The organism is Mesorhizobium sp. LSJC285A00 (assembly GCF_000503155.1).
GTDB lineage: Bacteria > Pseudomonadota > Alphaproteobacteria > Rhizobiales > Rhizobiaceae > Mesorhizobium.
The window spans coordinates 1-57,671 of sequence record NZ_AYVK01000023.1; the positions used below are offsets into that span (position 1 = coordinate 1).

The window sequence follows — 57,671 nt, forward strand, 5'->3', positions numbered from 1 at the left end:
ACCGGTCGCGGCCATGACGATGAAGAGCTGGTAGCCCCAGAACACGAACCAGGCGAGATCGCCACCGAACAGCCGAGCGCGGCAGGTGCGTTGGACGACATAGAGAGACGTGCAAAGCAACGCGTTGCCGCCAAAGGCGAAGACGACGCCCGAGGTGTGCAGAGGCCGCAAGCGGCCGAAGTTGAACCAGGGCTGGATGTTGAGATCGGGATAGGCAAGCTGCAGCGCGATGACCACCCCGACCAGCATGCCAACCACACCCCAGAACATGGTGGCGATGGCGCCGTAGCGGATTGGACCATCCATGTAGGCGGACGGGTCGATCGGAGCGGCAGCTTCGAAACTCGTGTTGCGGAGGAGGATGGCGACAAAACTGAGCAGCACAAGAAACAGCACCCACATATGCTGCCGGAAGGGCTCGTCCACTCCGAAACCGGCGGCCACCAGGGCGGCAAAGGTAAAAAGGGCCAAAGCGAAGACTTGCGTGCCGAACTTCATGACCTGTCCCCGACTTCGGATTCCTGTGCGCGGACGTCAATCCGCCTGACACCAATCCAGCAGTCACGCGGCTGGCGCCTTGATCCATGTCAAAGCCATTTGATTTTGGATTGGGCAGCGTTGGATTTGCAAAGGATCGGGAGGCTGTCATTGAACAGGGAGAGGGAGCTGCGATCGTCGCTGTTCGAAACGAGCCGCGACAGATCGATGCCGATAGTTCGATCTGGCAGAGAAGCAGTCCCGGTTGCGCTCATGAAACGTGCGCATCTGGAAAAGCTGCAGCTCTGCGATGCCTTGGAAAAAATAGCCGACACCCTGCCCAGGGTCGATAGCCTGGCATGCCTGGCTGCGGCAAACGCGATCGTTCCGCTGTTGCGCAACATTCATCAATATGAGGAGACGGTGATCTTTCCGGCCTACGAGGCTGCTTTGACCGGCAGGGATGCCAACCTTGCTTCAACTCGTCGACTGCGCGCCGAACACGTCGAGGACGAATGCTTTGCCGGCGAGGTGACTGAAATCCTGCTGGCGATCGGCCATGGAGAGACGGTTGAGAACGCCGAGGCTGTCGGCTTCATGCTGCGCGGCTTCTTCGAAAGCTTGCGCCGGCATATCGCCTTCGAACGCGAGCACGTCTTGCCGATGATCGGGGTCGTCGATGGCGGTTAGGCGCCGGAGCGGCGTTCCAGCCGGCCCATATTGTCCACCGTCACGTGCCGATTATTGTCGATCCGGATCACGCTGTCTGTTCGCAGCCTGGTCAGTTGGCGGCTGACCGTCTCGATCGTCAAGCCGAGAAAATCGGCGATATCGGCGCGTGTCAAAGGCAGGTCGAAGGTCGTCGACTGCGCCGCCGGGTCCAGCGTGGGATCGATGTTCCTGGCGATCATCAGGAGAAAGCTCGCCACCTTTTCCGAAGCACTCTTGCGCCCGAGCGTCACCATCCAGTCGCGGGCTTCGTCGAGTTCGTTGAGCGCCTGTTTGAGCAGACGATGCTCGAGTTCCGGAGATTCCTTCATCATCCGCTCGATGGCGGCCTTTGGAAACGAACACACGGAAACCGCGGTTGCGGCTTCAGCGTTGATCGCGCTTTCCACCTTGAAGGGCCTGCCCAGAAAATCGGGGGCGAACTGGAGGCCGACAATCTGCTGGCGCCCGTCCGAAAGGCTCTTGGTCAGCTTCACAACGCCGGAAAGCACGTTCGAATAACTGTCGACGGTCTCGGCGTCGCCAATCAGTTCTGTGCCCGGTTCAACGGTATGCCTCGAGGAGGTCTTGGCCAGGCTTACCAATTGGTCGGGATCAAGCGCACCGCAAACGCCTCGGTGCCGTGCCTCGCAAGACTGGCAAAGCACTGGAATGCTGGAACTGTGAACGTCTTGGCGCACCGTCATCTTAATCGTCCGAGAGATTCCATCTGTCCGGAAGGTAGCATTGGCGGACAAAAGAACCTTGCGTCAGTTTGTCCGCGGGCGGCCTTGACCGAAATCAAGGCCGCTCGCGCCCAATGTGATCAGTGTCGCGCCATGCAAAGGGGATCGGATAGCGACATGCGGCCAGAATTAGTAGCCAGGCTCGGTGAGAACGTTCCACGCTACACGAGCTACCCGACCGCGCCGCATTTCCATCCAGGCGTTGATGCTGCCGTTTGTCGTGGCTGGCTGCAAGCGCTCAACGAGGGCGACGAAATCTCGCTGTATCTGCACATCCCATACTGCGACAAGCTTTGCTGGTTCTGTGCCTGCCATACCAAGCAGACACGCCATTACGAACCGGTGAGGATCTATCTCCGCTCACTGCATGCCGAGATCGCTACCGTCGCCGGTCTTGTTGCAGGCAAAGGCCGTGTGCGTGCCGTCCATTTCGGCGGTGGTTCGCCGACGATGCTCAAGCCCGAAGATATGGTGGCGCTGGGAACCGCCCTGCGCAACAGCTTCGGCTTTCTTCCCGGCGCCACGATCAGCGTTGAAATCGAACCCAACGATATGGACGATGCCCGCCTCGATGCGCTTGCCGAAATCGGCATGACCCGTGCGAGCCTCGGCGTTCAGGATTTCGATCCGAAGGTGCAAAAGGCAATCAACCGCGAGCAGAGCTTTTTGCAGACCAAGTCTGTAGTCAACGGTGTTCGTTCGCGCGGGGTCGAGTCCGTGAATCTGGACCTGCTCTACGGCCTGCCGCACCAGACGAGGGAGAGCGTCTCCTCCACCGTCGCGCAGGCGCTGACCTTGGAACCCGACAGGATAGCGCTTTTTGGCTACGCCCATGTGCCGTGGTTCAAGAAACACCAGACGATGATCGACGAGGCCTGGTTGCCGGGTCCGGCGGAGCGCTTTGCCCAATCGCAGCTGGCAGCGCGGGCGATCGTGGACCAGGGATACGAAGCAATTGGGCTCGACCATTTCGCCAAGTCTAACGATGCGTTGGCCGTAGCGGCCCGAACCGGCACTCTGCACCGGAACTTTCAGGGCTATACCGAGGATCGCTGCGAGACATTGATCGGCCTCGGCCCGTCATCCATCGGCCAATTTCGGCAAGGCTATGCACAGAACATGCCATCGACCGCCGAGTATGGGCGCATGGTCGAAGACGGCGGGCTGGCCGCGGTCCGCGGTATCGCGCTTTCCCAGGACGACCGGGTTCGCGGCTGGATCATCGAGCGGCTGATGTGTGATTTCGCCTTCTCGGCGATCGAGCTGGTGGAGCGCTTTGGCGAAGCCGGCCAAAGTCTTCTCGGCAAGGCAAGTGCGACAGCCCTTCATGATCCTGCGCGGTTGCTCGAGCTTGATGGCGACAGTTTCGTCGTGCCGGCGGAAAGTCGGCCCTTTGTCAGAAGCATCGCGGCAAAGTTCGACAAATATTTCGAAACCGGCAAAGCCAGGCATTCGGCGGCGGTCTGAGCATTGGCTCCTGTCAGAAATGTTCGCCGGCCTTGAACGGGCCGATGCGGGTACCTGCCGCGATCAGGTAGGCGGTCGACCAGCCGATCAGCAAGAACCCGTTTACGCCCTCCAGCGCCGCCAGGACACGCCACGCATGGGCGGGCACGATGTCGCCGTAGTGGACGGTCGAAAAGGTAATGGTCGAAAAATAGAGCCCAGTTCGAAATCAGCGAAGATATCAAGCAACCGGTAGAGGCCAGCCCAGAGCCAGACATCCGCGGTCATAACGGCAAAGAGCCCCATCACCACGCTGATTATGGCGGCGATACGGCTGCGGCGTCCGTGCATGCGAAACCGCGCGACCAGGTGTCCCGTCGCGTGCGTGACGCGATCAGACCAAACGTGCGGATCAAAACCGTCAGACTTATGACGAGTGCGATGAGGAGATTGAGGATCATCGTTGGAAGGTAGAGATTGCAGCGGCGCCTTCCTTGCTCGGACTGATGGAACAGCACCGGACCGTGCTCGGCAACGATCTGCGCGATCAGTTCAAGGGCTGCCGGTGCCGCCGCGACCTTAGCCTGCATTGTGTTTTCCGATTTCCAGCCTGTGGCGCGGCCCCTCGCGGAGCCGCGCCTGTAAGTCAAAGCCGCGATCAGAAGAAGCCCAGCTTCTTCGGGCTGTAGCTGACCAGCATGTTCTTGGTCTGCTGGTAGTGGTCGAGCATCATCTTGTGCGTCTCACGGCCGATGCCGGACTGCTTGTAGCCGCCGAAGGCCGCATGCGCGGGGTAGGCGTGGTAGCAGTTGGTCCAGACGCGGCCAGCCTGGATCGCGCGGCCGAACCGGTAGGCGCGGTTGCTGTCGCGTGTCCAGACACCGGCGCCGAGGCCGTACAGCGTGTCGTTGGCGATTGCCAGCGCTTCGGCGTCATCCTTGAAGGTCGTGACCGAAACCACCGGCCCGAAGATCTCTTCCTGGAAGATGCGCATCTTGTTGTGGCCCTTGAAGACCGTCGGCTTGACGTAGTAGCCGCCGGCCAGATCGCCGGGCAGAACATTGCGCTCGCCGCCGGTCAGCAGCTCGGCGCCTTCCTGGCGGCCGATGTCGATGTAGGACAGGATCTTTTCCAGCTGCTCGGACGAGGCTTGGGCGCCGATCATCGTTGCCGGGTCGAGCGGATCGCCCTGCACGATCGCCTCGACACGCTTCAGCGCACGTTCCATGAATCTGTCGTAGATCGATTCATGGACGAGCGCGCGGCTCGGGCAGGTGCAGACTTCGCCCTGGTTCAGCGCGAACATGACGAAGCCTTCGATCGCCTTGTCGAAGAAATCGTCGTCTTCAGCGACAACATCCTTGAAGAAGATGTTGGGCGACTTGCCGCCAAGTTCCAGCGTGACAGGGATCAGGTTCTGGCTGGCATACTGCATGATCAGCCGGCCGGTCGTGGTTTCGCCGGTGAAGGCGATCTTGGCAATGCGTGGCGAAGACGCGAGTGGCTTGCCGGCCTCGAGGCCGAAGCCGTTGACGACGTTGAGGACGCCTGGCGGCAACAGATCGCCGATAAGATCGGCCCAGAGCATGATGGCGGCCGGGGTCTGCTCGGCAGGCTTCAGGACGACGCAGTTTCCGGCCGCAAGGGCAGGCGCAAGCTTCCAGCAGGCCATCAGCAGCGGGAAGTTCCACGGGATGATCTGGCCGACCACGCCGAGCGGCTCGTGGAAATGGTAGGCGACGGTATCGTCGTCGATCTGCGAAAGGCTGCCCTCCTGGCCACGCACGGCGCCGGCGAAATAGCGGAAATGGTCGATGGCCAAAGGCAGGTCGGCGGCGGTCGTTTCGCGGATCGGTTTGCCGTTGTCCCAGGTTTCGGCGCATGCGAGCAGATCGAGATTTTCCTCCATGCGGTCGGCTATGCGGTTGAGGATAAGGGAGCGCTCGGCAACGCTGGTGCGCCCCCAGGCATCCTTGGCGGCATGGGCCGCGTCTAAAGCCGCCTCGATGTCCTGGGCATCCGAACGCGCCACCTCGCATAGCAACTGGCCGTTCACGGGCGAGAAGTTCTCGAAGTAACGGCCGGAACGTGGCTCGGCCCATTTGCCGCCGATGAAATCGCCGTAACGCTTGTCGAAGGGCGCCTTGACGGGGCGTGAGAACTCAACCTTGTTCATTATGTCTTCCTCCCAAAGCTGACGTCGCGGGATGCGACGCTTCGGAAGGAGACATGCGATCTCCCATCGCGATTGCCAATGCGCCGGGGACAGTGTGCGGGCGGGATGTGTCGCAGAATTGCGACAGTCATGCGACGTTCGAAGGTTAGTGTGACCTGTGGACGTCCAGGCGGTTGAGCTTACGGTGAAGCGTGGCGCGACTGATGCCGAGCGCATGGGCCGCGGCCGAGACATTTCCGTCTGCCCGCGCCAGCGCCCGCTGCAGAACGCCGTGCTCCGCCTCGGCCAGGACTTCGGGGCCGCTCTCGGCCCAACCGAGCAGATCGGCCGCAGGCATCGGCTTATCGAGACACTGTTGCGTAATTCCTAGCGCCAGGCGAGCCGAACGAGTGGCGCCAACCACGAGGTCGTCCGCATCGAGCGCGATCAACGCCCCGGACCCCTTGTCGGGCACCGGCGCCAGCAGAATGCGCGCCTTGGGGAATGCCATCTTGAAGTTCTCCGCCTCGATCCGACGCGCCGCGTCGACCACGGCCATGGAAATGAGATTGGAGAAGATTTCGGTCAGATCAGCACGGCAGGAAGACACGTCAAGCGCAGCCACAAGATCTCCACGGTGATCATAGATCGGAGCTGTGGTGCAACTCAGCCCGGTGTTGCGCGTGTGAAAGTGCTGATCACGGTGGATCGTCAGGACGCGCTGTTCCACCAGACAGGTGCCGATGCCATTGGTGCCCTCGCTCTGTTCGTTCCAGACGGAGCCAGTCCACAAGCCCCAGGAATGAAACGTCTCGTCGTCTACAGGCGCGCCGCGCCGTTCGACCGGCACGCCCTCGCGATCGGCGAGCAGGACGCAGCATCCGACGCCGCCCACCGCAAGATAGAGCCGGTCCAGGCTTGATCGAGCAACCCGGACGAGCGGCTCGATGCGTTGCCGGGCCTCTCCCAATTCCGCCTCTGTCAAATAACGGGGAGGGCTGCAATCGGCCGGATCGAGCCGGTGCAGACTGGAAGACCGTCGCCAGGAAGCGACCAGCGCGGACTTCGCCGCCGCGTTCGAAGCGATTGCGGCCTGAACGCGGTCGGCGTGATGGCCGGATAGATCCTCACCCATACATATCCTCCCAGAACCCGATCTCTCCCTTTCGGCTATAGTCGTCCTCGCCTGTGCATTCTCTCTTCCAGGCAACTGTTCGGCTGATCCCCCAAGGCTACCGTATAAACTGGGGGCATTCATTGATCCAAAGCAAAGACGACTGCCCATAATCAGCTGCGGGACGGTGCGGAACAATACGGGAAGGTTTTTGATTCTGGCCCGCTAAAAAGTCAATAAAATCAACGATCTTTGTACGTCCTCCGGGCCCACCAGTTTATTATATATCAATACCTTACGCCTAATTATTTGAGTTTGAGTTGAGCGTTATCGGGTAAATCTATGGCTTCTGGGCAAAATGGTTTTGGGGCCCGTTCGTCAATTTTCTCCGTCTCGTTGATGGCACTGTCACACCTAGCTCAAGCCCCCTGGGTTCGAAATACCCTGCAAGGATGCCTGCGGCAATCGGCGGCAACGACGTGCAATTAGGCGGGTTCTGAACTCGGCCGCAGTCTCAAAATGCGCTTGCCAGTTCGGTTGATCTGTGCGGATCTGGCAGCCAATTCCGACAGAATTCTCTTACCCAGCCCGGACAGGTAAAGGCTGAGGAAATCATGAGAATGGTAATCGGTAATGTCCCCAACCGCATCGTTTTCCATCGGTCGTGCTTTGAAATAGATCTCAATCGCGACCGCGACGGCGCCGTGTACTTGACGCCGGTGCAGCTCAAGGCGTGGTGAGAGCCGCCACCAATCGAAGTCCTCGAGGTCTCCTTTCGGGTGCATGACGCGTTTTTACACACGTGGGCTCGACCCCTACTTGGGTGAAGTGTCGGAAACGCAGCGTACTCCTTTTAACGGGCAAGAATTGCAGCGGAATCGACGCGGGCAACCGAGCGTTCAGATTATGTCAGCCCTGCGCGCCAATTGTTCGCTTGTCATCACGGATTGCAGGTGGTGCCGAATATCCGGCAGCAGCCCGGTGACGCTCCGATTGTGCCGTTGGATGCAAGTGAAAAAAACTACCGGGCAATCAAAGCAGACATTTCTGGACTGTTTGCCGACCGGGGCGGAGTTTGGTGTAACGCTTGAACTTCAGCCAGGACCGAAATGGCCTTACCGTCCGATCCAGATCACGACGCCCGCGAAACACTTCGACTGATCGGTCCCGATCCGCAAAATTGGGTGCCGGATCGGGAGGGCATCGACCACAATGTCTTTGTCGTTGGCGGCGGGCAGACGGGCGCGACCTTCGCCTTCGCGTTGAGGCGGGCCGGCATCGGCAAGGTCACGGTCATCGATGCGGCGCCGGATGAGGGCAAGGCCGGCATCTGGCTCACGCATGCGCGGATGAACCGGCTGCGAACACCAAAGGGCCTGCCGGGACCGGAACTCGGCCTGCCGGGCCTGAGCTTTCAATCCTGGTACGAAGCGCGCCATGGTGCCGAAGCCTATGCAGGCTTCGACCGCATCGCGCGGACGGATTGGGCGAATTACCTGAAATGGTATCGCGACTTTCTCGGCATTGGCATTCGCTACGGCACGCGTCTCCTTCGCATCGAGCCGGCTGACGGGTATCTTCGCCTCCACCTCGATGCCGGCGGCACGCCATTGATCGAAACGGCGCGGAAGATCATTCTGGCCAATGGCTTTGGCGGCAGCGGCGGTCCAATGATACCGGCGGTGCTCGCTGCTCTGCCCCAGGGCTTTGTCGCACACAGTTCTGCAGCAATCGATTTTGCCTCGCTCAAGGGCAAAGCGGTCGCTGTCGTCGGGTCGGCGGCTTCGGCATTCGATGCGGCGGGGACAGCCCTTGAGGCCGGCGCGCAATCGGTGCGCCTGTTCGCGCGGCGCACCAGTATCGCCAGCGTGCCGATCAACCGCGTGCGGGGTTATCCCGGCGCCTATGACAACTATCCGCGCTTGCCCGATCCGGTGCGCTGGCGCCAGGCACTGCGCTTCCGCGAGGCCGGTTCGACGCCACCGCCCGATGCCGTGGAGCGGGTAGTGCGGCACAAGAATTTCCACCTGCATCTCGGTGCCCCCTGGACGAATGCGGATATCGACGGCGGCAAGGTCGTCACCGACATCGGCGCCGAGACGTTCGCTTTCGACTTCGTCATCGCCGGCACCGGCTATTTCGCCGACCCGACGCGCAAGCCGGAATTTAGCAATTTCGCCGCCTCGATCCGGCTGTGGCGTGACCAATACGCGCCGGCGGAAGGCGAACTGGATGTATTTTTCGGCGCCCATCCCTATCTCGGCCTCGGCCATGAATTCCTCGAGAAAGCGCTGGGGGAGGCGCCGTTCCTGAGGAACATCCACGTCTTCAATCCAGGCGGCTTCGTCAGTTTCGGCCTGCCGATCGGCGATGTTCCCTCTATCAGGCGCGACGTGCCGGCTGTCGTCGCCCGCATCAGCCGCGATCTCTTCCTTGCCGATCTCGACAGCCATGAGAGCCGGATAACCGGCAGCCATCCGGCCGAGTTCGGGGAGGAGGCCTACGCCTCTGCCGTCTGGCGACCGGCACAGACCATTGCGGCGGAATAGACGCATTTCCATGGACAAACGCCGATGACCTTCAGCCCTGACCTTTCCGACCCGTTCGTCGCCACGGCGGTCGAGCTGCGCACCATCTTCGATCGCGATGCGGTGGCGCGCGACAAGGCTGGTGGACGACCGGTCGAGCAGATCCGCCTGCTCAAGGAAAGTGGACTGCCGTCGGCGCAGATTCCCAAAAACTATGGCGGCAAGGGCGCGCCCTGGCTGTCGGTGCTGCGCGTCGTGCGCGAATTTGCCCGCACCGATGGTTCGCTAGCCCATCTCTACGGCTACCATCATCTGCCGCTCAACGGCGTGTTATTTCGCGGTACGGACGCGCAGAAGGACCAACTGCTGACACGCTCGGCCCGCGAGAACTGGGTCTGGGGCAATTCCGGCAATGCCATGTCGAAGACCTCTACGGCCAGGCGCAACGGCTCGGGCTGGATCCTGAACGGCTTCCGGCCGTTCTCTTCCGGCTCGCACATCGCCGACTATATCCAGGTGGCATGGGAAGACGGCCAGGACCGCCTGGCAGCTGCGATCCCGGCCGATCGTGAAGGTATCGTCATCGAGGATGACTGGGATGGCGTCGGCCAGCGGCAGACGGGTTCCGGTAAAGTCACGTTCAAGGATGTGCATATCGGTGATGACGAACTGATCGGCTCGCCCGCCGTGCCGCTGACGCCGTTCCAGACGCTGATTTCACTCTTCCAGCAGGCGGTCCTGCTCAACCTCTTCGTCGGCAGCGCGCAAGGAGCGCTGAGCGAAGGCCGCGACTATACGGTCTCGCAATCGCGACCCTGGGTCTATTCCGGCTATGAGAACCACACCGACGATCCGTTCGTTCAGCGCAAATATGGCGATCTCTATATCCGCACGCTGGCTGCCGCCGAACTCGCCGATGTGGCGGCGCGCAGCCTCGATGCCGCCTATGGCAAGGGCGAGGCCTTGACCCTGGAGCAGCGCGGACAGACGGCGATCGACCTTGCCACCGCCAATGTCTATGCCGGGCAAATCGGTCTCGACGCATCGAGCGAGGTTTTCGAGGTGATGGGCGCCCGCTCGGCCACCAAGGCCAATGGCTACGACAGGTTCTGGCGCAATGTGCGCACGCACACGCTGCACAACCCGGCCGAATACAAGAAGCGCACCATCGGCACCTGGTTGCTGACCGGGGAATTCCCGGTCGGCGGGTTGTATCGCTGAGGAGGCGCGGAAAATGGCCAGGCGCAAGGACAAGCTCAAGCTTGGAGCGTTTCTTCTCTTCACCGGCCACCATGTGGCGGCATGGCCCCATCCACAGGCGGCCGAGGGGACCAGCCTCGGCGACTATGTCGAACTGGCCAGGCTCGCGGAAGCGGCCAAATTCGATGCGATCTTCTTTGCCGATGGCGCCGCGGCGCGGCTGAGCAATCTCGAGGCTGCCAGCCGCAAGGCGCATAGCGGCGTCTATCCGTTCGAGCCCATCACGCTGCTGTCGGCGCTGTCGGCGGTGACCACCAACATCGGCCTGATCGCCACGGGTTCGACCAGCTATTCCGATCCCTACAATCTGGCCCGCCAGTTCGCGTCGCTCGACCATCTGAGCGGCGGGCGCGCCGGCTGGAACCTCGTCACCTCGTCCGATCCGGATGCGGCATTCAATTTCGGCCACGATACGTATATCCAGCACGGCGACCGCTACGATCGCGCCGAGGAATTCGCCGATGTCGTGCTTGGGCTGTGGGACAGCTGGGAGGATGATGCCTTCCCGCGCGACAAAGTGAGCGGGCGCTATTTCGACAAGGAGAAGCTGCATGTGCTGAACCACAAGGGCCAGCACTTCGAGGTGCGCGGTCCGCTGAACACGCCGCGCACGCCGCAAGGCCATCCGGTCGTCGTCCAGGCGGGCGCGTCCGGCCCCGGCAAGGAGCTGGCGGCGCGCACCGCGGAAGCGATTTTCGCCGCGCAGATCACGAACGCCTTCTATGCCGACGTCAAGGGCAGGCTCGGTAAGTACGGCCGTTCAGAGGATGATCTGAAAATCCTGCCAGGCATCTTTCCGGTCGTCGGCCGCAGCGAAGCCGAGGCGCAGGAAAAGTTCGAACAGCTGCAGGATCTCATCCAGCCGGAAGTGGGCCTCGGTCTGGTCTCGGCGCTGGCCGGCGGCTTCGATCTGACCGCCTATCCGCTCGACGGGCCGGTGCCGGAACTGCCGGAGACCAATGCCGGCAAGAGCCGGCAGGCGCTGGTCATCGATCTGGCGCGGCGCGAGAAGCTGACGATCCGGCAGCTCTATTTGCGCATCGCCGGCGCTCGCGGCCACTGGCAGGTGGTCGGCACGCCACAACAGATCGCCGACACGATGGAAGAGCGCTTTGAGAATTACGGCGCCGACGGCTTCAACATCATGGCACCGATCATGCCCGGCGGCTTGAAGGATTTCATCGAGTTGGTGGTGCCGGAACTGCGCCACCGTGGCCTGTTCCGTCGGGAGTATGAGGGCAGCACCTTGCGCGACAATCTCGGCCTGAAGCGGCCGGCAAACCGTTTTTCGCGGCATGCCGCGGCGGCGGCGGAATAGGAATGAGCCGATGGCGCGCGACACGCTCTTTCTCATCCAGCCGGGTTTCGCCGACCCAAAGCATCCGGGCCAGACCTTCGTCTGCCCCTATTCCAACAAGGTCGAAGGGCTGCTCGCAGCCTTTCCCGATCTTGCTGCCAGGCTGGACGTCGAGCGCGTGCCGTTCGCAAGGCCGAGGGGTAAGGTGATCGATGCGCTCGGCGAACGCCACCAGTCGCTGCCGGTGCTGGTCGTCGGCAGTGATCCGCCAGCCGACCTACCGACCGCCAAGGGCAAGGTCTTTGCCGACGACACAAGGCGCATTCTTGCGCTGCTTGCCGAGCGCCACGGCTTCCCGCATCTGCATGAGTGACCTGATGAGCTTCGATCCCGATACCTCCAATCCATGGATCGCCAAGGCGGTCGAGCTGCGCGACATCTTTGCCCGCGACGCGGTCGAGCGCGACCAGCTTGGCGGCAGGCCCGTCGAACAGATCCGCCTGCTCAAGGAGAGCGGCCTGCTCAGTATCGTCATTCCCAAGGAATTCGGCGGCGCCGGCGAACCCTATTCGACGGCGCTGAAGATCGGCCGCGAGTTCGCCAAGGTCGACGGCTCGATCGGCCACATCTACGGCTACCATTTCAGCGCGCTGATCGCCGCAAGGCTCAATTCGGACGAACCGCGCTCAGCCGATCTGCTGCGGCGTTCGGCTGCGGGCGACTGGTTCTGGGGCAACACCGGCAACAGCTTTTCCAAGACGCTGTTCGGCCGCAAGGATGGCGAGTGGACGATCGTCAGCGGCTTCAAGCCCTTCGCCTCCGGCTCGCATGTCGCCGACTATCTTTCGACCTCCTGGGAAGACGAGGTCAGCGGCGAGCGGAAGTTCGCGGCCATCCCGGCGGATCGTGAGGGCATCACCATTCTCGACGACTGGGACGGCATCGGCCAGACGCAAACCGGCAGTGGCAAGGTCGCCTACAAGGATGTTAGGATCCATGACAACGAACTGGTGCGCGGCTGGGTCGACGCGTCGCTGCCGATCCGCACCATCGGCCCGCTGCAGCAGCAAAGCGTGCTGCTCAATGTCTTCATCGGCACCGCCCAGGGCGCACTGCTAGCGGCACGCGACTACACGCTCAACAGCTCGCGACCGTGGATGTATTCCGGCGTCGAGCGCCACATCGACGATCCATGGATCAAGCGGCAATATGGCGAGCTCTGGGTCAAGACGCGGGCGGCAACGGTGCTGGCTGATCGCGCTGCGGCGGCGATCGATCATGCGATCGCGCGCGGCAAGACGTTGACCGAGCAAGAGCGCGGGGAAGCGGCGGTTGCAGTTGCCGCGGCCAACGTGCTGGCCGGCAATGTCGCGCTCGAAGTCACCACCGAGATCTTCGAGGTGATGGGCGCGCGCTCGGCGGTGCGCAAATACGGCTTCGACCGTTTCTGGCGCAATGCGCGCATCCACACCTTGCACAACCCCGCCGAATACAAGGCCCGCACCGTCGGCACCTGGTATCTGACTGGCGCCTATCCCGAGCCCGGCGTCTTTCGATGAGCGGCCGACAGCTCCACCTCAATGTCAACATCCTGCACGCCGGCTTCTCGCCGGCGGCATGGCGGATGGACGGGGTCGACCCCTATGCCGCCTTCACCGTCGACCACTATGTGCAGGTGGCGAAGATCGCCGAGCGCGCCAAGCTCGACGCTATATTCCTTGCCGATCAGGCGGCAATTTCGGATCGCATCGACTATCGGCCGATTACATCGCTGGAACCGACCATCGTGCTGGCGACGATAGCCGCCGCGACCGAGCGCATCGGCCTGATTGCGACGGCATCGACCAGCTTCAACGAGCCCTACAACATCGCCCGTCGTTTCGCGACGCTCGACCATGTCAGCGGCGGGCGCATCGGCTGGAACATCGTGACCACGGCCGATCCCGCCTCGGCCCGCAATTTCGGCCTGACCGGCGCGATAGATCATGGCCGGCGCTACGAGCGGGCCGCCGAATTCACCGAAATAGTCAAGGCGCTGTGGGACAGCTGGGAGGACGATGCCTTCATCGGCGACGTCGCCAGTGGGCGCTTCGTCGATGCCGCCAAGGTTCACGCCATCGAGCACGAGGGCGCGCATTTTTCGGTGCATGGGCCGCACAATGTGCCGCGCTCGCCGCAAGGGCATCCGGTGGTCATCCAGGCCGGCGGTTCCGATGACGGCAAGGAGCTCGCCGCGCGCCACGCCGAAGCGGTGTTTTCCGCGTCGCAATCGTTCGAGGAGGCGCTCGCCTACGCAAAGGAGCTGAAGGCCCGGGCTGTCGCCTATGGCAGAAGCGGCGGCGTGCCGCTCAACCTCGCCGGTCTGGCCACCATCATCGGCAGCACCGAGGCGGAAGCGGAGCGGCGGCAGGAAGAACTGTGGGACCGCATCCCGCTCGACTACAGCCTGACGCGGCTGTCGGGCGTGCTCGGCATCGACCGCGAGCGGCTGAGGCTCGACGAGAAGCTGCCTGACGTCATCCCGCTGCCGCCCAACGGCGGCCACACCTTCTTCAAGGCCACGCTGGCACTTGCCCGCAACAACGATTTCACCGTTCGCCAACTGATCCGGGCTCAACGGCAGTACCGGCCACCGCACCGTTGTCGGCACGCCGGAGCAGATCGCCGACGATATCGAAAGATGGTTTGTCGCCGGCGCCGCCGATGGCTTCAACCTGATGCCTGACGTGCTGCCGACCGGGCTGGAAGTCTTTGTCGATACGGTCGTGCCGATCCTGCGCCCGCGCGGCCTGTTTCGCAGCGACTATGAAGGGCGCACGCTGCGCGACCATCTCGGCCTTATCAGGCCTGAAAGCCGTTTCGCGCCGCAGCCGCACAAGGCGTCAGGGTTGCTCGGGGCCACCCATTGAACGATCATCAAACGATAACGGCGCGGAAGGTACCGCCATTGACCTCCACGCCCGACAAAAATACAGGCCCGACAATGAGCGCTGATCCCGAATTTCTCTGGTACATCCCGAACCAGGTCGATCCCGGTCACCGCGGCGAGCCGGCCGTCGAGGACCACAACAGCCTTGAGACGCTGACCAGCCACGCAAAGGCGCTTGAGGAACACGGCTGGAAGGGCGCGCTGATCGGTACCGGCTGGGGCCGGCCCGACACGTTTACCGTCGCCGCCGCGCTCGCCGCGCGGACCACCTCCTTCGAGCCGCTCATCGCGATCCGCCCGGGTTACTGGCGGCCAGCGCACTTCGCATCCGCGGTCTCCACGCTCGACCAGCTGACCCGCGGTCGCGTGCGTATCAACATAGTGTCGGGCAAGGACAACCTCGCTGCCTATGGCGACAGCGAAGGCGAGCAGAACCATCGCTATGCCCGCACCAGAGAGTTCATGCGGCTGGTTCGCAGACTTTGGACCGAAGAGAACGTCACCTTTGCCGGCGAGCACTTCAAGGTCACCGGGTCTACCGTCATGCCCCGCATCCCTGTCCGTGGAAACCGTCGCCATCCCAGGCTCTATTTCGGCGGCGCGTCGGAGGCAGCCGAGCGCGTCTCGGCCAGCGAGGCCGATGTCCAGCTGTTCTGGGGCGAGCCGCTCGACGGCGTCCGGGAGCGGATCGAGCGGCTCAAGGCCTTGAGCCGGGAACTTGACCGGGACCTCCCACCTCTACAATTCGGGTTGCGGGTCACCACGCTGGTCCGCGACACCACCGGGCAGGCCTGGGCGGACGCCGAGGCGAAGGTCGCCGAAATGGCAAAGGGCCAGGGCGCCGGCTGGAATGATCATGGTCGGGCGGCAGCGGTAGGCCAGCAGCGTCTGCTCGATCTGCACACGCGCGGCGAGGTGCTGGACGACAATCTCTACACTGCGCCGGGCAAATATGGCGGCGGCGGCGCCGGCACCACCTGGCTGGTCGGCTCGGCCGCCGACGTGGCCAGTTCGCTCGGCAAGTACCGGGATCTGGGCATCACGCATTTCGTGCTCTCGGACACGCCGTATCTTTCCGAGATCAAGCGGCAAGGCGACCAGTTGCTCCCGCTATTGCGCAATAGGGTCCAAGCCGCGTTTGTTGAATGACGTGGGGTTGTCAGAACACCGAACGAGCCAGATCGCCAAATAGGGACGACAATGCCACAGCCAGCCGCTTTCAGCATCCGCCCTTCCGACGCCGACCTGCGCGGTGAAGCAGCACTAAGGCGGCGTTACCGGGCGCCGCAAGAGGCGAACACTGCAAACTGGAACGAAGCCCTCGAGGCGATCCTTTCACATCGCTCGGTCCGCAACTATCTCGCCAGGCCTCTGCCCGAAGGGACGCTCGAACTGATCATCGCTGCCGCCCAGTCGGCGCCGACCTCGTCCAATCTGCAGGCGTGGAGCGTCATCGCCGTCGAGGATCCGGCGCGCAAGGCGCGGCTTGCCGGACTGGCGGCGGTCAATCGCCATATCGAGCAGGCGCCGTTGCTGCTGGTTTGGCTGGCCGACCTGTCACGGCTGCGCGCCATTGCCGAGGCAAACAGCCGGGCGGGCGAGGGGCTCGATTATCATGAGAGTTTTCTGCTGGCCGTGATCGACGCAGCACTTGCCGCGCAGAATGCCGTGGTGGCAATCGATGCGCTCGGGCTCGGCTCCTGCTACATCGGCGCCATGCGCAATCATCCTGAGGCCGTGGCGCAAGAGCTCGGCCTGCCGCCGGAAACCGTGGCGGTGTTCGGCCTGACCGTTGGCTATCCCGATCTCCTGGCTGCGACCGACATCAAGCCCAGACTGCCGCAGCGTGTTGTGCTGCATCGCGAGCGCTATCAGTCAGGCGTCGATCAGGACGATCTCGCAGCGTACAACCTGACGCTTCGCACCTTTCAGCAAGAGCAGTCGATGCCCGTTGTCGACTGGACCGAACTGATGTCGAACCGCATCGGCAGCACTGCGGCGCTGAAAGGCCGTGATCGCCTGGGTGATGCGCTCAAGGCGCTGGGCTTCAAGCTTAAATAGCCAAGGCTATTCGGCGGCAACGATGGCGATGCGCGCCGGCAGTGCTGCCGGCGGTGTGAAGTCGAGTGCGCCAACCCTTCGCGCCTCAGCCTTCAGCCAACCATGGAAGCGCTCGACGGTCGCGAGCTTCGCCTTGTGTGGCGTCGTCGCGAAGTAATAGGAAAACTCGACCGGCTGCGGCGAGCCGAAAGGGCTGACCAGCCGCCCTGCCGCAAGGTCAGGCTCGGCCAGTCGGAATTTGCCGAGACCGATGCCCTTGCCGGCAACCGCGGCGTCGAGTACCAGCGAGGACTGGCTAAGCCGTATGCCACCGTCGACAAGGCGGCCGGACAGGCCGTTGGATCGCAGCCAGCCCTTCCAGTCGGGGCAACTTGGATCGCGCTCCGGCCCGTCCTCATGCAGGATCGGCGCGTTACGCAGCCCTTCCGGTCCACGGAAGAGGCCGTGCGTGCGGGCAAATTCGGGGCTGCAGACAGGCAGCACCGCTTCCGAGAACAGCCGTTCCGTGATGAGGCCGCTATAGGCGCCCGAGCCGTAGCGGATGACACAGTCGATATCTTCGCTGGCAAAGTCAGCAAGCCTTGTCGATGCATCGACCAGTACTTCGAGTCCGGGCACCGCCTCACGCAGCGCGTCGAGGCGCGGGATCAGCCATTTGCTGGCGAAGGAGGGCGCGACCGACACCTTGATCGNTTGATCGGCGCATCCTCCTCGTCGCCGGAAATACGCGCGACCGATTCGACAACGACGTCGAAAGCCTCGGTGAGCCCGGGCATCAGCGCCTGACCGGCCGAGGTCAGCAAAAGCTCGCCCCGGTTGCGCTGGAACAGCGGTTGCCCCAGGTGATCCTCCAGCAGGCGGATCTGCTGGCCGATGGCGGCGGGCGTGACATGGAGTTCTTCCGCCGCTCGCGTAAAGCTCAGATGGCGGGCGGTTGCGACAAAGGCGCGAAGCGAGGTCAGCGGCGGAAGTCTCGCCAGCGTCGGTCGTAGCTTCCTCGGTTTGGCGCGAATGAGATCAACCATGAGGCGCATTCAACACGTTCGGACCCGGCGCGACGAGGGCGGGCTTTGCGCCAAAGCGCGCGGCGGAAAATTTCGTTTGCCGCAGCGTCGCGCCAGCGGGAACGGAAATCTAAAAAATCGCAATGTCTACTATTCTTGTAGAAATAAGACGGGCAGCACCGATTTGGGTGTCGGTCGGCTTCGCAGGCCTGGAATGAACCAGTCGTGCAAAGCGGCGCTTTCGACCGACGATAGAAAATCATTCTTCCGGTTTTGCGCGACGGCAGGGATCATTGCGTCGAGGCGCCGGAGTGCCGTCGGCCGCCGGATGCAATCCGTTTTCCGGAGCCCAAGACCATGTCTGTCAATCGTCGTCATTTCAACCAGCTCTTGCTGCTTGGCGGTGCGAGCTTCGCATTGCCCGGCTTTTCCTTTGCAGCCGAAGGCACGCCCGTTCAGGGCGGCACGCTCAACTGGGCCTACTATCCCGATCCGACGTCGCTGATCGCCATCAACACCTCGTCGGGCACCGGCCAGGCGATCGGCCCCAAGGTGAATGAAGGCCTGCTTGATTTCGCCTACGACCTCACCCCGAAACCGCTGCTGGCCACGGAGTGGTCGATCAGCGATGACGGCCTGCGCTACACCTTCAAGCTGCGCCAGGGTGTCAAGTGGCATGACAGCAAGGACTTCACCTCGGAAGATGTTGCCTTCACCATCTTCCGGCTGAAGGAGGCGCATCCGCGCGGCCGCATCACCTACCAGAACGTGACAGCGGTCGAGACGCCCGATCCGCACACCGCCATTGTCGTGCTTTCGAAGCCGGCGCCCTATCTGATCACGGCGCTGAGCAGTTCGGAATCACCGATCGTGCCGAAGCATGTCTACGAAACGTTCAAGCCGGCAGAACAGCCCAAGCTGGAACAGACGATCGGCACCGGCCCCTTCGTTCTCAAGGAATGGGTGCCCGGCAGCCATCTGATCTTCGATCGCAATCCGAACTATTGGGATGCGCCAAGGCCTTACCTTGACCGCGTCGTGCTGCATGTCATTCTCGACCCGGCGGCACGCTCGGCGGCTCTTGAAACCGGCGAGATCGATATCGGCGCCAATCCCGTGCCGCTGGCCGATATCGAGCGGCTGAAGGCCAACCCCGCTTTGGTCGTCGACACCAACACCTATGCCTATTCCGGCCCGCAGCAGCAATTGTTCTTCAACTACGAGAACGAAATCCTGACCAAGCGCGACGTGCGTCTGGCCATCGCCCACGCGATCGACCTGCAGAAGCTGGTCGACATTGCGCTCTATGGCTATGCGCAGGTATCGCCAAGTCCCATCAGCACGGCACTGGCCAAATGGTATGACCCCAGCATCAAGGCGCGCGAACCCGACCCCAAACTGGCGGAGAAACTGCTCGACGATGCCGGCCATCCGCGCGGCGCCGACGGCACGCGCTTTAAGCTCCGGCTCGCCTACAACGCGTTCCTGCCGGCGTCCTATGCCGATTTCATCAGGCAGTCGCTGGCAGTGGTCGGCATCGACGCCGAGATCCTGAAGCTCGATCTGTCGACGTTCCTGAAGACCGTCTACACCGACCGCGCCTGGGACCTGGTGGTTGAGTCGCTGTCGAACACCTTTGATCCGACGCTCGGCGTCCAGCGCGCCTACTGGTCGAAGAATTTCAAGATCGGCCTCGTCTTCTCCAACGCCAGCCACTATGCGAACCCCGAGGTCGACCAGATCCTCGAAGCCGCCGCAATCGAGCCCGACGAAACGAAACGGCGCGAGCTCTGGTACAAGTTCCAGCATATCATCCATGACGACGTGGTGTCGGTCGACCTCGTTGCGGCCGGTGCCCAGATTGTTGCCAACAAGAAGGTCAGGGATTTCGCACCCGGAGCGCAAGGCATCAACAACAGCTTCGCGCAGATCTGGCTCGCGCCAAACGCATAGGCGCTCGGATTGCCTTGCCTTGGATCGGTGCGTGAAACCACCGATCCCGACTTTTCCCCATAAAGACAAATCGCGCAAACGCGGAGTACCGACCGTGACCATCAACCGACGCCTGTTCAATCAGTTCCTGCTGCTGGCCGGCGCGAGTACCGCCCTTCCTGCCGGGGCCTTTGCCGAAGACGCCAAGCCGGTGGCGGGCGGCACGCTCAATTTCGTCTACTATCCCGAGCCCAACCAGATCGTTTCCATCAACACCAGCGCCGGTGGACCGGCCACCATCGGGCCGAAGATTTTCGACGGCCTGCTCGCCTACGACTACGACCTCAATCCAAGGCCGCAACTGGCCACCGAATGGTCGATCAGCGATGACGGGCTCGAATATGTCTTCAAGCTGCGGCCGGGGGTGAAATTCAGCGACGGCCATGATTTGACATCGCAAGACGTGGCCTTTTCGATCTCGCGACTGCGTGAAGCGCATCCGCGTGGACGCATCACCTTCCAGAATGTCACCGACGTCGACACGTCGGATCCGCATGTGGTGAAAATCAAACTGTCTAAACCGTCCGCCGCGCTGATCTCGGGGCTGGCCGCGACGGAATCGCCTGTCGTGCCCAAGCACATCTACGAGAAGCTGAAGCCGGCGGACGATCCGTCCCTCGAGCAGATCATCGGCAGCGGACCGTTCGTGCTCAAGGAATGGGTCAAGGGCAGCCACATCATCGTCGAGAAGAACCCGACCTATTGGGATGCGCCAAAACCCTATCTCGACCGGATCATCTTCCACTTCATCACCGATCCCGGCGCGCGCGCCGCGGCACTCGAGACGGGTGAAGTCGACATCGGCCCGAACCCGGTGGCGTTTGCCGATCTGGAGCGGTTCAAGGCGCTGCCGCAATTCGTCGTCGATAGCACCGTCTTTGCCTATAGCGGCCCGCTGCACCAGCTGATCATCAACCTGGAAAACCCGATCCTGAAGGAGAAGAAGGTCCGTCAGGCAATCGCGCATGCCATCGATCTTGATGCGATCAATGCCATCGTGTTCTACGGCTATGGCCAAGTGTCGCCGACACCGATCAGCGTCGTCAACAAGAAGTATTTCGATCCCGATGTGAAAGCCGCGACCGTCGATACGGCGCTGTCGGAAAAGCTGCTCGACGAGGCCGGTTTCAAGCGCGACGCGGACGGTATCCGCTTCAAGCTCAGACTCACCAACAACCCCTACAACCCATGGGGCTATGCTGACTTCCTCAAACAGGCGCTAGCCAAGATCGGCATCGACGCCGAGATCCAGAAGTTCGACTTCGGCACCTATGTCAAAACCATCTACACCGATCGCACCTGGGACCTGTCGACGGAATCCTGCGGCAACATCTTTGACCCCAGCGCCGGCGCGCAACGGCTCTACTGGTCGAAGAACATCAAGATCGGGCTGCCATTCTCCAACGGCGCGCACTACGAGAACCCTGAGGTCGACCGGCTGCTGGAGGCCGCATCGGTCGAGCTTGACGAGGCCAAGCGCAAGCAGCTGTTCTTCAGGTTCCAGGAGATCATCGCCGACGAGTTGCCGATCATCAATCTGATCGCGCCGCCGACCATCATCATCGCCCGGAAAACCGTCAAGAACTACGCGCCGGGCGCTGAGGGCCTGTCGGCCAGTTTCGCCGACGCCTATATCGATCCGAACGCCTGAACTTCGCAGACGACCGCAGCGAAAAGGGCCGCATCGAGATGCGGCCCGTTTTCGTTTCCGTCGTTCGTGCGGCCTCGCAACCTCAGGCCAGAGTACGCAGCCTTGGGCTGACGCCGACCAGAAGGCCGGCAAGGGCGATGGCCTGCGCCAGCTGTTCGCCGATGGAGCTCGATTCCCAGGCGACGCCACGCAGCGGGTGGCCGATGGCAAACAGATTGCCGTGGGTCCTGCCGTCGCCGGAAATCACCTGGCCGTCATGCGTGGCGTCGATGCCGAACCCGGTCGCATGCGGCCTGACGATGCCGTTCTCGAGCAGGCCCTGGACAAACGGATCGGCGATCCGCCGCCAATCATGTTCCTGATGGCCCCGGCAGCTGACGACACCGTCGAAACGCAGCCGTTCGACCGCGCCGCTATCGCGCCAGCGGATCTCGGCGACAATGCCGCCGGCTTCCGGATGCAGTGCCAGCACCCGTCCGGCGCCGCCCGCCCAACGGCCTTGGCTTTGCGCCAGTGCGACGCGCTCAAAGCTCGGCGGCGCCGCTCGATGCGCGGTGACGTCCCAGAAAGCGCGCAGATGGCGTGCGAACTTCAGGCGCTCCTTGTCGGTGGCGCCTTGCCACAGAGCCAGGATCCACGGCCGGATCGTCAGCGGCAACCCTTGCCAGTCCAGCCCGGCGGCCTCGATGGCCCGGCGTTCGGCCTTTACCAAGGCAAGAAGCGCCCTCGTGGTTTTCGGCAGCGGCCGCCCGGCAAGAAAATCGCGCCACGCTTCGGTATTGCGCCGAGGCTCGACGATCTGTCCGCGCCGCGACACGACGCGATAGCTGCCCTTGAAGCCGCGCGCCTCCATGCTGGCGACGACGTCGACCATGCTGAGACTCGAGCCGATCAGCAGCAATTGCCTGCTGCCAGCGAGCCGGTCCAGTGCTGCCGAATCCCAGGGATTTGCGACATAGCGGTGATCGTTGATGATTGGTGCTTCGGTGGCCGACGGCTCGCTCTGAAAAACACCTGTCGCCAGCACGGCCTCATCGGCCAGCAATTGCTGGCCGTCGCTGGTGCCGACGCAGACTCCGGACGGACCGGTCAGCATGTCGACGGCGGATGCCTTGATGTGGCGCAGCGAGGAACGCGGATCTGCTTCTCTGACGGCTCTGGTCAACTCCGACTGGACATAGCTGCCGAACAGCCAGCGCGGCGGGCTGGAGTCAGGCACATCCGCGGGCGGTGTCCAGCCATGCGCGCCGCGCCGTTGACGAGGTGTTGTGGATCGACGGTGCTGTAGGCGACGCCGCGGCCGAGCTCTGCCCGTCGCTCGATGATGGTGATTGCCAGCGGTTCGGTCGAACGGTCGAGCAGCTTGATCGCGGCAACCGCGCCGGCAAAGCCGCCGCCAATGATGATGATTGAACGAGGGGTCGAACGCGGTGGGGAGGAAGGGGTATGAAACATCAAGGACCTTTGCGACACCGACGGTGCGTGGCTCTAGCCCATCGCTCCCGCGCCGGCCATCGTGCTTTCCCTTGACCCGATGTCAAAAAACAATAATTGCCAGCTGGCGAAAGGCATTCTTTCGCTCAGTTGGCAGGCGCTAGATAGGAACGCCCTTTTGCGATCAACCTGAAAGCCGCTGATGACTGAAGATCGAAAGATAAGGCTTGGCGCTTTCGTCCGCGGACCGGGCCATCATGTCGCTGCCTGGCGCCATCCCGATGTGCCGGCCAATCCGGGCCTGAGTTTTCAACACTATGCGGACGCCGCGCGCACTGCCGAGTGCGGTCTCTTCGACATGGTCTTCCTCGCTGACAGCCTCAGCGCGCGCAATGGCGAGCAGCCGATCGAGACTTTCGAACGCACCGGCCATGTCGTGCATTTCGAGCCGCTGACGCTGTTGTCGGCACTGTCGACCATCACGCAAAGGATTGGGCTCGTCGCGACAGCGTCAACCACCTATTGGGAACCTTTCCATCTGGCGCGGCTATTCGCTTCGATCGACCATCTGAGCGGCGGCAGGACAGGCTGGAATGTCGTCACCTCGGCCGATGCGCCCGCGGCGTCGAATTTCAGCCGTGACCAGCATCCCGTCCATGCCGACCGCTACGACCGCGCGGAAGAGTTCGTTGCCGTGGCGCAGAAGCTCTGGGACAGCTGGGACGACGATGCCTTCGTCGCCGACAAGGCTTCGGGCGTCGCCATCGACCGGCATGGCATCCATGCCCCTGACCATGTTGGCCGGCATTTCCGCGTCAAGGGACCGCTCAACGTTGCCCGCCCGCCGCAGGGCCATCCCGTTATCGTCCAGGCCGGATCTTCGGATGCCGGCCAGCAGCTGGCAGCCAGGACGGCGGAGGTGGTTTTCACCGCCCATCCGGCCGTCGACTCGGCGCGGGGTTTCTACAGCGAGCTGAAGGGCCGGCTGGGCTCGTTTGGCCGCTACGCCAACAGCTTGAAGATCATGCCCGGTGTCTTTCCGGTCGTCGCGCCGACACGTGCTGAAGCCGAGGGCAAGTTCGACGCCATCCAGCGCCTGGTCGATCCGGTGGTCGGCGTGGCGCTGGTTTCCGGACTGCTCGGCGGCGTGGATCTCTCCGGTTATCCGCTCGACGGACCATTGCCGGAACTCGGCAGTTCCGATGCGGTGAAAAGCCGGCTGAAAGTCGTTTCCGAATTGGCCGCGAGCCGGAACCTGACGATCCGGCAATTGTACCTCGCCGTTGCCGGTGCACGTGGCCATTTCCAGATCGTCGGCACGCCAAAGGATGTCGCCGACATGATGGAAGAGTGGTTCACCGGCGGCGCGGCCGACGGCTTCAACGTCATGCCGCCGATCCTGCCGACGGGCCTCACCGATTTCGTCGATCTCGTCATCCCGGAGCTGCAGCGGCGCGGCCTGTTCCGCACCGCTTACGAAGGCAGCACGCTGCGCGAGAATCTCGGCCTTGCGCGTCCGGTCCGTGGCGTTGCCGAACATCAGCAGAGGAAAGCCTCATGAGCGCGAGCACGATCGATTCGAAAATTTTTCGCCAATGGCTGGCCGATGGCGAGGAACTGGCGGTGCTGGATATCCGGCACAGAGCGGCAGTCGGATACGCGTCGCCGCTGTTTGCCACCAATCTGCCGGCGGATCACGTCGAAGCGGAGATCGACCGCTTCATCCCGCGCAAATCGGTGCGCACCGTGCTGGCCGATGACGGCAGCTGCGTTGCCGAGCAACTTGTCGAACGGTTGTCCGGGCATGGTCGCAGCCAGCTTTTCGCACTGGCCGGTGGAATTCCGGAATGGACGAAAGGCGGTTTGGAAGGCTTGCCGACCTTCGACACGCCGGGCGTCGATTTTTCGCTGGCGATCCGAGACGCGAAGGGAACGCCGGTCATCACCGTTGATGAACTAGTGGCACTCAAGGGCCAGGGCGCCGACGTGATCGTCCTCGACAGCCGGACGGTGGCGGAGTTCGACAAGGACCATGTGCCCGGCGCCATCAGCGTGCCGGGTGCCGAACTGGTGCTGCGTTTCGCCGATCTGGTGCCGTCGCCGGACACGCGGGTGATCGTCTCCTGTGCCGGCTTGCCGCGCGCCATCATCGGCGCACAGACGCTGATCGACGCCGGCGTGCCCAACAAGGTTGCTTATCTGCACGACGGCACCAAGGCATGGCGCGAAGCGGGCCTTGCGCCCGAAATCGGCAGGACTGCCGCTTATGGTCCAGCCAGCGAGGACGCGAAGCGCTTCGCCGGAGAACACATCGCAAGACTTACCGAAGGCGACAGCTTTCCGCGCATCGATGCCGCGACCGCGGCGGCATGGGCGAAGGACGACAAGCGGACGACCTACCTGCTCGACGTGCGCACGCCGGAGGAGTTCGCCGAAGCGCATATTCCGGGCTCGATCGCGTCGGAGGGCGGGCAGTTGCTCGGCGTCGCCTACCGAACCATCGCCGTGCGCGGCGCTCGTGTCGTGCTCATCGACGACCTGCTCGGCGTCCGCGCCGCGACGACGGCGCACTGGCTGCAACGCCGCGGTTTCGAGATCGCCATCCTGTTGCATGACTTCCAGTCGGCCAGCCTGGACGCGGCGTAGAGGAAGAACTGTCGAGTGATTTTGGAGGCCGCTATTCGGCGGCTTCCTTTTGACGGCGGCGGCCTGAGAGGACATTCTTCTGCATCGCCGTCAGCGAAGACCGCACCGCATTGGCGCCGTGTTCCAGCATCCTCGCCTCATAGTCCGACAAGGCTTCGAGGAGTGGTTTGTCGCCGCGTCTGGCGGCCACCAGTTCCGGCACCAGCAGCCCGGCATCATAGATCGCGGTGTTGCCGCCGAGCGCGCGGAAATAGGTCATGGCATGGATGGCGTCCCCGAGCAGCGTCACCCGTTTCGTCGGCCACGGATCGACAGGCTCCGAGCTGTGGACGTGCAACAGCGCCACCGTCGACGGGTCGGTGTAGCGAATGAGGTTGAGGATGTCCTTGTGCCAGTGGCCGATCTTCGAGATCAGCAAGTCGAGCAGTTCGGCGCCGGAGAGCCTTGCCAGCGCATCGTCCGTGGCGAGCTCATCCTTTTCATACGCGGTGTTCCACCAGACATAGCTGGTGGTGTTGTTGAAATGGAAACCGGCAACGTCCTTGTGGGTGTCGTCGTCCAGCCCGATCAGCCCATATCTACGATAGGCCTCGACATTGACGCGATGGCTGGTGACCATCAGCCCGTGACCTTCCGACGGCCGGATGCCGGCATTGTAGTCGAGCAGCAGCGGCGAGATCTGGTGAAGGGCTGCGGCATGCAGCGTCATCTTGCCGGCGAGGCGTCTGACACCGGTGTCGAAGCTTCGCGCCTGCGGCACCAATTGCTGGCGCACGCGCGAGCGGGCGCCGTCGGCGCCGACCAGCACATCGGCATGGATTGTCGAGCCGTCCTCGAAATGCGCTGTTACCGAACCGTCCGGCTGCTCCTCGTAGCGTGAAAAGACCTTGCCATGGCGCACGACACCGTCGAGGCCGGACAGCAGCACCTGGCGCAGCGTGATGCGGCTCACCGACTTTTCGATATGCGTGTCGTCAACCTCGCCCTGCGCATTGCCGCCACCCCAGGCATCCTCGCCCAAGGTTTCGAAATTCTCGTCGAGCAGGATGTTGCGGTCCGGCGCCTGGCCGAGCGTGGCGACAAAGGCTTCGTAGAGTTCCGGCGGCAGATTGGCGATCAGCGAATCGATGCCGCGCTGGCGGATGCGCAGGCGGAAACCCTGGACATAGTCGGTGCGGGCGCGATCCTTCTCGAAGACGGCGACGCCGATGCCGTTCTTCTTCAGGCCCTGCGCCAGTGTCAGGCCGCCAGGGCCTCCACCGACGATGGCGACTTCGACATGTTCGGATGCCATGACGCCGCTCACCCGACCGCCTTGAGCCTGGGTTTGACAGCAACAGCCGGCGGCTCGGCTACCTGAGGGGCAGCGTGGCGGCTGAGCGCCGCTTTGGCGGCGATCGTGCGGATCATGTGGTTCTGTGGTGCATGCGAGCGCGCGGTCAGCGTATCGCGATGGTGGCGCTCGAGCTGGAAATCTCTGTTGAGGCCGGGATTGCCGGCAAGCTCCAGCGCCAGCGAGGTGACGGCAACGGCATTGTCGATGACGACATGCCTGACCGTCATGCCGTCGGTGCCGACCGGTCGGCCGGCATCGACATCTTCGGCGAGCGAACGCAGCAGCCGCGTGCTGGTCGCAAGCCGAACCTCGATGTCGCCCAGCCCCGCCTGGATGTGCGGCACCGTCGATAGCGGCGCGCCGAGGCTCGCCGGCGCGTGCGTGGTGACGAAGGAGGCCAGCCGGTCACGGGCCGCGCGGGCCGCACCATGGTAGACAGCGCCGATCAGCGAAAAGAAGAACGCTGTCGGCCCTTCTTCACGCCTCAGCGGTTCAGACGCCGGCTGTGCCTCGGTAATGTCTTCGGCAGGCACCACGACATTGTCGAGGATGACATCGTCGCTGGCGGTGGCCCGCATGCCGGCGGCATTCCATGTCTTTTCGACGCGCAATCCCGGCGCATTGGTCGGCACCAGGAACGAGGCGAGGCGCGGTTGCGGCTCGTCGGTCAGCGCCAGCAAGTTCACCCATTTCAGAATGGGAATGCCGGTGACGTAATTCTTGTGGCCGGATATCCGCCAGACATTGCCGTCGCGCCGGGCAATGGTTTCGGGCGGCTTGCCATGAGCGGGCGAGCCGATCCCCGGCTCGGCCTGCGCGGCGTTGATCAAAGCAGGGCCGAGGCGGCCGGCCTCGACAATCCGCTGCACCAGATGGCGCGGCCATTTGCCGGATTTCCGCAGCGCGTACTGGCTGTTGTAATGCATGGCCAGCACCAGCGCCGTCGACGGCTCGCCACGGCCGATCTCGGCGATCACTGCCTGGGCTTCCACCAGCCCGCCACCGAGGCCCCCATGCTCGCGCGCCGTCACCAGGCCAAGCAGCCCGGCCTGGTGAAGCCGGTCGAAATTGGCGAACGGAAAATCCCCGGTCGCGTCGTGATGCGCGGCGGTCATCGCGAAGTCGTTGGCAAGGCCGGCTGCCGTGTCGAGGAGTTGTGGAAACTCGGGAATGGTCGAGGTCATGAAGCTGGCTTCCTCTCAGGCGGCGGCGCGAATGGTCACCAGATCGAGCGGCCGGCGATCGACCCATTTCTCGACGTCGAAATCGCTGGCGAGAAAACCCCAGTCGCACAGGAAATCCTTGTAGTGGGAAACCGCCGCGATGAGCTCGGGCTGCAGCCCGAGGCCGAGATGTTTGTGGACATCCGGACCGTTGGCCGCCAGCACCTGCTCTTCGGTGGCGCCGGATTCGCGGGCAACGAAGCGCCGCGTCTCGTCGGGATGCGCCTCGGCCCAGGCGCTGGCGCGCAGGATCGTCTCGATCAGCCGAGCGATCAGATCGGGGCGTTCTTTTGCCAGCAAATCGTCGACGGTCAGCACGCGCGGCGAACCGGAATTGATGCGGATATTGGGCTCCGGGTGGAAGCCGAATTCGGCGACCTGGATGGCGCCGATCAGATTGGCGACATTGATGCCGGCCGTGCCCTTGACATAGATGGCGTCGACGTCGCCACGGATCAGGGCTGCTGCCTCCTCGCCATAGGCCTGCTTGCGCTTGAGGCCGAACAACGATGGCCCTTCCTGGCTGTCGAGCACACTGTCGGTCAGCGCGATGTCGACGATCTCGACGTCGGCATGGCTGAGGCCCTCGAGCGACAGCGCCGATACCAGGCCCTTCAGCGCCGTCGCCCGCATGAAGTCGACGATGCCTTCGGGACGCCGGGCGATGCCGAAGCGGCGGCCTTTCAGGTCTCTGGTCGTTTTGATGCCGGAGCCGGGCAAGGCGATGATGGCCTGGAACTCGTCGGTCCAGGTGATGCCGACGAGACGCGTCTTGCGCCCTTCGGAACGGGCACGGATCGGCGGCACGTTGCCGCCGTGGCGGAACGACCAGTCGAGCGTGTGGTTGAAATGGCTTTGGCGGATATCGCGGTTGGGCGAGTCGATGATCGACTTCAATTCGATCCCTTCCTTGCGGAAGGTTTCCTCGAGAAGCCCGAGTTGTGCCGCAAGTCCGACAGGCGTCGGCACCGGGCAGCGTGTGTACCAGATTTCGGAGATCGCAGTCGTGGTCATGATTGCTCCTCAGACGTTGCGCAGGCCGGCCTGCTTCATCAGCGGCAGGATGTTCTCGCCGAAGAATTCGAGATCCGGCTTGAAGTCGAAGAAGGACAGTTGCAGTCCGTCGATGCCGGCGTCCTTGAGCTTGACGAACTGGTCGACGATCTGCTCGGGCGTGCCGATGAGATAGATGTTGCCGCCGACCTTGGCGTAGGGATCGTCACGGCCTTCTCGACCTTTCCAGGCCTGGGCGTCGCTGTTGAAGGTCTGGAAGCCTTTCGGCGTGCGGCTGTCGGCATGGGCGACGATCTGGTCGGCGACCGCCCAGGCTTCCTTCTCGGTCGGTCGGCTGATGACCAGCGGGTTGAGCAGCGTGCGCACGGTGCGGCCGACACCGAGGGCCGCGTCCTTTACCTTCTTGGTATGCGCCGGCAGCGCCTCCAGCGCGCTGGCTATGTCTGAGCCGGCCGGGCTGGTGACGAAGACGATGTCGGAGTAACGGCCGGCAAAGGAAATGCCGGCGTCGGAGCCGGTGGCGTTGACCAGGATCGGCCGGCCGTAATTCGGCTTCGGCGTGACAAAGCCGCCGTTGAGCTTCCAGCTCGATTCTCCGGAGAAGGAGAAATTCTCGTCGTCCTGCCACAGCCGCTGCAGCACTTCGACAAACTCGGCGGCGAGTTCGTAGCGGCGGTCATGCTCGATGCGGTTCCAGCCGAACATCTCGTGTTCGACGGCGCGATGGCCGGTGACCACATTGATGCCCCAGCGGCCGCCGGAGATGTGGTCGAGAGTAGCGCCGAATTTCGCCAGATGCAGCGGATGCCACGGGCCGTAGAGAACATGCATGGTCGAGATCAGCATGATCCTCTTGGTGATCGCGGCCATGGCTGCGATGGACACGAAACTGTCAAGCGCCTGGCCGTTGAAGACACCGCCATAACCACCCTTGGGCAGCCATTGGCTGAGGGCAAAGACAAGGTCGAAGCCAAGCTCTTCCGCCCTGAGCGTCAGGTCGCGATTGTAGTCGAAGCGCCAGTCGGTCGAACGCTCCAGGGTCGAGTTGGTCCAACCACCGGCCTGGATCGGCAGGAACAGCCCGAGCAGCACCGGCTGCTGAAGCGCTTTCGACAGCGGGCTGTCGGGATAATCGGTGGGCGCCCTGAAGAAGGGCGTGCCGACGATGGAACCAGGCTTATGGGCGAGCGTCATGGCGAACTTTCTCGGATGGAGGCAGGGAACCCGTGCGTGAAGACCGCGCACGGGTTTGGCGGATCAGGCGACGATGTGGGCTGTTGCGAGGGAGCCGGCATTGCCCTCGGCGCCCACCGTGTGGTCGGCGATGCGCTTGTTGTAGAGGGTGATTTCCGGCTGGCTGACGATGCCGATGTCGGGCAGGTCCTCGACCAGGATCTGCTGGATCGCGGCCCATTGCTCGAAGCGCTTTTCGTGGTCGACCTCGACAGCGGCCGCTTCAAGGAGTTCATCGACCTTGGGGTTGCTGTATTTCGAGCCATTCGAGAACGGCACGCCCGGCTTGAAATTCTTCGACCAGTAGAGGCGCTGCACGCCGACCGTCGGGTCGAACAGATTGCTCATGCCGTTGAAGGTGAAGTCGAAATCGCGGTCGGTGTAGATGCGCTTGGTGTAGGTGGCGAAATCCTGGCTGCGCACGGTGACCGCGATCCCGACCGCGGACAGCGCCTGCTTGATGTAGTCGGCGCCGCGCTTGTAGGTCTCGCCGCTCGGGACATAGTCGTGGACAAGGTTGAGGCGGGTGCCGTCGGCACCGCGTTGCAAGCCTGCTTCGTCGAGCAGTTTCTCGGCGGCAGCAATGTCGACCGGATAGGTCTTCAGGTCGGCGACGAACCACTTCTTCAGATTGGGATTGATCGGGCCCGGAATGGTCGCGCCATAGCCGTAGTTGATGGTGTCGCGGATGATGTCGCGGTCGATGACATGGGCGAAGGCGCGGCGGACGCGAACATCCTGGAAATAGGGTTTCTCCAGGTTGAACTCGACCCGGCTGATGCCGTTGGAATACTGGTAACCCTGCTTCTCGAAGCCGATATGCGGCAGCGTTTCGAAGCGCTGCAAATCGCTGTACGGGATCGGCGTTGCCGGCGCCAGGTCGATCTCGCCGGTCTCGAGCGCCAGTGCGCGTCCCGAGGCGTCCGGAATGAAACGCACGATCAGCCGGTCGAGATAGGGGCGCGGTGCATCCCAATAGCCGGGGTTGCGTTCGTAGACGATGTGGCTGCCGCGGACCCATTCCTTGAAGACGAATGGGCCGGTGCCGATCGGAGCCGTGTTGACCGGATTCTCGGCGGCCTTGCTGCCGTCATAAAGATGCTTCGGCACGATCGGCGTTTCGGCCGCGGCCAGCGCCGTGATCAGGTAAGGTGCCGGCTTCGACAGAACCAGCGTCACGGTCAGCGGATCCGGCGTCTGGATATCGACAAGGTTGAGGAAGGTGTTGCGGCCGCGCGGATGAACCTCCTTAATCGTGGCGATCGAATAGGCGACGTCGGCAGCGGTGAATGGCTGGCCGTCATGCCACTTCACGCCTTCGCGCAGCTTGAATGTGTATTGCAGGCCATCGTCGCTGACCGACCACTGCCTGGCCAGCGATGGCCGCGGCGTGAGATCGAAATCATAGGTCAGCAGGCCCTCGGTGGTCTTTGCCGAGACGTAGACCGAATTGAATGCGGTGTGGGCGATCGTCGTCAGCACCGGCGGCTCGGCCGAGAGCAGCAGCGTCGCCGTCCCACCCTGTTTCGGCTCGGCTGCGTAGGCATTGCGCGATGCGGGCAACAGGGTGGCTCCGAGCACTGTCGCCGAAAGGCCGAGGAACCTGCGGCGGTTCGGAGTGAGGAAATGAGACATGGTGCCCTGGTCCTTTTTTGCTGCCGGCATCAATCGGCCGGTCGTCGGCAGCCGGGTGAAAAATCCATCGTTCCAAGAGCCGGCCCGTTTGTGAAAAGATTTGGCCGCCGCGCTCCCGCACTTAAGATTTCATACTTCAAATGGCTTTTTTTGTAGCATGAAACAAAATTCTATTCTGCAGTTTCGCCATTTGCAGAACAAAATTTCTTAGATCAGGTTTGACAACGTCTATAATCTTGTCAACTAAAAAGCACGGAACTTCCGGGAAACAGTAAACCCGCATCGTCAGCCACAGCCGGGATAGCGAAAACGATGTCGACCCTGACGCGCATTGGCAGAACCTTCCGGCGCACGGCCATCCAGGCGGTGCCAACCGTTCTGGGCATCGTCATCCTGAACTTCTTCCTGCTGCAGCTTGCGCCGGGCGATGCTGCCGACGTCATGGCCGGCGAGGCCGGTTCGGCCACGGTGGAAACCATGGCTGCGCTGCGCGAGCGCTTCGGGCTCGACAATCCGCTGCTCGTCCAGCTGTTCAACTATCTCTACAACCTGGCGCATTTCAGTCTCGGCTTTTCGCCGCGCTACGGCATGCCGGTCGCCGACCTGATCGGCCAGCGGCTGCCGGGCACACTGTTGCTGATGGCGGTGGCGCTGAGTATCGCCATCGCACTCGGTCTCGTCCTCGGATCGTTGATGGCGGTGTTTTCGGGACGCCTGCCGGATCGTCTGCTTTCGGTCGTTTCGCTGCTGTTCTATTCGATCCCGGGCTTCTGGATCGGCTTGATGCTGATCGTGCTGTTCTCGGTCAAGCTCGGCTGGCTGCCGAGCGGCGGTTCGGGAACCATCGGCAGCAATCTGACCGGTCTCGCCGGCCTGTGGGACAAGGTGCGCTACATGATCCTGCCGGCGCTGTCGCTGGCACTGTTCTACGTGGCGATCTATGCGCGGCTGACGCGTGCGGCGATGCTGGAAGTCCAATCGCAGGACTATGTGCGCACCGCCGCCGCCAAGGGCTTGTCGCCAACCATCATCACCATCCGCCATGTCCTGCGCAACGCGCTGATCCCCATCACCACCATGGCCGGCATGCATGTCGGCGGCATGCTTGGCGGCGCCGTGGTTGTCGAGACCGTCTATTCCTGGCCCGGCCTCGGGCGCCTCGCCTTCGAGGCGGTCATGGGCCGCGATTTCACGGTGCTGCTCGGCATCCTGCTGCTGTCGTCGCTGCTGGTCATCGTCGCCAATGCGACGGTCGATCTGCTGCACGCCTGGCTCGATCCCCGCATCGGAGTGCGCTGAATGGCTTCAACCGATTTCGTCGCGGGCGACGCCCGCTCCCGCCGCGCCTATGCCGAGGCTCGCGAGCCTGCGGCACCGGCTGAACCCGAGGCGAAGAGCTGGAGCAATCTTCACGCGCCCGACGCGCGCTCCGCCTCTGCGGCGTCGGTACCGATTGCAGCCGGCGGCCGGGCGCTGAGGATTTTCCTCCGCAATCCCAACGCCATGTTCGGCGTGGTGTTCCTGTCGCTGGTCGTGCTCGCAGCATTGCTGGCGCCCGTCGTTTATCCGGCCGATCCGCTGTCGATGGTGGCGCGGCCCTTCCTTTGGCCGGGGCAGAATCCTGGCTTTCCGCTGGGCACCGATTCCATGGGCCGCGACGTGCTTTCCGGCATTCTGCACGGTGCGCGGATTTCGCTGTTCGTCGGCCTGGTGGCGACAGCACTTGGCCTGAGCTTCGGCATCCTTGTCGGCGCCACCGCCGGCTATTTCGGCGGCTGGATCGATGACGTGCTGGTGCGCCTGATCGAGATCTTTCAGACCATACCGAGCTTCGTGCTTCTGGTCGTCATGGTGGCGATCGCGCAACCGACGGCGCTTGTCGTGACGGTGGCGATCGCCGTCATCACCTGGCCGACGGTGGCGCGGCTGACCCGCGCCGAATTCCGCGCCATTCGCGAAAAGGATTTCGTCATGGCCGCGCGCAGCCTCGGCTATGGCCATGCCCGCATCATCTTTCGGGAGATATTGCCAAACGCGCTGCCGCCTTTGATCGTGACCTCGTCGGTGATGGTGGCAACCGCAATCCTGATGGAATCGGCGCTGTCCTTCATGGGCCTCGGCGATCCCAATGTCGTCAGTTGGGGTTCGATGATAGGAGCGGGCAGGGAGTTGATCCGCACCGCCTGGTATCTGACAGCACTGCCGGGGCTTGCGATCGTCTTCACCGTGCTGGCGCTGAACTTGATCGGCGACGGCCTCAACGACGCGCTCAACCCGCGCTTCTTGCAGGAGCGCTAGAGATGGCCGCTGCTTTGCTCAAGGTCGACAATCTGACGGTTCGCTTCCCGAGCACCGAGCCGGTCAGCCGGCTGAGTTTCGAGGTCGGCGAAGGCGAGACGCTGGCGATCGTCGGCGAATCGGGCTCCGGCAAATCGCTGACAGCACTTGCCCTGATGCAGCTTCTGCCGCGCTCGGCGAAGATCCCCAATGGAAGGATCGAGTTCGCCGGCAGGGATCTGCTCGGTCTCGACCAGAAGGCGATGCGGAACCTGCGCGGGCGCGAGATCGCCATGATCTTCCAGGAGCCGATGACGTCGCTCAACCCGGTGCTGACCATCGGCCGGCAGATCACCGAGGTACTGACGCTGCACGAAGGCATACGCGGCAAGGCAGCGCGGAACCGTGCCATCGAGCTTCTCAATCTGGTGCGTATTCCCGATCCGCAGCGGCGCATCGACGACTATCCCCACCAGCTTTCCGGTGGCATGCGCCAGCGAGTCATGATTGCCATTGCCGTTGCCTGCCGTCCGCGCCTGCTGATTGCCGACGAACCTACGACGGCGCTGGATGTGACCATCCAGGCGCAGGTGCTCGACCTGCTCGATACGCTGCGCCGCGAACTGTCGATGGCTGTCGTGCTCATCACCCACGATCTCGGCGTCGTCGCGCAGTGGGCCGACAAGGTCGTCGTCATGTATGCAGGACGCAAGGTTGAACAGGCGCTGCCCGGCGCGCTGTTCAGAACCCCGCTCCATCCCTATACGCGCGGCCTGCTGGCCGCTTCGCCAAGGCTGAAGACCAATCTGCACTACCGCGACGCCAGGCTGACGGAGATACCCGGCAGCATCGTCTCGGCCGCTGGCGAGAAAGGCTGCCCGTTCCGGCCGCGCTGCGCGGTGGCGCGCGATAGCTGCGCCCATTTCGTGCCCGACCTCGTCGAGGTGAGCGAGGATCGCCTCGTCGCCTGCCCCTACAGCTTCATTCCGGAGGTTGCGCATGGCGCTGCTCTCGGTCTCTGACCTCTCCACGCATTTCCATGCTCAGGGTGGTGCGTTGCGCGCCGTCGACGGCGTCTCGCTCGAGGTCGGACGCGGCGAAACGGTTGGCCTCGTCGGCGAAAGCGGCTGCGGAAAATCGAGCCTCGGCAAGACGATCATGCGGCTGGTCGATCCGACCAGCGGCAAGATCGAGTTCAACGGCACCGACATCACCGTTCTCGACGCCCGCCGGCTGAAGGCGGCGCGCCGCAACATCCAGATGATTTTCCAGGATCCGTTCGCGTCGCTCAACCCGCGCCACACGATTGGCGACATCCTGACCGCGCCGCTGAAAGTCCATAGCATCGGCAACAAGGCCGAGCGGCGCAAGATTGTAGAGGATATAATCGAGCGCGTCGGTCTGCCCAAGGATTCGCTTGGCCGCTACCCGCATGAATTTTCCGGTGGTCAGCGCCAGCGCATCGGCATCGCCCGGGCACTGATCCTCAATCCGGAACTGGTCGTCTGCGACGAGCCGGTGTCGGCACTCGACCTTTCGATCCAGGCCCAGATCCTCAACCTGCTGGTCGACATGAAACGGCAGCTCGGCCTGTCCTACCTGTTCATCTCGCATGATCTGTCGGTGGTCCGCTATTTCGCTGACCGGGTGCTGGTCATGTATCTCGGACGCATCGTCGAAAGCGCCGACAATGCGACGCTGTGGACCTCGCCAAAACATCCCTACACGCGCGCACTGATGGACGCCGTGCCGGACCCGGTGCGCCGGCGTCAGGCAGCGCCGATCCATGGCGATCTGCCGAGCCCGCAGAACATCCCCAGCGGTTGCCGTTTCCACACGCGCTGCCCGCTGGCGACGGATCTCTGCCGTTCGCAGGAGCCTGCATTCCGGGCGATCGCGGCGGGGCATCACGTCGCTTGCCACTACGCCGAACCAACCCTCAACTGAAAGTTCAACGGAGCAAAACAATGTCCGATTACCGCTATCTCGGCCGCAGCGCCCTGAAGGTTTCCCCGCTCAGCCTTGGCACCATGATGTTCGGCGGGCCGACCGAGGAGACGGTCGCGCACCGCATCATCGACAAGGCGCGCGAGCAAGGCGTCAATTTCATTGACACCGCCGACGTCTACCACAATGGCAAGTCCGAGGAAGTTGTTGGCCGCGGCATCAAGGCGACGCGCGATCATTGGGTGGTGGCGACCAAATTCGTCAACTCGCATGACAAGGGTCCCAATCTCGGCGGCCATTCACGCAAATGGGTGATCCAGACCGTCGAGAACAGTCTGAGGCGCCTGGGAACAGACTACATCGACCTGTTCTATTTCCACCGCGCCGTCTTCGATGCGCCGCTGGAGGAGCCGGTGCGGGCCATCGCCGACCTGATCCGCCAGGGCAAGCTGCGCTATTTCGGCGTGTCGAACTTCCGTGGCTGGCGCATCGCCGAAGTCGCGCATCTCGCCGATGAACTCGGCATCGACCGGCCGGTGGCCAGCCAGCCGCTCTACAACATCGTCAACCGCACCGCCGAGGCCGAGCAACTGCCGGCGGCAGCCTATTTTGGTCTTGGTGTCGTCTCCTACAGCCCGCTGGCGCGCGGCGTGCTGACCGGCAAATACGAGCCCAACCAGGCGCCAGCCGCCGACACTAGGGCCGGGCGTGGCGACAAGCGTATCGCCGAGACCGAGTGGCGCCCGGAATCGATCGAGATCGCCAGGCAGATCGCGGCGCACGCAAAGTCGCGCGGTGTCTCGGCCGCCGATTTCGCGCTGGCCTGGGTGCTCAACAACCGGCTGATCACGGCGGCGATCGCCGGTCCGCGCACTGAGGAACAGTGGGACAGCTACGCCAAGGCGCTGGACTTCAGGCTGACCGCCGAGGACGAGGCCTTTGTCGACCGCCTCGTCACCGCCGGCCATGCCTCGACGCATGGGTTCAACGATCCGAGCCATCCGGTCGAAGGCCGTGTGCCGCGTTCCGAGCCGGCCGCACCGATCCCGCTGACGCGGCCTCTGCGCGCCGCCTGACGGTCAGCTGTGGACTGGCGGGGCCGGCGGCCCCGTCAGAGTCTCCAATCATTTCGCACAGATGAGAGAGACCACGAATTTCCATGTCGAACGGCTGCGCCAGAACATCGTCGTGTTGTCAGGCAACACCCATAGGCCGTCGAAATCACGGAGGCTGGCGCATCATCTGGGTGAGGCACTGCGCGAAAAACTGTCGGTCACAGTGAATTTCCTCGATCTCGTCGATGCCGGCCGCGGTCTGGGTGCTGCGTTCACGCGTAAGGAATCGACGCCGGAGGCGCTGGATGTGGTGGCCGCGGTCGAACAAGCCGACGCGCTGATCGTGACGACGCCGGTCTATAATGGTTCCTATGCTGGCCTGTTCGACCTCATCGATCCGCTGGCACTCGTCGATCGCCCAGTCCTGATCGGCGCGACGGGAGGCGGCCAGCGCCACGCGCTGGTGGTCGAACACCAGCTTCGCCCGCCGTTCGGCTTCTATTCGGCGCTGAGGGTGCCGAGCGTCGTCTATGGCAGCGACAGCGATTTTGCCGACGGCAAGCTTTTGGATCCAACGGGCCTGGGCTGGCCGCACAGGCCGTGGACCAGTTCGCGACGTTGCTTTCAGCGCGGCAGCCGAAGAGCCAACCGGTCAGGCTGGCTTCAGGCTGACGGGTATCGGGCTCGGCCAGGTGCCGGCTGCCTCGGCAAACGGAACTAAGGGGTTCGGGAAGGTCGTGAACATCTTTTAGTGTAGTAGGGTGATGGCTGCCTGGAAGTTTCGCTATTCGTGCTCCATCTGAAGGCAAACACCGAGCGTTCGGTGCTTTGGCCGTCCTCGGAACCATACGGAACGATGCGGGAAGATTTCTGATTTTTGCCGCGAAAAACCCAACAAAATCGACGATTTTCGTTCGCCCTCCGGGCCTACCAGTCGCCTTGATGAACAAGGCTTTGCGTCGAGGGTAGACAACCTGGTTAGACAGTCGGTCAGACAAACCGCTTCAGAAGCTTCGCCATGCCCTCCACGGCGAGCCGCTCCTGCTCCGTATCGACTTTTTTATTGAAACCCCGAATTCGGTGGCCTTACAAGACCGATGTTGCCATTGCTCGTAGGTCGGCTGTGATGGATAACGTGGTTCCATTCCGCAAGGCCGTGCCTTGCGTCGAAGTGACAGAAACCTGCGGCGAATGGTTCGTCCGCGTGGTTGAGAAAGATCAGGAAATTGCCAGGTCATTCAATCAGGAATCGTTCGCGTTGTCCTTTGCAGAAGGCCAGCGGATACGCCTAGGGCTAGCGAAGGTCGTGCGCCTGTAGGGCGCTGTGGGGCGGCATTGTAGGCATTCAAGCATGAGCGGAACCTAATTTGCAGCCGCAAATTAATGTCCAATGAATGAACTCCCAAACCGGAAAAAACTCGTGCCTGACCCTCAACCTCGGCGCGGCTCCAACAAAGGTGTGTTGCTAGCGGCTGCAGCGCTGCTGTTTGCCTTTCTCGCTCTTATTCTGTTTGGGTTTTTTCAGTAAGTGCGCGCGGCGCCGGCTTCCTAGAGAGGGCAGAGCACCTGCCGACGTGATCTTCGATCGCTCGCGTCCTTGCGGCGGGGCGACTATCCAAGCCGGCTCGGTTCGTCGCTCCTGACGGGTTCGGCGGTCCCACCACAGCAGGATGATCATTCGGCAATTTTTGGCAGCGCCGGTATTCAACTCACGCCCAAAGCGATTGAACTGAAGCTGGCCGTCGATGTCGTGACTGACGCAGCATGAGCCGAACAGGCGAGGCAAGCGCAAGCCTTGGGGCCCAACCTCAGACAGACGAAGCACGCTCGTGCAGTCTGGAGACAGCGCAACGAGTTATTCATTCGGGCGCCTTCGCATCACCAGCGGAACGAAAGAGTTAACTGGCGGTTTACTAGGGAAGGATTGCAGGACGAAAAACATTGAGGATTTCTGCCATGACAATGTTGTTCGAACCACTCGACTCTGAAGGTTACAAGCGCAGCGTGGTCTACCATGCGGCACGCTTGTCCATGCTCCACAATCGAATGCTGAAGCGTTTCGACAAGGTCGATAAAGCGGCTGAAAAGGTTGAAGCCGAGGTGGAGTTGTTTGATGAAGCTGTTCGCACTCTCTACGAATGAGCGGCATGTTGACCGCCGACGTTCCTGCTAGCGCGTATACGGGCGCGGGGTTCACCGTTGCGTCACCAGGCGATGTCGCGCCGCGTATTTGGGCTTGATAAGCACGATCTAATGTATACGATTCACCCAGCCGGCCTGGCTCCCCCGCCATCGGGCCGGTCAGGCCCGACGGTTCAACGCACCACCCCAAACGACTGTCGGGCCGCTAGGACTCTCACTGCGCAGCCGGGTTCATGCTTTGCCTTTTTTTCTCGAAAAGCGCGAGCTTGGTCATATAACCAATTCTGATTTTTGCATGGCATTGGGTGCAGTTGAAGTTGGATATCACCTTCAACCACGATCCCTTTTTTATGATGACATGAGAACAGTTTGGACATTCCAGTTCCAGGTACTCGTCCCCCATATCGTTTGAAATCGGCACTACGACACTCCCCAACAGTTGCCCGTGAAACTTGCGCTTCGAGATCGGCCGGCACCTCCGTGCTCAAACCCCGAACGTGGGTCCTTGGCAGATGTTCCGCAATCCGACCTCTGGCGACCGGGATCGGACCTAAGTCCAAATCGCCGCCAACAGGCCGAGAAGTGGAACCCCGGCGGATGCTTTTTGAACGCTGAATTTCCGTCCTCGCCGGTCGTAGTCCGCCGTCCTCATGGCCAAAGCGCCAATGTTGCCCTTTGTGAGACTGACCTCGTCCGGCCTACCAGGTCGCCAGGGCGCAACTCCGGTAATAATGCGGCGGAGCGAATGTCAGCGCGAAGCTGTGCGCAGGGACGCCAACTCGCTGACAGCAGCAAGGATGACAGCATCGGTTGCCGGCTTCGGCAGGAATCTGCAGTCGCGGAAAGCCGCGGGAACGTCGGCGGGGCCAAATCCCGACAAGAAGGCAAAGGGGATGCCTCGCGCCTGCAATATCCTCGCCACCGGCAGACCCGTTTCACCGTTCAGCTGGATGTCTAGCAACGCCACGTCAATCTTGTCCGATTCGACAAGACGCAGAGCGGCGGATACCGACGGCACAGGTCCGACCACCTGATAACCGGCGCGACGCAGCCGCGCGGCAGTGTCCTGCGCGACTAGCCATTGATCCTCAACAATCAGAACACTCACGCTTTCGCTCACGGCCCCTCTCTGCGATTGACCGGAAATGAGATGTCGATCCGAGACCTTCGGACAGTTGTTTCGACATGTCCGCAAACCTATAGGTAACCTCTCCATGCAGCAAGGTGAGGCTGATGCTGGAGCGGAGGCGCTTCCACCGACCACTTGCTGAATTACCGGAGCCGAAGATTAGCGCGTCAATGGAGCTGCGGTCCGCGCCTCCGCTCCATCAGAGTTGGATAGGCGTTTACCCCTCTCCACGATCCACAAAATCTAAAAGCCGCCGTACCGCGCCATTGGCTCTTCAAAGCATGAGCAGCACCTCTCTCTCCATCTTTGGCGACCTGAGATTGCAATCGGTCAATGAGCGTCAGAAGTGCGATGCACCGAGTTTGTGCCTGCAGTTTTTCGAAGGAAAGGCTTGAGAATTCATGATTTCGGAGCAGGTTTGGCTGGCGCATGAGCGCCGCAGATCTATACTGGGGAGATCAAGCGATGGGGTCGGCCATGAGCAAAGAGTTCAGTGTAGCTGATGCCTATGGCGCCGGCCGCGCCATGTTCATGGGACTTGAACTGCTGGTTTCGCCCGGTGCGCTCGTCCCCAGACCTGAGACCGAGTTGCTCGGCAAGACCGCGCTTGGTGTGTTGCATCAGATGAACCTGCCGGCTCCGCGCATAGTTGATATGTGCTGCGGCACTGGGAATCTGGCGTGCGCGATCGCCTACCATGTGCCCAGCGCCCTTGTCTGGGCAAGCGATCTCACCGATGAATGCGTCGAAACGGCACGCCGCAACACCTCACATCACGGCATGGCTGAGCGTCTTTCGGTGCTTCAGGGCGACTTGTTCGACTCTCTCATCGGCCTTGGGTTAGACGGAACTATCGACGTAATCGTCTGCAATCCGCCTTACATTTCTGAAAAGCGGCTCGAGGGCGACCGCGCCCATCTGATCGAGCTTGAGCCGCGCGAGGCGTTTGCAGCCGGCCCTTACGGCCTGAGCATTCATATGCGCGTACTGAAAGACGCACCGCGATACCTGCGGCGTGGCGGCATCCTGCTCTTCGAGGTCGGGCTTGGCCAAGACCGACAGGTAGCGGGTCTGCTGGAACGCAGCAAGGCATTCGAGAACATCCGTTCGGTCTCGAACGAAGCGGGCGAGGGCCGGGTGGTTCTGGGGCAAGTCAAGACGCAGGCATGAATCCTGCGACAATCAGACCAAATACGGGGCTGCTCTGGGCGTTACGCTTACCCATCAGTTCATTTTGCGGATGATGTATTGCTCGATCCCCTGGATGGAATCGAGGTTTTCAGGCAGAAGTTCGCTATCCTCGACGGTAATGCCAAAGGTCTCCTCGATGAAGCCGATAATCTCAAGCACACCCGTCGAGTCGACAATGCCTTGATCGAGCAAGGATGCGTCATCCAGCAATGCCTTGACGTCGCTGACGTAGAAATTCGAAACCAAGAAACTACGAATCTGCTCGCTGTAGATTCCGGTGCGTTCCTTGATGGTCAACATGAATTCGTCCTCCGTGGCGTCACCATTAAATCAGCGACTTGGTTCTGGCCCCGTATCATGACAGCGCCGTTTTCTTGAGTTTTCCCGTGTCCGTCATCGGCAGGTTCGCCACAACGACGATGGATTTCGGGACCATGAAGTTTTCCAGACGCTTCTGGCACTCCTTCTGCAGTTCCCTTTCGCCAATGGCTCTTCCATGCTCCATCACCACAAAAGCTTTCACCGCTTGCCCGAGGAGCTCGTCGGGAACACCTATGACAGCCGCTTCTCGGACTCCTGGAATGTCCATCAGTACATTTTCCACTTCCCTTGGCGCCACCTTCTCGCCTCGCGACTTTATGATCTCATCCCCACGGCCAACGAAGTAGAGGTAACCCTCCGTATCCATCCGGCAGTAGTCGCCGGTGTATAGGACCTGCTCGCCGGGCAGCGGGCCGGGTTTGAGTTTCCTGGCCGTTGCCTCGGGCTTGCCCCAATACCCGTTCATCACCGTTGCGCCGCGAATGACGAGTTGGCCGACAACGCCTGGGCCTATCCGCCTGTCATGCTCGTCAACGATCCACATCTCCGTATTCGGGATTGCGATCCCTACGCTCAATGGCTTTCGCTCGAGGTCCTCTGGCGGCAAATAGGTGCAACGTTTGCATTCGGTGAGACCGTACATCGAATAGATGCGTGCACCCGAAAACAGCTCGCGAAGCATGAAAATATGCTTGAGGGGTAGGGCTGCCGCAGTGTTTGTGACGTAGCGGATGCTCGAGAAATCCTGGTCTTTGAGGGACCTGAGTTCGGAGAGTGCGGCAAAGATTGTGGGCACGCCGGGAAAGCCCGTAACTCCCTCCTGCCTGATCAACCCGAGGATCTGTGCCGGGAAAGCGAACGAGCGTTCGAGCACCAGCCGGGCGCCGGTACGAAAAGCCATGATCATCTGGTACAGTCCATAATCGAAGGCGAGGGGTAGGACATTGAGGATCACCTCGTCCTCGGCAATCGCGAGGTAGGAAGCGACAGACGCGCACGCGGCCATCATGTTTCTGTGCGTCAGCATCACGCCCTTGGGTTCGCCCGTCGACCCGGACGTGTAGATGATGGCTGCCAGATCAACATCGATGCACTGCCGTGCCGGCGGCGTATCCGCGCCATTGGCGAGGGCGGCGTCCCAGCGCACGGCAAACGGCAGCTGGGCGAGTTCGACGTCGTCGATCGGTCCCGATACGATCACCCGCAGAAGTGACGGGCAGCCGCGCGCCGGCTCGCGGAAGATCGCTTGCAGATGGCCGTCCGTGATGAGCGCCGTCGGCCGGCAGTCGTTGAGCAGATAATCGAGCTTGTCGCTCTTGGTGAGCGGGTTGACGATGCACACCACCGCATTCGCCTTTAGCACCGCCCAGAAGCTAACCACCGTCTCGACGGTGTTGTCGGCGAAGATCATCACGCGATCACCGCGAACGACTCCGCATGCGGCCAGGTCCCGGGCGATCGCGTTGGCTCGCGTTTCGAGTTCGAGGTAGGTGACACGCTGCTTGTTGCACACCAGCGCCACCTTACTTCCGTGTCGGACGGCGGAATGGGCGAGGTAGTCATGCAGCAATGGTACGGCATCATGCAACATACAGGCGCTCTTCCCGATGTTCGCAGTCGACGTCGACGCTGAGCGTGCATTCGAGCGTTGCACTGGGACAACCCGCGACGAACTGCTGATGAAGAAGTTGGGTCGACAACACGCCGACCAGCGCCATGTTGTCGGCATTGGACAGGTCGCCATCGCCAGTTCTGGCCTGGCATTTGGCAAGCAGGTGCGTGACCCCCTTTGGATCGAAGACATTCGCCTCGCGCAGGGCCGTCTGCGAAACGGCCTCGCGAGCGTAATCCGGAGCGTCTGCGCCGACGAAGCAAAGCGCGTTGGGCGCGCGGAAGGGCTGCTTCTTGCGGGCTACGATCTCGGAGGGCAGGATGGGTGCCGCCATGCGCTTCAGCACGTGCTTTTCGTCGAGGCCGCGGAGTTTGAAGGAGGGTGGCAGCGAATTCGCGAGCCTCACAAGTTCATCGTCCAGGAACGGGAAGCGCCCCTCGACGGAGTGAGCCATCAGCATCCTGTCGCCTTGCGAGGAGAGCAGATAGCCCGACATCAGTGTTTGCACCTCGAGATACTGGTCCTGCGCAAGGGGACTCCAACGGGCAAACTGCGCGGGCAGACGGGCGAGCAACTCGGACACGGCGTCGCGGCCCTGCGTTCGAGCCCGCATATCGGCCGTAAACAAGCGCTTGATGGCCCTGGTGGTTTGCCAGCGGGTTTCATGAGCAAAGCCCGGCGCGTCGTAAGCCTGAATATTTCGCCCGAAGAACTGACGCGCCATCGCCTGCTGTTGCACCGGCGAGCGGGTGAGATAGGGGTAAAGGCGTTCCAGGAGCCGAGAGCGTCGTGTCGAAGTCGGGTGGCGCCCCCAGAAGCGGCGGACCTTGCCTTCGCGGAACAGGTCGTAGCCGGCGAACATTTCGTCAGCGCCTTCGCCGGTCAGCACGACCTTGATTCCACGCTCACGCACCAGGCGCGAGAGCAGGAAGAGTGGCGCCGGGGCAGTCCTCAGTATCGGGCGTTCGGTGTGTCGGATTACCTCCGGAAAGGTTCCGGCTATATCTCTGCGCGAAACGACCACTTCATGGTGCTCACTGCCGGTCGCCTCGGCAACCATTCGCTGGAAGCGGGTCTCGTCATATTCGGCGTCGGCAAAACGCAAGGAGAAGGTTTGGAAGCGCTCGCCCGCGAAGCGCCTCGCGAGCGCGGCCACAAGCGAACTGTCCAGCCCTCCGGAGAGGTAGCACCCGACAGGCACGTCGGCGCGCACCATTCTGAGCGCCGTCGCGGCCTCAAGAGCGCTAGACACGCGGTCCACCGCGTCATCGCTGGACCCGGTGAACTCGCCCTGCCGCGATCCGAAATTGTCGGGATAGGAAGGCTGCCAAAAAATCCGCTCACGAACGGTGCCATCCTGATAGATGCGGACATGACCCGGCTCGAGTTCGTTGATTCCGTGGAAAACTCCTTGCGGCGGAACGACCGTCCAGAGCGTGAACGTCTGATCGATGCCGGCTGGATCAAGGGCGCGAGGTATGGTTCGATCGGCCGCGAAAATGGCTTTCACTTCGCTGGCGAAATAAAGCCGGTGCGCATGCTCGCTGAAATACAGCGGGCAAATGCCGAAGCGGTCGCGCGACAATATGAGACGATTGGCCACTGAATCCCAGATCGCAATTGCCCATTGGCCGTTCATCCGCTCGAAGGCCGTTTCTCCCCACTCACGATAGGCGTGCAGCGCGACCTCCGTGTCGCTGCGGGTTCGGAAGCGGTGGCCGAGTGCCGTGAGTTTTTCACGCAATTCGACGTAGTTGAATATCTCGCCGTTGAACACGATCCACGTCGTATCGCCTGTATCCGCCATCGGCTGCTGGCCACTGGAAAGATCGACGATGGACAGGCGCACATGCGCCAGCCCCGCGCGTCTGTCCCGGTAGAGACCGCGCCCGTCGGGACCGCGATGCGCCAGCGCGCCCATCATCTGCATCAGCGCCTGCCGCGAAGGAGAAGCCGCTGTGGCATTCAGCGCCACGATTCCAGCGATGCCGCACATGCTCGGTCAATCTCCGCCTTCCGCGGACAGCAAAGGCCGCGCGTGAAGATAGTGGGCCGCCCTTCGTTTCGCTTCGATGTCCTTGAACACTTTCTGAAGCTGGGGCTCGGTGAGGCCAGCAACCGCCGCGAGCTCATTGCTGGCGACCCCGTGGTTCAGGCCGTAGAGGCATAGATCCATCAGGTGATAGGGCAGCGCGAAATAGAATTCTTCCTGGCTTTGGGTCATGGAAAAGGTGTCGGTGGTCGGTGGCCGCTGCCGGATTTCATCATCCACCTCGAGATATTCCGCGAGTTGATAAACCTGGGTTTTGTAAAGGTGAACGATCGGCATCACGTCGGCGGCTCCGTCGCCCTGCTTGACGAAAAAGCCCTGGTCGTACTCGAGGCGATTTGGAGTGCCGACAACCGCGTATTTGAGGCGGTCGGCGTGATAGTATTCCGTCATCTTGCGCAGGCGCTGCTTGTAGTTTGTCGCAGCAACGATCTGCAGATAGGCAGCTGGCGGCAGACGCACGGTATCTACTTTACCCTGCGGATCCTGGACCGTGAGGCGGGTTATATTGAGCCCGCTGCTCTCCAGAACCGACGCGATCACCAGCTTGCATTTCCACCCTTCCCCATAGTCGGGAACGACGGTCTGGATCGCATCGATCTGCCGGCGGTAGGCCCCAATGGCCTCCAGTGCCGGTGCTATGTCCTCAAGGACGCTTTCAATGCCAAGCTGTGCCGCGACGCGGCGGCCAAGTCTCAGGGAGTCGCCGGAAGAATCCCGCTCCGGCATGAACAGTCCCAGGACCTTGTCTTTCCCGAACGCGCGCATGCACAAGGTCGCGACGACGGAGCTGTCGATACCGCCGGAAAGACCGACAACCACGCCGCGACGATGCAGGGTGCCGAGAACCTGAGTGCGCAAGGTGTCAACGATGCGATCGACCTCCGCGCGGGCATCGAGCGTCAGCATGTCCTTGCTGAATTCCGGAATTATGTCGATGACAAGTCCTCCCTTTTGCGAGATTCGGCGGGGGAATAGGTCTGCACGATGGCCGTCTCGATAAGCGGACGGTTGGTGGCAAGGTTTGGTTCGACGACAAGGTCGATGTGGCTGCCCGTGATCGAAATGACGTCCAGGTGTGCCAAGACGCTGTCCCAGCCCAAGGCCCGCGGCATTCCCTCCCTGCGACATCGGAACAAGGTACCGGAGAGGGGCAGAGCCGGTTTCGGTGCCTCAAGCCATTGGAAGAATGACTTCGCCCTTAAAACCTCCTGCAGTTCCAGTTTGGTCCTGAAGATCGTCGGGTTGAACTCTCCATTGGCAAATCTGTCCAGAATCCTGGCCAGACGCGCTTCGCCGCCCACGGCGACGGTGATCTTCGCAAGGGCTCTGCAAGCCATCCGATGCGCGGATATGCGGTTGGTGCGAATACGATAGAACGTACGGGTAAGTGTCTCCCAACGGTTGCTCGGCTCGTCCAGAAGGCTCGTGTCGAGGATGCCCAGGAACCGCACCGTTCGCCCGGCCTTCATGAGCCGTGCGGCAACCTCGAATGCAACCGCGCCACCCAGAGAATGGCCGAGAAGTCGCACGGGGCCCGCAGGTTGGATGCGGCTTATCTGCTCGAGTGCGGCGCCAGCCATGGCGCTGAGGGTGTTGTGTCCGTCCAGTATCGCCGCAAGGCTCGGATATCGGATCGGGTTTACACGGGCGACTTTCCCTATGGCGGCTGCGAACGCAGCCAGGCTCGGACCATAGCCAACGGACCCTGGAAACAGGAAAAGAACCGGGGGGTGGTGCTTCTTTTCGCGCCCTTCGCCCGACCGTGCAGAGACGACCGCCTCAACCATCTCGTCCAAGCTCATGCCGACGGTGAATGCTTCGAGGCCCAGCTCTTGCCCGATGGCGTTTTCGATCGCCATCACGCAGTGCAGCAGCTGCAGCGAATCTCCTCCAGCATCATCCCAGTTTCCCGTGGCAGTGCCTGTGTTGAGAACCTGCGTCCACGCGTGCTGCACTATTTGACGTGTGTCCTTTGCTCCTCCGGCGGGCGGAGCATCGAGAGTGGACGACCGGGCGACTCGCGCCCTCCTTCCGTGCGAACGATCTATCTCGGCCAGTGTTGCCAAATCGACCTTACCTCCCGACAGGCGTGGGATTGCGTCAACGGGGTGCAATCGCAAGGGACGCAATGGTGCCGGCAAGGTCATTCTGAGGAGCTGGCGAAGGTCGTCTGCAAAAGCGCCGCCTGCGAAGCGCTGGGGAACCGCGAAGGCGATGAGTTCCTGCGCGGCCGTTACCATCACCACGGCATCCGCCACCGAAGGCGCGCAACGCAAGACCCGTTCGAGTTCGGCGGGCTCGATGCGTCGACCATTGATCTTGATCTGGCGCCCTTTGCGGCCGACGATCCTCAAGATGCCATCATCGTCGAGCCGAACGAGGTCCCCGGTCGAAAAAAGCCGAGCCTCGGGATCGTCGGGGTCCGGCTGCGCGGGAACGACCACACCGTTCTCCCAATGACCAAGCAGGACATAGCGGCTTTTGATCAGAAGCTCTCCACTTTCGCCTGGCCCTACATTGCGCTCCGCTTCGTCGACGATAGCGAATGTCATACCAGGGAGCAGCCTGCCGACGGGAACCGACGCGTCTTGCTCGGGCCAGTCAGGCGGCAAGAACCATTGCGAACCGATGGTTTCAGTCGATGAGTAGCCGATCTGGATCAGACACTGGTCCGAAACGGCTTTGCGCAGCAAAGCGATGTCCATCCATGACACTTTCTCCCCACCGATCCGGGCCACTCTGAGCGGCCAGGAAGCGTCGGCGGGCGCCTCAGCCAGGAGGGCTCGAAGCAGTGCCGGCACAAGATAGGCGATCGTCACACCTTCGGACTGCAATCGAGCGCGCGTAGCGCGCAGGCCGACAGCCTCCACCTCGAGAAGATGCAACGTGGCGCCCGTCAGCAGCGCCGCAAAGATCTCCCGGCAACCGGCGATCGTGGCTGGCCCGGTCAGCGGCAGGAAAACGTCATCCGCGCTGATATGGCACGCATCGACATATTGCCGGACCCGCCATAGCAGGCTGCGTTGGCTGTTGACGATTCCCTTGGGGCGCCCGGTGCTGCCCGAAGTGTAAAGCACCAATGCGGGCGCATCGACCGAAACCATAGGGGGCTTATGCTGCTGTTCTGGGTGTTGATCGTTGGACGCCACGGCGGCCGCAATTTCGATCCAGACGATCTCTTGGGCCAATTCGACCGGGCGAACATTTTCGGCGCCTATAATCGCGCCGAGCCCCGCGGCACTGACTATATCGAAAATGCGAGAGGCGGGATCTCTTGTGTTGAGCGGGACCGAAGGCCGTCCCGCCGCCATGGTCGCCAACATCGCCACAGGATACCAAGCGGAGTTTGCTTGCAGGATGCCGATGGCCTGCCCTTCGGGGACGACGGCAGCGATATGAGTTGCCAGCGTCTCGACCGCCCGGAAAAGCTCAGAAAAAGTCAGGCGGTTCGCGCCGTCGCTGATTGCGAGCTTGTCAGGATACCGCCTGGCGACATCTCCAAGGTGGTCGAAGATTGGAGTGTCCGCAAATTTGGCACCCATCTGTCGGTAACGGCGCCAGACTGGCCCCCCTTGGTCAAGATCATATTCGGGAACGACTGACCACTTTCGGGTGGGTCGCAGATCCACCTGTAGGTTTTGATTTGCCACTTCCGAATGCAAACACACTGAGGACATTCAGGGCCCCGCCAAGCTGACGGTCGAACATCGCTCGCCGCGGAGATCTTTTCATCAATCATTCGGATGATGCCTCGATCTTGCCTAGCCAGCGCTTCCCGAGCGTCCTTCAGAAGTTTTGCCATCTGTGTCCAGCACCGGTCGTTTTTCCTTGCAAGCTCCGTCGAGCGCAAGACGGCTTGCCCAGGCAAACGGAGCGATCGGCATCTCCGCTAGAATCCGGGCTCGGTGCCCAGATTCACTGACTGGAACAATCATTCAAATGAACGTTGGTGTGATCGGAAATCCGGCTAAGCTTGATCCGTAGGGGAATGACTGCTCGTTTCGGAGACGCTTGAGCATATGATCATCGAGTTGTTTGGGCCGCCTGGCGCGGGTAAAACCACGCTGCTTCGCGGCCTCTGCCAAGGGCTGGCGAGACACGGCATCAATGTGAAGACAGTAAATGGGTATCGCCTGATTGAACCTGGATCGGCTCAGGATGACGCTCCGGAAATCCGCCATGGCATAGGAAGAATTGGCAAAAAGATTGCCACATCCGGTCCTATCTTGCTGTCGACCTTGCCAAAGGACAGTGTCGCGGCCCGGCTTCTGGCATCGATCCCTCTTCGAAGCCGCGTGTGGTCATGGCGAATGAAGGTCGACATCGCCCAACTGTGCCAGTCCTGGCGCCAAGCGCGGGAGTCGCCCGGTTGCTTCATCTTCGAAGAGGGCATGATTCAGGCTTTGTGTGCGCTGGGTGTGCTGGCTAGAACTCCAAGCCTCGACGCGGTCCGCGAGTGCCTGGCGTTCCTGCCGCGGCCGGATCTCGTTGTGCAACTCGACGCGCCCCAGGAAACGTTACGCCGCCGTCTTGTGGATAGGCATGCGCAGCAACCGCTCCTCGAGGTTATGCTGTTCGAACTTGGCGTGGACAAAGGATTAAGGCAGGCCGAAATCTCAAGAGAGGTCGGCGAGTGCCTGCGCCAGGACCGATGGCCGTTGATACAAGTCAATGGTGCTGAACCTCACGACGTGGACGGGGTCGTCGCGCGCGTTCTGGGAGAGCATGTTGGTCATGCTGCCTAGGCTGGCCCATGACCTATGATCCATGACACATTTATGCATTTGGCGCCAAGCCGGGCAGCATCTGCCGCCAAGCGCGCAATCATGTCGAATCGTGCTGATCGAGCACTTCGAGCATGGTCGTCAACATGCTTCCGACTTCCTCAGAGATTTCCTCGGGGCGGATTCCCGCTCTGATGGCATCCGCCGTTGCTTGGTCCGCAAGTTTCGCCGCAAGAGCCGGATCGGCCTTGGTGTAGAGTGGGATCTTATCCTCTACCCATTTCTGCAGGAATTCGATGCCGCGCGCGCTCATACCAAGTACAAGCTCGGCGGGGCTTCTTGGTTCCGTCAGCCATATTCAAGAACGTCAGACCATCTTGCTCAGGCTGACGTTCCCGCGGTCACGTCACGATGAACGAGGACGCCGTCAGAGCCAAGTGTGGCGATAGAGTGGCAAATTGGATCTGATGTGCGCCGCCCGAGCCGTCGCTGTCAAAGGAAAGCGCGCCGGTCGTGCTGTTATAGACGATGTGATCGCCGCTGTCGTGCGCGGCCCTGCCGGCGTAAAACGCCGAAGGGGGAAGGGCGCCTGTATGCAGGCCGGCAAACACGGTGTGGTCGAGTTGGATCTTGTCGTGGCCCACTTTGAAATCGGTGACCTTGTCGATATTGCCGACCTTGAGAGCCGAATCGAAGACAAAGACGTCGTTGCCGCCATGTCCCGTCAGAACGTCTCTCCCGCCACCGCCGTTGATAGTGTTGCTCCCGGAATTGCCATCAATGGTTTGGGCGAATTCGTTTCCCGTGAGCTTGATGGCGGCAGTTCCCAATTTGCTGGTGGTCGCAAGATGCTCGACCTGCGAGCCGGCCGACAGCGCGTAGCTGACCGATGCCAGCACGCTATCGTTGCCGCTGTGCCGCAGTTCCACCACCTTGTCGCCGGCGTTGTTGACATAGTAGGTGTCGTTGTAGCCGCGGCCCATCATCGTGTCCGCGCCAGCGGTGCCGCGAAGCACATCCGCGCTACCCGTGCCGTAGAAAATGTGATCGCCGGTGCTGGTCGGAGGGACACTTGTGGGCGGAGGCACTGTGCTGGTAGGCGGCGGCGTCGGTTCGCTGGCCGAAGGACCGCTTGCGGTGCTCTGGTTGTGTTGAAGGAACAGAGCCTGCAGCGTCGGCGAGCTCTCAAGCGCCGTGTCGCCCTGTTGAGAACCCCAAGCATAGGCATAGTCGAAGGCCGGCGAAGGCGCTACCTTGGCCCAGTGGTCCAACATGGTCTTTTCCTGAGCAACGCTGGGCAGGACATAGCGACCGCCCGTGTCGGTCGTCCAGTCGCCGCCGCCGAAGGTCTGATACACGGGAACGACCTGACTGAGCGGGATGCCCGAGGCGACGGCCGCCGCCACAGTCCTGTCGATCATGTTGTAATCAATCGTGCTTGTTCCGGTCCGTACCGGGTAGGGATCCAAGCCGTAATAGTCGATATGCGTGTTGGCAGGATTGAATGTGTTTGAAAAGTCGGGGTTAGCGGAAGACCCCATGTTCATCATGGTTATGAAGGTCTTGGCGCCGGGCAGGTGGCTGTGGATCCAGTCTGACTCCGCCTTCAGATCAGCGGCGGTGGCATAAGTTCCCCATTTGCCGGTCGGGTCCGGCTCATCGACTAGGAAGAAGCCAAACACTTTCGGATTGCCGATGAAGGGCGTGACCTTCTGGATAAAGGAGGAGGTTGCACCATCGGCTTCATTGAGCCACACCAGGCCTTTCTGGCCGGCCGGCAAGGCGTTGAGCTGGTCCAAGGAAGATACATCAACAAGATTGAATCCGGCTTTCGCGACCTCGGAGGCCGACCCGCCCGAGGCGTAATGGAGTGTTGTCATTGACATACCCTTCGTCCGATTCGGTAGGCGCCCCACACCTGCCTAGGGAAAGGATCCATTAGCGACAAATCAAATACCGGCGCCCCTTGATAGAATCTTTGATCAGCGTCCGAAAAACACAACAGCCTCGATGCTACGCTTGCCTCAGAGGTATGTAGATGATCCAAGTATGGGGTGCTCAAGCCTGCAACGAAAGCATTGCAGCGACGTCTGCCGGAGCGCCTTGTGCGTTTGCAGTGGCGGTAATCGGCCAATGCGCGCTTCGGTTGAGCCACCGCCCAAATGCGCGCTCCCGCAGGACTTCTTCGAGCTCAGACCGCAAAGGAATCGCGTCCTGGCGAAGCCCTCCCATTGCAGCCGCTCAATGCTCCTCGTGAAAAGCCTCGGCGCCAAAATGAGCAAGGCAGTACTCCACAAGGTCATGCGAGGCGCGCGCCGCTGGCAATTGCGGAGAGGCACTGAACTGGATCCCACCGGGTTCAACGGAAAGGCGGGCGTGCCGGTCCGAATGACGGCGAGCATGGCAACGCGGTCGCCCATCCGCGGGAAGAGGCGGCTGGTGGTCCGACCATATCCAGACACCGGGTGAAAGCCTGTTCCAGACGAAGCGCTCGGGAGAACTGGCGGTGCGAGTCATCACACCATCTGGGCGCGATGTTGATCCGGCGTGAGAAGGCGGGCGGAAGTTGCTTTGAACGCGGCGCGCGGACCTTTCGAACACAGCCCTTTTTTATATCCGGCCCGCCGTGTCGTACGCGAAGGTGCCGTCATTGCACCGTCAGACCGGATGATCCAACGCACTGACCGAGGCGACAGCGATTGTGGCTGCATTGCCGCATCGTTGATCAGCTTGCTTCATGCAAACAGACGAGGACAGCACGAAAGCCTGCTCCTAGCGTGGGACTGGCTGTTGTGTGTTCAGGGGCGATGAAACCGGCCATGGAAACCGCGGATAGGGTCAGCTGTTTAACGAGATTGGGATCGCATCCAGGAGCGACAGGATGAGTCCGCATCTGGTTTGCGTTGGCGGCGAGGATCATAGACTAAGAATCCCGTTTCTTTTGGCGCTTCGCGAAAGGGGTTTTCAAGTCACTGCCGTTTCGAGTGATCTCGGAGCCGCCTTCTCACCCCATGGCATTGCCCATCGCCGATTTGGGTTCGACCGCTTTGGCAGCGGCGGTGCAGAATGGGGTGCTGTCAGCGCGATCCGTGAACTGATGTCCGAACTGCGTCCGGACATCATTCAAAGTTTCGACACCAAGCCCAATATCCTAACTCCACTGGCGGTGCGCGGGCACGTTCCCGTCGTTCGCACCATCAACGGGCTTGGTTGGACATTCTCGTCGCGGGAGCCGCGGGCCCTGGCATTGCGTCCTTTCTTTTGCGGCCTTCAGGGGGTGGCGTCTCGTTGGACAGCCATGACCGTCTTCCAGAATAGTGATGATCAGGCCTTCTTCGAGCGCTACCGGCTGGTGGCTCGCGGCAAAGGGCGACTGATCCGGAGTTCTGGCATCGACCCCGATGCATTCTCGATGGCAAGGTATCGTGGTCCTTCGGCTGCCACGATGCGCGAGGAACTTGGCCTACAATCGGCCCAGGTCATAATATTTGTCGGTCGGCTCACGCGGCAGAAGGGGATTCCAACCCTCATCGAGGCGGTTCCTCGCGTTATCCGCGAGAGGCCCAACGCGCGTTTCGTACTTGTCGGCCCGCAAGACTCCGAAGGTCCGTTTGCCGTCAGCAGAGCCGATATCGAGCGCCATGTTCCCCACGTTGTCGCATTGGGGCCAAGGCGCGACATTCCAGCCCTCCTGGGGATGGCGGATCTGTTTGCGTTTCCGACGCAATATCGCGAGGGAATTCCGCGTGTCCTGCTGGAGGCGGGATTGTCCGGATTACCGATCGTCGCCTCCAACATGCCGGGCTGCAACGATGTGGTTGAGGATGGCTGGAACGGCTATCTCGTGGCGCCGCGCGATGCGGATGGCTTGGCCTCGCGGATAGTCGATATTCTTTCCGACCCCGCCCGTGGCAAGACCATGGGGAGCCGTTCCGTCGGATTCGTGCGGGAGCGGTTCTCGTTGTCGTGGGTCATCGACCAGTATTGCGACCTGTACAAGACAATCCTGGGTGGCAGATATCGCAGCAGGCTTGTTCAAGCTGCGCAGGCGAATCCGAGGGAAGAGGCGGTGCCGAGCCCCCATCGACTGGGCGAGGCGCGGCAATGATGCGTGATGCGCTTCTGGCCTTCGGCGTCGCGATGTCCTACGCGGCGCAACTCAGCATCCCAGGGCTGCCCTTCGGCTACAGCGAACTGTGCCTCACGCTCTGGATAATGCTGTCGATGACGCGAATCCTTGCTGGCGGCCAACTGGAGGTTACGCCGGCACTGGCTAAGCTTGGGCTTTTCTGGCTGATCCTGGCGCTTGCCATGGGCGTGGGTTACATCATCGGTTTTCTGACAACCACGTTGTTCCTGGATCCGTTGTTGCACGACACGCTGGCCTATGTGCTGTTGGCGTGCGTCACCTGTCTGGCCGCTGCGGAGCCCAACGCGTCCTTCCGTTTGCGTCGTATCGCCTGGTGGATGGTTGCTGTCGCGAATGCGGGCTTCATCGTTCAGGTAGGGCTTGGTTTCGGCTGGCTCCATCAGGCTGGGGTCGAACCCTGGTACTGGGACCGCTTCTGCGGGTGGTCCGACAATCCGAACCAGCTTGCGCTCTACTGCGCCCTGCTCGGTCCACTGGCCTTGCATCTTGCCACAACCACCAGCAATAAATGGGGAAGATGCCTTGCCCTATGCAGCCTCATATTCACCGTTTACGTCGGAAGGCTGACAAAAAGCGATACCTACCTTTATACCACGGTCCTGGCTTGTCTGATCCTTCTCGGGCTGCGGGTCCGGGCCTGGCTGGCGAGCGACGGCAATAAGGCGAGCCTTTCAAGGCAGCTTGCCGTCCTGATGGCCGTTGGCTTCCTGCCGCTGGCCCTGTCTATAGCGCCCTATGCCCTCAGCGAGGCCTCCAGCGCCGAAGACTTCGCCAAGAGCCTGACCAAAGACAAGGGCGGGGAAGCGACTGCCCAAACCGCGGCGCTTCGCCTCTACCTCTGGAATGCAGCCTTGGAGAAGGGGGCACGATCGGGATCGCTTGGACTGGGTCCGGGCCCGCACCTAGATAGTCCCCCCGTGGTCAATCAACAGTTTTTGCCGCGGCCCTTCGAGGCGCACAGCACCATCCTGGATCTCTACACTCAGGGCGGCCTGATTTCGGTTCTAGCCCTGATGTGGATCTTCGGCTCGGCTGCGTTGTCCGCCTGGCGGGCGAAGCTGGATGCTCTGGTGGCGCTCGTGGCATCGATCGCCGTCTTCAGTGCTCCGCATTTGGTCATCCGCCATCCGATCGTGTGGTTCTGTCTGACCCTCTGCCTTGTCGCTGGGACGCCGGAAGCGATCCCCGCGATTGTTCGCGAGAGGAGATGCTAGAATGTGTGGGATCGCCGGAATTTTGTTGGCGCCCGATGCACCCAACGCAAGTGCGCTTAGGGCCATCGGACCGATGGCGACGGCGCTTCGTCATCGCGGACCTGACGGTGAGGCCTTCTGGGTGAGCCGTGAAGGGGGGGTAGCCTTCGGCCACCGGCGACTGGCCATCGTCGATCTGTCCGGAGCGGGTCGCCAGCCAATGCTCTCCGCGAGCGGTCGGTATGTCATCACCTTCAATGGCGAGATATACAACTTTCGCGATCTGCGCCGTGAACTGGAAGGGGCGGGCCATCATTTCCGCGGCGCCAGCGACACGGAGGTCATGCTGTGCGCGATCGAAAGCTGGGGCCTTGATGCAGCCCTCGCGCGCTTCGCTGGCATGTTTGCTTTCGGGCTGTGGGACCTGGAGAACCGAACGCTTCAGCTTGCCCGCGACCGAATGGGCAAGAAGCCACTCTATGTCGCCTTGACACGTGACGCGCTTGTCTTCGCCTCGGAGCTGAAGGCGATCACTTGCTTCCCAGGCTTCACTCCGGAACTCGATGTCGATGCGGCGACGACGATGGTTTCCAACGGCTGGGTGCCGGATGACCGTTGCATTTGGCAGGGCGTGTTCAAGCTGCCGCCTGGTTCAATCCTGTCGGTCACTGCGGCGCAATTCGCCGACGCCCGCGGCACCGGTTCGCTTGCGCATCGCATTCACCCTTGGTGGTCGCTGGCCGATGTCGCCAGCAAGGGACAGCGCGATCCGATAGCCGCCAGCGACGAGGACCTCGCGACCGAGCTCGACAGCCTGCTCCGCCTGGCCGTCAAGCAACGAATGATTGCAGATGTGCCGCTGGGCGCCTTTCTGTCGGGCGGAATCGACAGCTCGACTGTCGTCGCGCTGATGCAGGCACAGTCCCGAAACCCCGTTCGTACGTTCACCATAGCGTTCGGCGAAGGTGGGTTTGATGAAGCTCCCCATGCGGCCGCGGTGGCTCGGCATCTGGGCACCGATCATACGGAACTTCATCTCTCGCCGGCCGCCGCGCTTGAGGTCATTCCGGAGCTGCCCCGGATTTGGGACGAGCCGTTTGCCGATGAATCGCAGATACCGACGCTGCTGGTGTCGCGGCTCGCGCGGCAACATGTAACCGTGGCGCTTTCAGGCGATGGTGGCGACGAGTGCTTCGCAGGCTATTCTCGACACTTCCTGGCAACCCGCCTCACAAAGCAGCATGAGCTGCCATTGTCATTTCGCCGGCTGTTGGCATCGGGGGCTGGGTTGCTGGCCCAAGCCTCTCAGAAAGATATCTTCGGCAATCTGCCGCTTTCATCGAATATGCGGCATGGCTTGCGCGGTGACCGCCTGGCTCGCCTTGCCCGCCTGCTCGCGGCGCGAGATGAGGACGAACTCCTTCTGCAACTGACCAAATCTTCAGCCAACGACCTTGTTCATCGCAAGCCGTCGACAGCACCTACCGACACGACAAAGCTCGACGGCCTGCTCTCGCGTCTCCTATTCGCCGACATGACAGGCTACCTACCGGGCGACATTTTGGTGAAGCTCGATCGAGCCACCATGGCCAGCAGCCTCGAGGGGCGATGCCCGATCCTGGACCATCGCGTCGTTGAATTCGCCTGGCGCTTGCCAGCCCGTGCCAAAGTCCGAAACGGGAAGGGCAAATGGTTGCTTCGCCGACTGCTTGATCGTTATGTACCACGCCGACTGGTCGACCGGCCCAAGCAAGGTTTCGACGTTCCGGTCGGGACTTGGTTGAAAGGGCCCTTGCGCGGCTGGGCAACCGATATAATTGCCACGATCGGCCGCTCCGGGGACGGGGTCATCGACCGTGAGAAGGTCGACGCATGCTGGCGCAATCATCTGCATGGAAGCCAAGATAATTTCCGCGACCTGTGGCCGGTGCTCATGTTTCAGGCGTGGCGCAACGAAGCCATGCGGCCATCGACGGTCGCCACGCACC

At 62.0% G+C, this 57,671-nt stretch carries 50 protein-coding genes and 1 pseudogene (1 of these 51 running past the window's edge); 27 read left to right on the forward strand and 24 right to left on the reverse strand.

Features of this window, described 5'->3' with window-relative positions; all coding sequences use genetic code 11:
- Positions 1-498 (reverse strand): cbb3-type cytochrome c oxidase subunit I (locus X726_RS0135500; protein WP_031215069.1); only part of this gene is annotated, 498 nt, incomplete at its 3' end.
- A 252-nt stretch (positions 499-750) separates the two neighbouring features.
- Between X726_RS0135500 and X726_RS0135505 the strand changes: the two genes are divergently transcribed.
- Positions 751-1,167: a hemerythrin domain-containing protein gene (locus X726_RS0135505; RefSeq protein ID WP_023670842.1), complete on the forward strand. Its 417-nt coding sequence runs from the start codon at positions 751-753 to the stop codon at positions 1,165-1,167.
- On the opposite strand, the gene X726_RS150690 is transcribed toward X726_RS0135505, so the two are convergent.
- On the reverse strand, positions 1,164-1,892 hold the full coding sequence (locus tag X726_RS150690; RefSeq protein ID WP_023729591.1) for a Crp/Fnr family transcriptional regulator: 729 nt from the start codon (positions 1,890-1,892) through the stop codon (positions 1,164-1,166). The two genes, X726_RS0135505 and X726_RS150690, sit on opposite strands and share 4 nt — an antisense overlap.
- Positions 1,893-2,048: 156 nt before the next feature.
- Between X726_RS150690 and hemN the strand changes: the two genes are divergently transcribed.
- Positions 2,049-3,398, forward strand: a complete 1,350-nt coding sequence (gene hemN, locus X726_RS150685; protein ID WP_023670844.1) for an oxygen-independent coproporphyrinogen III oxidase — start codon at positions 2,049-2,051, stop codon at positions 3,396-3,398.
- Between the two features lie 13 nt (positions 3,399-3,411).
- Here hemN and X726_RS1000000171760 read toward each other — a convergent pair whose 3' ends face one another.
- From X726_RS1000000171760 to X726_RS1000000170530, 5 genes are all read right to left on the reverse strand, one after another.
- Positions 3,412-3,546: a hypothetical protein gene (locus X726_RS1000000171760; protein WP_023670845.1), complete on the reverse strand. Its 135-nt coding sequence runs from the start codon at positions 3,544-3,546 to the stop codon at positions 3,412-3,414.
- Positions 3,547-3,694: 148 nt separating this feature from the next.
- Positions 3,695-3,967, reverse strand: a complete 273-nt coding sequence (locus X726_RS1000000171765) for a hypothetical protein (RefSeq protein WP_023670846.1) — start codon at positions 3,965-3,967, stop codon at positions 3,695-3,697.
- Positions 3,968-4,035: 68 nt separating this feature from the next.
- The gene (adh, locus tag X726_RS150680) at positions 4,036-5,553 is read right to left on the reverse strand and encodes an aldehyde dehydrogenase (RefSeq protein ID WP_023670847.1); all 1,518 of its coding nucleotides are present in this window, start codon (positions 5,551-5,553) and stop codon (positions 4,036-4,038) included.
- A gap of 145 nt (positions 5,554-5,698) precedes the next feature.
- A complete protein-coding gene (locus X726_RS150675; RefSeq protein ID WP_023670848.1) occupies positions 5,699-6,667 on the reverse strand; it encodes a helix-turn-helix domain-containing protein in 969 nt (322 codons plus the stop codon).
- Between the two features lie 464 nt (positions 6,668-7,131).
- Positions 7,132-7,431, reverse strand: coding sequence for a hypothetical protein (locus X726_RS1000000170530; protein ID WP_023670849.1), 300 nt, complete (start codon positions 7,429-7,431; stop codon positions 7,132-7,134).
- A gap of 324 nt (positions 7,432-7,755) precedes the next feature.
- Between X726_RS1000000170530 and X726_RS150670 the strand changes: the two genes are divergently transcribed.
- From X726_RS150670 to X726_RS150640, 8 genes and pseudogenes are all read left to right on the forward strand, one after another.
- Positions 7,756-9,195, forward strand: a complete 1,440-nt coding sequence (locus tag X726_RS150670) for an NAD(P)/FAD-dependent oxidoreductase (protein ID WP_023670850.1) — start codon at positions 7,756-7,758, stop codon at positions 9,193-9,195.
- A gap of 24 nt (positions 9,196-9,219) precedes the next feature.
- The gene (locus tag X726_RS150665) at positions 9,220-10,395 is read left to right on the forward strand and encodes an acyl-CoA dehydrogenase family protein (RefSeq protein ID WP_023670851.1); all 1,176 of its coding nucleotides are present in this window, start codon (positions 9,220-9,222) and stop codon (positions 10,393-10,395) included.
- Positions 10,396-10,408: 13 nt separating this feature from the next.
- Positions 10,409-11,752: an LLM class flavin-dependent oxidoreductase gene (locus tag X726_RS150660; RefSeq protein ID WP_023670852.1), complete on the forward strand. Its 1,344-nt coding sequence runs from the start codon at positions 10,409-10,411 to the stop codon at positions 11,750-11,752.
- A gap of 10 nt (positions 11,753-11,762) precedes the next feature.
- On the forward strand, positions 11,763-12,104 hold the full coding sequence (locus X726_RS150655) for a DUF3088 domain-containing protein (RefSeq protein ID WP_023670853.1): 342 nt from the start codon (positions 11,763-11,765) through the stop codon (positions 12,102-12,104).
- Between the two features lie 4 nt (positions 12,105-12,108).
- Positions 12,109-13,290, forward strand: a complete 1,182-nt coding sequence (locus X726_RS150650) for an acyl-CoA dehydrogenase family protein (protein ID WP_050588552.1) — start codon at positions 12,109-12,111, stop codon at positions 13,288-13,290.
- Positions 13,287-14,640, forward strand: a pseudogene (locus X726_RS13680) (LLM class flavin-dependent oxidoreductase). The gene X726_RS150650 and the pseudogene X726_RS13680 overlap by 4 nt, the downstream one beginning before the upstream one ends.
- A 74-nt stretch (positions 14,641-14,714) precedes the next feature.
- Positions 14,715-15,809: an LLM class flavin-dependent oxidoreductase gene (locus tag X726_RS150645; RefSeq protein WP_023670857.1), complete on the forward strand. Its 1,095-nt coding sequence runs from the start codon at positions 14,715-14,717 to the stop codon at positions 15,807-15,809.
- Between the two features lie 51 nt (positions 15,810-15,860).
- Positions 15,861-16,721: an NADPH-dependent oxidoreductase gene (locus tag X726_RS150640; RefSeq protein WP_023670858.1), complete on the forward strand. Its 861-nt coding sequence runs from the start codon at positions 15,861-15,863 to the stop codon at positions 16,719-16,721.
- Positions 16,722-16,727: 6 nt separating this feature from the next.
- On the opposite strand, the gene X726_RS01000000167095 is transcribed toward X726_RS150640, so the two are convergent.
- Both X726_RS01000000167095 and X726_RS1000000171770 read right to left on the reverse strand, forming a co-directional pair.
- Positions 16,728-17,405, reverse strand: coding sequence for a LysR substrate-binding domain-containing protein (locus X726_RS01000000167095; protein ID WP_023670859.1), 678 nt, complete (start codon positions 17,403-17,405; stop codon positions 16,728-16,730).
- Positions 17,369-17,746, reverse strand: coding sequence for a LysR family transcriptional regulator (locus tag X726_RS1000000171770; RefSeq protein WP_023670860.1), 378 nt, complete (start codon positions 17,744-17,746; stop codon positions 17,369-17,371). Before X726_RS1000000171770 ends, X726_RS01000000167095 begins: the two co-directional genes overlap by 37 nt.
- 336 nt (positions 17,747-18,082) lie before the next feature.
- Between X726_RS1000000171770 and X726_RS150635 the strand changes: the two genes are divergently transcribed.
- The gene (locus X726_RS150635; RefSeq protein WP_031215073.1) at positions 18,083-19,678 is read left to right on the forward strand and encodes an ABC transporter substrate-binding protein; all 1,596 of its coding nucleotides are present in this window, start codon (positions 18,083-18,085) and stop codon (positions 19,676-19,678) included.
- 94 nt (positions 19,679-19,772) lie between these two features.
- Positions 19,773-21,368, forward strand: a complete 1,596-nt coding sequence (locus tag X726_RS150630) for an ABC transporter substrate-binding protein (RefSeq protein WP_023670862.1) — start codon at positions 19,773-19,775, stop codon at positions 21,366-21,368.
- 82 nt (positions 21,369-21,450) lie between these two features.
- Here the strand turns inward: X726_RS150630 and X726_RS13655 are convergent, their stop codons facing one another.
- Both X726_RS13655 and X726_RS1000000172265 read right to left on the reverse strand, forming a co-directional pair.
- The gene (locus tag X726_RS13655) at positions 21,451-22,587 is read right to left on the reverse strand and encodes an FAD/NAD(P)-binding protein (protein ID WP_023670863.1); all 1,137 of its coding nucleotides are present in this window, start codon (positions 22,585-22,587) and stop codon (positions 21,451-21,453) included.
- Positions 22,530-22,823, reverse strand: a complete 294-nt coding sequence (locus tag X726_RS1000000172265; protein WP_280940458.1) for an FAD/NAD(P)-binding protein — start codon at positions 22,821-22,823, stop codon at positions 22,530-22,532. Before X726_RS1000000172265 ends, X726_RS13655 begins: the two co-directional genes overlap by 58 nt.
- 181 nt (positions 22,824-23,004) lie before the next feature.
- Here X726_RS1000000172265 and X726_RS150625 point away from each other — a divergent pair, with 181 nt between their 5' ends.
- Both X726_RS150625 and X726_RS150620 read left to right on the forward strand, forming a co-directional pair.
- Entirely contained in the window at positions 23,005-24,363 is a 1,359-nt protein-coding gene (locus tag X726_RS150625; protein WP_023670865.1) for an LLM class flavin-dependent oxidoreductase, read from the forward strand.
- On the forward strand, positions 24,360-25,448 hold the full coding sequence (locus X726_RS150620) for a rhodanese-like domain-containing protein (protein ID WP_023670866.1): 1,089 nt from the start codon (positions 24,360-24,362) through the stop codon (positions 25,446-25,448). Before X726_RS150625 ends, X726_RS150620 begins: the two co-directional genes overlap by 4 nt.
- A 31-nt stretch (positions 25,449-25,479) precedes the next feature.
- Here the strand turns inward: X726_RS150620 and X726_RS150615 are convergent, their stop codons facing one another.
- From X726_RS150615 to X726_RS150595, 5 genes are all read right to left on the reverse strand, one after another.
- Positions 25,480-26,742 (reverse strand): NAD(P)/FAD-dependent oxidoreductase, encoded by a 1,263-nt coding sequence (locus X726_RS150615; protein ID WP_031215075.1) that lies wholly within the window; start codon positions 26,740-26,742, stop codon positions 25,480-25,482.
- Between the two features lie 8 nt (positions 26,743-26,750).
- On the reverse strand, positions 26,751-27,968 hold the full coding sequence (locus X726_RS150610) for an acyl-CoA dehydrogenase family protein (protein ID WP_023670868.1): 1,218 nt from the start codon (positions 27,966-27,968) through the stop codon (positions 26,751-26,753).
- A 15-nt stretch (positions 27,969-27,983) separates the two neighbouring features.
- Positions 27,984-29,021 (reverse strand): ABC transporter substrate-binding protein, encoded by a 1,038-nt coding sequence (locus X726_RS150605; RefSeq protein WP_023824726.1) that lies wholly within the window; start codon positions 29,019-29,021, stop codon positions 27,984-27,986.
- A 9-nt stretch (positions 29,022-29,030) separates the two neighbouring features.
- A complete protein-coding gene (locus tag X726_RS150600; RefSeq protein ID WP_023670870.1) occupies positions 29,031-30,215 on the reverse strand; it encodes an LLM class flavin-dependent oxidoreductase in 1,185 nt (394 codons plus the stop codon).
- 63 nt (positions 30,216-30,278) lie between these two features.
- On the reverse strand, positions 30,279-31,889 hold the full coding sequence (locus tag X726_RS150595) for an ABC transporter substrate-binding protein (RefSeq protein ID WP_023830917.1): 1,611 nt from the start codon (positions 31,887-31,889) through the stop codon (positions 30,279-30,281).
- Positions 31,890-32,201: 312 nt separating this feature from the next.
- Between X726_RS150595 and X726_RS150590 the strand changes: the two genes are divergently transcribed.
- The 8 genes from X726_RS150590 to X726_RS13580 all read left to right on the forward strand — a co-directional run bounded on the left by X726_RS150590 (position 32,202) and on the right by X726_RS13580 (position 39,310).
- Positions 32,202-33,188 carry an ABC transporter permease gene (locus X726_RS150590; protein WP_023670872.1) on the forward strand — a complete coding sequence of 329 codons (987 nt, stop codon included), beginning with the start codon at positions 32,202-32,204 and terminating at the stop codon, positions 33,186-33,188.
- The gene (locus X726_RS150585; RefSeq protein ID WP_023670873.1) at positions 33,189-34,187 is read left to right on the forward strand and encodes an ABC transporter permease; all 999 of its coding nucleotides are present in this window, start codon (positions 33,189-33,191) and stop codon (positions 34,185-34,187) included.
- A 2-nt stretch (positions 34,188-34,189) separates the two neighbouring features.
- Positions 34,190-35,188 carry an ABC transporter ATP-binding protein gene (locus X726_RS150580; protein WP_023670874.1) on the forward strand — a complete coding sequence of 333 codons (999 nt, stop codon included), beginning with the start codon at positions 34,190-34,192 and terminating at the stop codon, positions 35,186-35,188.
- Complete coding sequence (locus tag X726_RS150575) at positions 35,166-36,113, forward strand: oligopeptide/dipeptide ABC transporter ATP-binding protein (protein ID WP_023670875.1); 948 nt, start codon at positions 35,166-35,168, stop codon at positions 36,111-36,113. The genes X726_RS150580 and X726_RS150575 overlap by 23 nt, the downstream gene beginning before the upstream one ends.
- A gap of 20 nt (positions 36,114-36,133) precedes the next feature.
- Positions 36,134-37,189 (forward strand): aldo/keto reductase, encoded by a 1,056-nt coding sequence (locus X726_RS150570; RefSeq protein WP_023670876.1) that lies wholly within the window; start codon positions 36,134-36,136, stop codon positions 37,187-37,189.
- Between the two features lie 61 nt (positions 37,190-37,250).
- Entirely contained in the window at positions 37,251-37,889 is a 639-nt protein-coding gene (locus X726_RS0135525; RefSeq protein WP_023670877.1) for an NAD(P)H-dependent oxidoreductase, read from the forward strand.
- A gap of 405 nt (positions 37,890-38,294) precedes the next feature.
- On the forward strand, positions 38,295-38,486 hold the full coding sequence (locus X726_RS150565) for a hypothetical protein (RefSeq protein WP_023670878.1): 192 nt from the start codon (positions 38,295-38,297) through the stop codon (positions 38,484-38,486).
- Positions 38,487-39,124: 638 nt separating this feature from the next.
- The gene (locus X726_RS13580; RefSeq protein WP_023681021.1) at positions 39,125-39,310 is read left to right on the forward strand and encodes a hypothetical protein; all 186 of its coding nucleotides are present in this window, start codon (positions 39,125-39,127) and stop codon (positions 39,308-39,310) included.
- 748 nt (positions 39,311-40,058) lie between these two features.
- Here X726_RS13580 and X726_RS150555 read toward each other — a convergent pair.
- Positions 40,059-40,430, reverse strand: a complete 372-nt coding sequence (locus X726_RS150555; RefSeq protein ID WP_023670881.1) for a response regulator — start codon at positions 40,428-40,430, stop codon at positions 40,059-40,061.
- A gap of 486 nt (positions 40,431-40,916) precedes the next feature.
- Between X726_RS150555 and X726_RS150550 the strand changes: the two genes are divergently transcribed.
- Positions 40,917-41,609, forward strand: coding sequence for a class I SAM-dependent methyltransferase (locus X726_RS150550; protein ID WP_023689767.1), 693 nt, complete (start codon positions 40,917-40,919; stop codon positions 41,607-41,609).
- Between the two features lie 54 nt (positions 41,610-41,663).
- Here X726_RS150550 and X726_RS150545 read toward each other — a convergent pair whose 3' ends face one another.
- The 5 genes from X726_RS150545 to X726_RS150525 are packed head-to-tail and all read right to left on the reverse strand — an operon-like array spanning position 41,664 to position 49,158.
- Positions 41,664-41,930, reverse strand: coding sequence for an acyl carrier protein (locus tag X726_RS150545; protein WP_023670883.1), 267 nt, complete (start codon positions 41,928-41,930; stop codon positions 41,664-41,666).
- 55 nt (positions 41,931-41,985) lie between these two features.
- The gene (locus X726_RS150540; protein ID WP_023670884.1) at positions 41,986-43,542 is read right to left on the reverse strand and encodes an AMP-binding protein; all 1,557 of its coding nucleotides are present in this window, start codon (positions 43,540-43,542) and stop codon (positions 41,986-41,988) included.
- The gene (gene asnB / locus X726_RS150535; RefSeq protein WP_023670885.1) at positions 43,532-45,559 is read right to left on the reverse strand and encodes an asparagine synthase (glutamine-hydrolyzing); all 2,028 of its coding nucleotides are present in this window, start codon (positions 45,557-45,559) and stop codon (positions 43,532-43,534) included. The genes X726_RS150540 and asnB (X726_RS150535) overlap by 11 nt, the downstream gene beginning before the upstream one ends.
- Before the next feature lie 6 nt (positions 45,560-45,565).
- Positions 45,566-46,546 (reverse strand): NAD(+) synthase, encoded by a 981-nt coding sequence (gene nadE, locus X726_RS150530; protein WP_280790677.1) that lies wholly within the window; start codon positions 46,544-46,546, stop codon positions 45,566-45,568.
- The gene (locus tag X726_RS150525; protein WP_023670887.1) at positions 46,543-49,158 is read right to left on the reverse strand and encodes an AMP-binding protein; all 2,616 of its coding nucleotides are present in this window, start codon (positions 49,156-49,158) and stop codon (positions 46,543-46,545) included. The genes nadE and X726_RS150525 overlap by 4 nt, the downstream gene beginning before the upstream one ends.
- A gap of 477 nt (positions 49,159-49,635) precedes the next feature.
- On the opposite strand from X726_RS150525, the gene X726_RS150520 reads away from it, so the two are divergent.
- Positions 49,636-50,361: an AAA family ATPase gene (locus X726_RS150520; RefSeq protein WP_023670888.1), complete on the forward strand. Its 726-nt coding sequence runs from the start codon at positions 49,636-49,638 to the stop codon at positions 50,359-50,361.
- Between the two features lie 79 nt (positions 50,362-50,440).
- On the opposite strand, the gene X726_RS150515 is transcribed toward X726_RS150520, so the two are convergent.
- Entirely contained in the window at positions 50,441-50,653 is a 213-nt protein-coding gene (locus X726_RS150515) for a DUF768 domain-containing protein (protein WP_023670889.1), read from the reverse strand.
- An 88-nt stretch (positions 50,654-50,741) separates the two neighbouring features.
- Positions 50,742-52,220, reverse strand: coding sequence for a calcium-binding protein (locus X726_RS150510; RefSeq protein WP_023670890.1), 1,479 nt, complete (start codon positions 52,218-52,220; stop codon positions 50,742-50,744).
- 1,001 nt (positions 52,221-53,221) lie between these two features.
- On the opposite strand from X726_RS150510, the gene X726_RS150500 reads away from it, so the two are divergent.
- The 3 genes in view from X726_RS150500 to asnB (X726_RS150490) are tightly spaced (at most 1 nt apart) and all read left to right on the forward strand, a layout consistent with a single transcriptional unit that may run on beyond the window.
- A complete protein-coding gene (locus X726_RS150500; RefSeq protein ID WP_023670892.1) occupies positions 53,222-54,448 on the forward strand; it encodes a glycosyltransferase family 4 protein in 1,227 nt (408 codons plus the stop codon).
- Complete coding sequence (locus tag X726_RS150495; RefSeq protein WP_023670893.1) at positions 54,445-55,704, forward strand: polymerase; 1,260 nt, start codon at positions 54,445-54,447, stop codon at positions 55,702-55,704. Before X726_RS150500 ends, X726_RS150495 begins: the two co-directional genes overlap by 4 nt.
- A 1-nt stretch (position 55,705) precedes the next feature.
- On the forward strand, positions 55,706-57,671 hold the 5' portion of the coding sequence (gene asnB, locus X726_RS150490) for an asparagine synthase (glutamine-hydrolyzing) (protein ID WP_023733256.1). It continues 32 nt past the right edge of the window; only the first 1,966 of its 1,998 coding nucleotides appear in the window; its start codon is at positions 55,706-55,708; its stop codon lies off the right edge, out of view.

Bases quoted from the DNA above. Each gene is read 5' to 3' on its own strand.
- X726_RS150670 (WP_023670850.1), top strand. From the start codon at position 7,756: ATGGCCTTACCGTCCGATCCAGATCACGACGCCCGCGAAACACTTCGA.
- X726_RS150515 (WP_023670889.1), bottom strand. From the start codon at position 50,653: ATGAGCGCGCGCGGCATCGAATTCCTGCAGAAATGGGTAGAGGATAAG.
- X726_RS1000000170530 (WP_023670849.1), bottom strand. From the start codon at position 7,431: ATGCACCCGAAAGGAGACCTCGAGGACTTCGATTGGTGGCGGCTCTCA.
- X726_RS1000000171765 (WP_023670846.1), bottom strand. From the start codon at position 3,967: ATGCAGGCTAAGGTCGCGGCGGCACCGGCAGCCCTTGAACTGATCGCG.
- hemN (WP_023670844.1), top strand. From the start codon at position 2,049: ATGCGGCCAGAATTAGTAGCCAGGCTCGGTGAGAACGTTCCACGCTAC.
- X726_RS150620 (WP_023670866.1), top strand. From the start codon at position 24,360: ATGAGCGCGAGCACGATCGATTCGAAAATTTTTCGCCAATGGCTGGCC.
- X726_RS150635 (WP_031215073.1), top strand. From the start codon at position 18,083: ATGTCTGTCAATCGTCGTCATTTCAACCAGCTCTTGCTGCTTGGCGGT.
- X726_RS150520 (WP_023670888.1), top strand. From the start codon at position 49,636: ATGATCATCGAGTTGTTTGGGCCGCCTGGCGCGGGTAAAACCACGCTG.
- adh (WP_023670847.1), bottom strand. From the start codon at position 5,553: ATGAACAAGGTTGAGTTCTCACGCCCCGTCAAGGCGCCCTTCGACAAG.
- X726_RS13580 (WP_023681021.1), top strand. From the start codon at position 39,125: ATGACAATGTTGTTCGAACCACTCGACTCTGAAGGTTACAAGCGCAGC.
- X726_RS150590 (WP_023670872.1), top strand. From the start codon at position 32,202: ATGTCGACCCTGACGCGCATTGGCAGAACCTTCCGGCGCACGGCCATC.
- X726_RS150655 (WP_023670853.1), top strand. From the start codon at position 11,763: ATGGCGCGCGACACGCTCTTTCTCATCCAGCCGGGTTTCGCCGACCCA.
- X726_RS150660 (WP_023670852.1), top strand. From the start codon at position 10,409: ATGGCCAGGCGCAAGGACAAGCTCAAGCTTGGAGCGTTTCTTCTCTTC.
- X726_RS150585 (WP_023670873.1), top strand. From the start codon at position 33,189: ATGGCTTCAACCGATTTCGTCGCGGGCGACGCCCGCTCCCGCCGCGCC.
- X726_RS150540 (WP_023670884.1), bottom strand. From the start codon at position 43,542: ATGTTGCATGATGCCGTACCATTGCTGCATGACTACCTCGCCCATTCC.
- X726_RS150605 (WP_023824726.1), bottom strand. From the start codon at position 29,021: ATGACCACGACTGCGATCTCCGAAATCTGGTACACACGCTGCCCGGTG.
- X726_RS150570 (WP_023670876.1), top strand. From the start codon at position 36,134: ATGTCCGATTACCGCTATCTCGGCCGCAGCGCCCTGAAGGTTTCCCCG.
- X726_RS150610 (WP_023670868.1), bottom strand. From the start codon at position 27,968: ATGACCTCGACCATTCCCGAGTTTCCACAACTCCTCGACACGGCAGCC.
- X726_RS150495 (WP_023670893.1), top strand. From the start codon at position 54,445: ATGATGCGTGATGCGCTTCTGGCCTTCGGCGTCGCGATGTCCTACGCG.
- X726_RS150500 (WP_023670892.1), top strand. From the start codon at position 53,222: ATGAGTCCGCATCTGGTTTGCGTTGGCGGCGAGGATCATAGACTAAGA.
- X726_RS150525 (WP_023670887.1), bottom strand. From the start codon at position 49,158: ATGGGTGCCAAATTTGCGGACACTCCAATCTTCGACCACCTTGGAGAT.
- X726_RS150510 (WP_023670890.1), bottom strand. From the start codon at position 52,220: ATGACAACACTCCATTACGCCTCGGGCGGGTCGGCCTCCGAGGTCGCG.
- X726_RS150690 (WP_023729591.1), bottom strand. From the start codon at position 1,892: ATGACGGTGCGCCAAGACGTTCACAGTTCCAGCATTCCAGTGCTTTGC.
- X726_RS150580 (WP_023670874.1), top strand. From the start codon at position 34,190: ATGGCCGCTGCTTTGCTCAAGGTCGACAATCTGACGGTTCGCTTCCCG.
- X726_RS150645 (WP_023670857.1), top strand. From the start codon at position 14,715: ATGAGCGCTGATCCCGAATTTCTCTGGTACATCCCGAACCAGGTCGAT.
- X726_RS0135505 (WP_023670842.1), top strand. From the start codon at position 751: ATGAAACGTGCGCATCTGGAAAAGCTGCAGCTCTGCGATGCCTTGGAA.
- asnB (WP_023670885.1), bottom strand. From the start codon at position 45,559: ATGTGCGGCATCGCTGGAATCGTGGCGCTGAATGCCACAGCGGCTTCT.
- X726_RS150665 (WP_023670851.1), top strand. From the start codon at position 9,220: ATGACCTTCAGCCCTGACCTTTCCGACCCGTTCGTCGCCACGGCGGTC.
- X726_RS150625 (WP_023670865.1), top strand. From the start codon at position 23,005: ATGACTGAAGATCGAAAGATAAGGCTTGGCGCTTTCGTCCGCGGACCG.
- X726_RS150675 (WP_023670848.1), bottom strand. From the start codon at position 6,667: ATGGGTGAGGATCTATCCGGCCATCACGCCGACCGCGTTCAGGCCGCA.
- X726_RS0135525 (WP_023670877.1), top strand. From the start codon at position 37,251: ATGAGAGAGACCACGAATTTCCATGTCGAACGGCTGCGCCAGAACATC.
- X726_RS150595 (WP_023830917.1), bottom strand. From the start codon at position 31,889: ATGTCTCATTTCCTCACTCCGAACCGCCGCAGGTTCCTCGGCCTTTCG.
- X726_RS150640 (WP_023670858.1), top strand. From the start codon at position 15,861: ATGCCACAGCCAGCCGCTTTCAGCATCCGCCCTTCCGACGCCGACCTG.
- X726_RS150650 (WP_050588552.1), top strand. From the start codon at position 12,109: ATGAGCTTCGATCCCGATACCTCCAATCCATGGATCGCCAAGGCGGTC.
- X726_RS150545 (WP_023670883.1), bottom strand. From the start codon at position 41,930: ATGTTGACCATCAAGGAACGCACCGGAATCTACAGCGAGCAGATTCGT.
- X726_RS150550 (WP_023689767.1), top strand. From the start codon at position 40,917: ATGAGCAAAGAGTTCAGTGTAGCTGATGCCTATGGCGCCGGCCGCGCC.
- X726_RS150575 (WP_023670875.1), top strand. From the start codon at position 35,166: ATGGCGCTGCTCTCGGTCTCTGACCTCTCCACGCATTTCCATGCTCAG.
- X726_RS150600 (WP_023670870.1), bottom strand. From the start codon at position 30,215: ATGACGCTCGCCCATAAGCCTGGTTCCATCGTCGGCACGCCCTTCTTC.
- X726_RS150565 (WP_023670878.1), top strand. From the start codon at position 38,295: ATGGATAACGTGGTTCCATTCCGCAAGGCCGTGCCTTGCGTCGAAGTG.
- X726_RS150615 (WP_031215075.1), bottom strand. From the start codon at position 26,742: ATGGCATCCGAACATGTCGAAGTCGCCATCGTCGGTGGAGGCCCTGGC.
- X726_RS1000000172265 (WP_280940458.1), bottom strand. From the start codon at position 22,823: ATGTTTCATACCCCTTCCTCCCCACCGCGTTCGACCCCTCGTTCAATC.